At 67.5% G+C, this 55,176-nt stretch carries 54 protein-coding genes, 4 tRNA genes and 1 pseudogene (2 of these 59 cut by a window edge); 31 read left to right on the forward strand and 28 right to left on the reverse strand.

Annotation, left to right across the window (positions count from 1 at the left end):
- From QGN17_RS13305 to QGN17_RS13315, 3 genes are all read left to right on the forward strand, one after another.
- Positions 1–295, forward strand: the 3' portion of a protein-coding gene (locus QGN17_RS13305; protein WP_390902667.1) for a CoA pyrophosphatase. It extends 290 nt beyond the left edge of the window; 295 of the gene's 585 nt are visible here — the last part of the coding sequence; the start codon falls outside the window, past its left edge; it ends in the stop codon at positions 293–295.
- Positions 292–1,485: a CCA tRNA nucleotidyltransferase gene (locus QGN17_RS13310; RefSeq protein WP_281044958.1), complete on the forward strand. Its 1,194-nt coding sequence runs from the start codon at positions 292–294 to the stop codon at positions 1,483–1,485. Before QGN17_RS13305 ends, QGN17_RS13310 begins: the two co-directional genes overlap by 4 nt.
- A 66-nt stretch (positions 1,486–1,551) precedes the next feature.
- Entirely contained in the window at positions 1,552–1,842 is a 291-nt protein-coding gene (locus QGN17_RS13315) for a hypothetical protein (protein ID WP_281044959.1), read from the forward strand.
- Positions 1,843–1,846: 4 nt separating this feature from the next.
- Here the strand turns inward: QGN17_RS13315 and QGN17_RS13320 are convergent, their stop codons facing one another.
- Together QGN17_RS13320 and parC are read right to left on the reverse strand one after the other, a co-directional pair.
- On the reverse strand, positions 1,847–3,541 hold the full coding sequence (locus tag QGN17_RS13320; protein WP_281044960.1) for a putative bifunctional diguanylate cyclase/phosphodiesterase: 1,695 nt from the start codon (positions 3,539–3,541) through the stop codon (positions 1,847–1,849).
- A gap of 100 nt (positions 3,542–3,641) precedes the next feature.
- Positions 3,642–5,939 (reverse strand): DNA topoisomerase IV subunit A, encoded by a 2,298-nt coding sequence (gene parC / locus QGN17_RS13325; RefSeq protein ID WP_281044961.1) that lies wholly within the window; start codon positions 5,937–5,939, stop codon positions 3,642–3,644.
- Between the two features lie 127 nt (positions 5,940–6,066).
- On the opposite strand from parC, the gene QGN17_RS13330 reads away from it, so the two are divergent.
- Entirely contained in the window at positions 6,067–6,786 is a 720-nt protein-coding gene (locus tag QGN17_RS13330; protein WP_281044962.1) for a potassium channel family protein, read from the forward strand.
- 71 nt (positions 6,787–6,857) lie between these two features.
- Positions 6,858–7,073: a hypothetical protein gene (locus QGN17_RS13335; protein ID WP_281044963.1), complete on the forward strand. Its 216-nt coding sequence runs from the start codon at positions 6,858–6,860 to the stop codon at positions 7,071–7,073.
- Between the two features lie 10 nt (positions 7,074–7,083).
- Here QGN17_RS13335 and QGN17_RS13340 read toward each other — a convergent pair whose 3' ends face one another.
- From QGN17_RS13340 to gcvA, 4 genes and pseudogenes are all read right to left on the reverse strand, one after another.
- Positions 7,084–7,920 carry a cytosine permease gene (locus QGN17_RS13340; protein ID WP_313790162.1) on the reverse strand — a complete coding sequence of 279 codons (837 nt, stop codon included), beginning with the start codon at positions 7,918–7,920 and terminating at the stop codon, positions 7,084–7,086.
- 109 nt (positions 7,921–8,029) lie between these two features.
- A pseudogene (locus QGN17_RS20925) lies at positions 8,030–8,482 on the reverse strand (cytosine permease); the annotation flags it as partial.
- 11 nt (positions 8,483–8,493) lie between these two features.
- Positions 8,494–9,468 carry a bile acid:sodium symporter family protein gene (locus tag QGN17_RS13350; protein WP_281044965.1) on the reverse strand — a complete coding sequence of 325 codons (975 nt, stop codon included), beginning with the start codon at positions 9,466–9,468 and terminating at the stop codon, positions 8,494–8,496.
- A 22-nt stretch (positions 9,469–9,490) separates the two neighbouring features.
- Entirely contained in the window at positions 9,491–10,399 is a 909-nt protein-coding gene (gene gcvA / locus QGN17_RS13355; protein ID WP_281044966.1) for a transcriptional regulator GcvA, read from the reverse strand.
- Positions 10,400–10,504: 105 nt separating this feature from the next.
- Here gcvA and QGN17_RS13360 point away from each other — a divergent pair, with 105 nt between their 5' ends.
- The 6 genes from QGN17_RS13360 to QGN17_RS13385 all read left to right on the forward strand — a co-directional run bounded on the left by QGN17_RS13360 (position 10,505) and on the right by QGN17_RS13385 (position 14,030).
- Positions 10,505–10,669: a hypothetical protein gene (locus QGN17_RS13360; protein ID WP_281044967.1), complete on the forward strand. Its 165-nt coding sequence runs from the start codon at positions 10,505–10,507 to the stop codon at positions 10,667–10,669.
- 103 nt (positions 10,670–10,772) lie between these two features.
- Positions 10,773–11,552, forward strand: coding sequence for a phosphoribosylaminoimidazolesuccinocarboxamide synthase (purC, locus tag QGN17_RS13365; RefSeq protein ID WP_281044968.1), 780 nt, complete (start codon positions 10,773–10,775; stop codon positions 11,550–11,552).
- A gap of 21 nt (positions 11,553–11,573) precedes the next feature.
- On the forward strand, positions 11,574–12,713 hold the full coding sequence (locus QGN17_RS13370) for an acyltransferase family protein (RefSeq protein WP_281044969.1): 1,140 nt from the start codon (positions 11,574–11,576) through the stop codon (positions 12,711–12,713).
- The gene (purS, locus tag QGN17_RS13375; RefSeq protein WP_022691557.1) at positions 12,710–12,940 is read left to right on the forward strand and encodes a phosphoribosylformylglycinamidine synthase subunit PurS; all 231 of its coding nucleotides are present in this window, start codon (positions 12,710–12,712) and stop codon (positions 12,938–12,940) included. The genes QGN17_RS13370 and purS overlap by 4 nt, the downstream gene beginning before the upstream one ends.
- A gap of 15 nt (positions 12,941–12,955) precedes the next feature.
- Positions 12,956–13,621 (forward strand): phosphoribosylformylglycinamidine synthase subunit PurQ, encoded by a 666-nt coding sequence (gene purQ / locus QGN17_RS13380; RefSeq protein WP_281044971.1) that lies wholly within the window; start codon positions 12,956–12,958, stop codon positions 13,619–13,621.
- A 13-nt stretch (positions 13,622–13,634) separates the two neighbouring features.
- Positions 13,635–14,030: a DoxX family protein gene (locus QGN17_RS13385; RefSeq protein WP_281044972.1), complete on the forward strand. Its 396-nt coding sequence runs from the start codon at positions 13,635–13,637 to the stop codon at positions 14,028–14,030.
- On the opposite strand, the gene QGN17_RS13390 is transcribed toward QGN17_RS13385, so the two are convergent.
- Entirely contained in the window at positions 14,027–14,773 is a 747-nt protein-coding gene (locus tag QGN17_RS13390) for a queuosine precursor transporter (RefSeq protein WP_281044973.1), read from the reverse strand. The two genes, QGN17_RS13385 and QGN17_RS13390, sit on opposite strands and share 4 nt — an antisense overlap.
- 59 nt (positions 14,774–14,832) lie before the next feature.
- Here QGN17_RS13390 and QGN17_RS13395 point away from each other — a divergent pair.
- Together QGN17_RS13395 and QGN17_RS13400 are read left to right on the forward strand one after the other, a co-directional pair.
- Positions 14,833–14,909 (forward strand) — tRNA-Arg (locus tag QGN17_RS13395).
- A gap of 498 nt (positions 14,910–15,407) precedes the next feature.
- On the forward strand, positions 15,408–15,926 hold the full coding sequence (locus QGN17_RS13400) for a helix-turn-helix domain-containing protein (protein WP_281044974.1): 519 nt from the start codon (positions 15,408–15,410) through the stop codon (positions 15,924–15,926).
- A 106-nt stretch (positions 15,927–16,032) separates the two neighbouring features.
- Here QGN17_RS13400 and QGN17_RS13405 read toward each other — a convergent pair.
- Positions 16,033–16,122, reverse strand: a tRNA-Ser gene (locus QGN17_RS13405).
- A gap of 176 nt (positions 16,123–16,298) precedes the next feature.
- Here QGN17_RS13405 and QGN17_RS13410 point away from each other — a divergent pair.
- A complete protein-coding gene (locus QGN17_RS13410; RefSeq protein WP_281044975.1) occupies positions 16,299–17,063 on the forward strand; it encodes a DUF1134 domain-containing protein in 765 nt (254 codons plus the stop codon).
- A 121-nt stretch (positions 17,064–17,184) separates the two neighbouring features.
- Entirely contained in the window at positions 17,185–17,721 is a 537-nt protein-coding gene (locus QGN17_RS13415; RefSeq protein ID WP_281044976.1) for a hypothetical protein, read from the forward strand.
- A gap of 18 nt (positions 17,722–17,739) precedes the next feature.
- Here QGN17_RS13415 and QGN17_RS13420 read toward each other — a convergent pair whose 3' ends face one another.
- Positions 17,740–18,615, reverse strand: coding sequence for a peptidylprolyl isomerase (locus QGN17_RS13420; RefSeq protein ID WP_281044977.1), 876 nt, complete (start codon positions 18,613–18,615; stop codon positions 17,740–17,742).
- A gap of 69 nt (positions 18,616–18,684) precedes the next feature.
- On the opposite strand from QGN17_RS13420, the gene QGN17_RS13425 reads away from it, so the two are divergent.
- A tRNA-Ser gene (locus tag QGN17_RS13425) sits at positions 18,685–18,775 on the forward strand.
- Positions 18,776–18,789: 14 nt separating this feature from the next.
- Here the strand turns inward: QGN17_RS13425 and QGN17_RS13430 are convergent.
- The gene (locus tag QGN17_RS13430; RefSeq protein ID WP_281044978.1) at positions 18,790–19,551 is read right to left on the reverse strand and encodes a YkgJ family cysteine cluster protein; all 762 of its coding nucleotides are present in this window, start codon (positions 19,549–19,551) and stop codon (positions 18,790–18,792) included.
- A 146-nt stretch (positions 19,552–19,697) separates the two neighbouring features.
- Here QGN17_RS13430 and QGN17_RS13435 point away from each other — a divergent pair, with 146 nt between their 5' ends.
- The 3 genes from QGN17_RS13435 (at position 19,698) to QGN17_RS13445 (ending at position 20,988) form a co-directional block, all read left to right on the forward strand.
- Positions 19,698–20,072 (forward strand): DUF427 domain-containing protein, encoded by a 375-nt coding sequence (locus QGN17_RS13435; RefSeq protein WP_281044979.1) that lies wholly within the window; start codon positions 19,698–19,700, stop codon positions 20,070–20,072.
- Between the two features lie 253 nt (positions 20,073–20,325).
- Complete coding sequence (locus tag QGN17_RS13440; protein WP_281044980.1) at positions 20,326–20,547, forward strand: hypothetical protein; 222 nt, start codon at positions 20,326–20,328, stop codon at positions 20,545–20,547.
- A gap of 18 nt (positions 20,548–20,565) precedes the next feature.
- Entirely contained in the window at positions 20,566–20,988 is a 423-nt protein-coding gene (locus tag QGN17_RS13445) for a surface-adhesin E family protein (protein WP_281044981.1), read from the forward strand.
- 26 nt (positions 20,989–21,014) lie between these two features.
- Here QGN17_RS13445 and QGN17_RS13450 read toward each other — a convergent pair.
- Positions 21,015–21,089: transfer RNA gene (locus QGN17_RS13450), tRNA-Thr, on the reverse strand.
- A gap of 116 nt (positions 21,090–21,205) precedes the next feature.
- Here QGN17_RS13450 and QGN17_RS13455 point away from each other — a divergent pair.
- A complete protein-coding gene (locus tag QGN17_RS13455; RefSeq protein WP_281044982.1) occupies positions 21,206–21,328 on the forward strand; it encodes a hypothetical protein in 123 nt (40 codons plus the stop codon).
- Positions 21,329–21,334: 6 nt separating this feature from the next.
- On the opposite strand, the gene QGN17_RS13460 is transcribed toward QGN17_RS13455, so the two are convergent.
- A complete protein-coding gene (locus tag QGN17_RS13460; RefSeq protein ID WP_281044983.1) occupies positions 21,335–21,592 on the reverse strand; it encodes a hypothetical protein in 258 nt (85 codons plus the stop codon).
- A gap of 6 nt (positions 21,593–21,598) precedes the next feature.
- Positions 21,599–23,389, reverse strand: coding sequence for an aminopeptidase P family protein (locus QGN17_RS13465; RefSeq protein WP_281044984.1), 1,791 nt, complete (start codon positions 23,387–23,389; stop codon positions 21,599–21,601).
- A 308-nt stretch (positions 23,390–23,697) separates the two neighbouring features.
- Here QGN17_RS13465 and QGN17_RS13470 point away from each other — a divergent pair, with 308 nt between their 5' ends.
- From QGN17_RS13470 to QGN17_RS13485, 4 genes are all read left to right on the forward strand, one after another.
- A complete protein-coding gene (locus QGN17_RS13470) occupies positions 23,698–25,761 on the forward strand; it encodes a S9 family peptidase (RefSeq protein WP_281044985.1) in 2,064 nt (687 codons plus the stop codon).
- Positions 25,762–25,778: 17 nt separating this feature from the next.
- Complete coding sequence (locus QGN17_RS13475; RefSeq protein ID WP_281045226.1) at positions 25,779–26,153, forward strand: acyl-CoA thioesterase; 375 nt, start codon at positions 25,779–25,781, stop codon at positions 26,151–26,153.
- A 101-nt stretch (positions 26,154–26,254) separates the two neighbouring features.
- Complete coding sequence (locus tag QGN17_RS13480; protein ID WP_281044986.1) at positions 26,255–27,919, forward strand: S10 family peptidase; 1,665 nt, start codon at positions 26,255–26,257, stop codon at positions 27,917–27,919.
- Positions 27,920–27,986: 67 nt separating this feature from the next.
- Positions 27,987–28,409, forward strand: a complete 423-nt coding sequence (locus QGN17_RS13485) for a GFA family protein (protein WP_281044987.1) — start codon at positions 27,987–27,989, stop codon at positions 28,407–28,409.
- Positions 28,410–28,412: 3 nt separating this feature from the next.
- On the opposite strand, the gene QGN17_RS13490 is transcribed toward QGN17_RS13485, so the two are convergent.
- The 3 genes from QGN17_RS13490 to QGN17_RS13500 are packed head-to-tail and all read right to left on the reverse strand — an operon-like array spanning position 28,413 to position 31,339.
- Positions 28,413–29,444, reverse strand: coding sequence for a histidine kinase dimerization/phosphoacceptor domain -containing protein (locus tag QGN17_RS13490; protein ID WP_281044988.1), 1,032 nt, complete (start codon positions 29,442–29,444; stop codon positions 28,413–28,415).
- 8 nt (positions 29,445–29,452) lie between these two features.
- The gene (locus QGN17_RS13495; protein ID WP_022691978.1) at positions 29,453–29,902 is read right to left on the reverse strand and encodes a response regulator; all 450 of its coding nucleotides are present in this window, start codon (positions 29,900–29,902) and stop codon (positions 29,453–29,455) included.
- Positions 29,903–29,908: 6 nt separating this feature from the next.
- Complete coding sequence (locus QGN17_RS13500; protein WP_281044989.1) at positions 29,909–31,339, reverse strand: sensor histidine kinase; 1,431 nt, start codon at positions 31,337–31,339, stop codon at positions 29,909–29,911.
- A gap of 253 nt (positions 31,340–31,592) precedes the next feature.
- On the opposite strand from QGN17_RS13500, the gene QGN17_RS13505 reads away from it, so the two are divergent.
- Complete coding sequence (locus QGN17_RS13505; RefSeq protein WP_281044990.1) at positions 31,593–33,050, forward strand: hypothetical protein; 1,458 nt, start codon at positions 31,593–31,595, stop codon at positions 33,048–33,050.
- A gap of 242 nt (positions 33,051–33,292) precedes the next feature.
- On the forward strand, positions 33,293–35,179 hold the full coding sequence (locus tag QGN17_RS13510; protein ID WP_281044991.1) for a potassium transporter Kup: 1,887 nt from the start codon (positions 33,293–33,295) through the stop codon (positions 35,177–35,179).
- A gap of 151 nt (positions 35,180–35,330) precedes the next feature.
- Here QGN17_RS13510 and QGN17_RS13515 read toward each other — a convergent pair whose 3' ends face one another.
- The 3 genes from QGN17_RS13515 to QGN17_RS13525 are packed head-to-tail and all read right to left on the reverse strand — an operon-like array spanning position 35,331 to position 38,223.
- A complete protein-coding gene (locus QGN17_RS13515; RefSeq protein WP_281044992.1) occupies positions 35,331–36,506 on the reverse strand; it encodes a glycosyltransferase in 1,176 nt (391 codons plus the stop codon).
- Complete coding sequence (locus QGN17_RS13520) at positions 36,503–37,468, reverse strand: hypothetical protein (RefSeq protein ID WP_281045227.1); 966 nt, start codon at positions 37,466–37,468, stop codon at positions 36,503–36,505. The genes QGN17_RS13515 and QGN17_RS13520 overlap by 4 nt, the downstream gene beginning before the upstream one ends.
- A gap of 8 nt (positions 37,469–37,476) precedes the next feature.
- Positions 37,477–38,223 (reverse strand): polysaccharide deacetylase family protein, encoded by a 747-nt coding sequence (locus tag QGN17_RS13525; RefSeq protein ID WP_281044993.1) that lies wholly within the window; start codon positions 38,221–38,223, stop codon positions 37,477–37,479.
- Between the two features lie 205 nt (positions 38,224–38,428).
- On the opposite strand from QGN17_RS13525, the gene QGN17_RS13530 reads away from it, so the two are divergent.
- The gene (locus QGN17_RS13530; RefSeq protein WP_281044994.1) at positions 38,429–39,871 is read left to right on the forward strand and encodes an efflux transporter outer membrane subunit; all 1,443 of its coding nucleotides are present in this window, start codon (positions 38,429–38,431) and stop codon (positions 39,869–39,871) included.
- On the opposite strand, the gene QGN17_RS13535 is transcribed toward QGN17_RS13530, so the two are convergent.
- Positions 39,849–40,493: a glutathione S-transferase family protein gene (locus QGN17_RS13535; protein ID WP_281044995.1), complete on the reverse strand. Its 645-nt coding sequence runs from the start codon at positions 40,491–40,493 to the stop codon at positions 39,849–39,851. The two genes, QGN17_RS13530 and QGN17_RS13535, sit on opposite strands and share 23 nt — an antisense overlap.
- A 76-nt stretch (positions 40,494–40,569) precedes the next feature.
- Positions 40,570–41,973: a sugar porter family MFS transporter gene (locus QGN17_RS13540; RefSeq protein WP_281044996.1), complete on the reverse strand. Its 1,404-nt coding sequence runs from the start codon at positions 41,971–41,973 to the stop codon at positions 40,570–40,572.
- A gap of 164 nt (positions 41,974–42,137) precedes the next feature.
- On the opposite strand from QGN17_RS13540, the gene QGN17_RS13545 reads away from it, so the two are divergent.
- A complete protein-coding gene (locus QGN17_RS13545; RefSeq protein WP_281044997.1) occupies positions 42,138–43,817 on the forward strand; it encodes a DEAD/DEAH box helicase in 1,680 nt (559 codons plus the stop codon).
- Complete coding sequence (locus QGN17_RS13550; RefSeq protein ID WP_281044998.1) at positions 43,814–44,260, forward strand: YaiI/YqxD family protein; 447 nt, start codon at positions 43,814–43,816, stop codon at positions 44,258–44,260. Before QGN17_RS13545 ends, QGN17_RS13550 begins: the two co-directional genes overlap by 4 nt.
- Here the strand turns inward: QGN17_RS13550 and QGN17_RS13555 are convergent.
- Positions 44,257–45,630, reverse strand: coding sequence for an MATE family efflux transporter (locus QGN17_RS13555; RefSeq protein ID WP_281044999.1), 1,374 nt, complete (start codon positions 45,628–45,630; stop codon positions 44,257–44,259). The two genes, QGN17_RS13550 and QGN17_RS13555, sit on opposite strands and share 4 nt — an antisense overlap.
- Positions 45,631–45,789: 159 nt before the next feature.
- Between QGN17_RS13555 and QGN17_RS13560 the strand changes: the two genes are divergently transcribed.
- Positions 45,790–47,988, forward strand: coding sequence for a TonB-dependent receptor (locus QGN17_RS13560; protein WP_281045000.1), 2,199 nt, complete (start codon positions 45,790–45,792; stop codon positions 47,986–47,988).
- A gap of 31 nt (positions 47,989–48,019) precedes the next feature.
- Here the strand turns inward: QGN17_RS13560 and QGN17_RS13565 are convergent, their stop codons facing one another.
- Entirely contained in the window at positions 48,020–49,216 is a 1,197-nt protein-coding gene (locus QGN17_RS13565; protein ID WP_281045001.1) for an MFS transporter, read from the reverse strand.
- Positions 49,217–49,528: 312 nt separating this feature from the next.
- Between QGN17_RS13565 and QGN17_RS13570 the strand changes: the two genes are divergently transcribed.
- Positions 49,529–50,284: a VOC family protein gene (locus QGN17_RS13570; protein ID WP_281045002.1), complete on the forward strand. Its 756-nt coding sequence runs from the start codon at positions 49,529–49,531 to the stop codon at positions 50,282–50,284.
- Positions 50,285–50,345: 61 nt separating this feature from the next.
- Here QGN17_RS13570 and pnp read toward each other — a convergent pair whose 3' ends face one another.
- From pnp to mscL, 5 genes are all read right to left on the reverse strand, one after another.
- Positions 50,346–52,688, reverse strand: a complete 2,343-nt coding sequence (gene pnp, locus QGN17_RS13575) for a polyribonucleotide nucleotidyltransferase (RefSeq protein WP_281045003.1) — start codon at positions 52,686–52,688, stop codon at positions 50,346–50,348.
- A 161-nt stretch (positions 52,689–52,849) separates the two neighbouring features.
- Entirely contained in the window at positions 52,850–53,119 is a 270-nt protein-coding gene (gene rpsO / locus QGN17_RS13580) for a 30S ribosomal protein S15 (protein WP_281045004.1), read from the reverse strand.
- A gap of 16 nt (positions 53,120–53,135) precedes the next feature.
- Complete coding sequence (truB, locus tag QGN17_RS13585; protein WP_281045005.1) at positions 53,136–54,128, reverse strand: tRNA pseudouridine(55) synthase TruB; 993 nt, start codon at positions 54,126–54,128, stop codon at positions 53,136–53,138.
- A 139-nt stretch (positions 54,129–54,267) separates the two neighbouring features.
- A complete protein-coding gene (locus QGN17_RS13590) occupies positions 54,268–54,636 on the reverse strand; it encodes a hypothetical protein (RefSeq protein WP_281045006.1) in 369 nt (122 codons plus the stop codon).
- A 100-nt stretch (positions 54,637–54,736) separates the two neighbouring features.
- A protein-coding gene (gene mscL, locus QGN17_RS13595; protein WP_281045007.1) for a large conductance mechanosensitive channel protein MscL crosses the window boundary here: on the reverse strand, positions 54,737–55,176 show its 3' portion. Its footprint extends 13 nt past the window's final position; 440 of the gene's 453 nt are visible here — the last part of the coding sequence; the start codon falls outside the window, past its right edge — the gene reads right to left on this strand; the stop codon is at positions 54,737–54,739.

Raw genomic sequence — 55,176 nt, forward strand, 5'->3', positions numbered from 1 at the left:
TGCGGTCACGATCGTGGGGAGCGATGCGCCCTATCGCACCGTGACCAACTTCTCGATCGTGCCGATCATCGGCGTGGTGCCGCCCGATCTGCTGCTCCGCCCGCGCGAGTTCGAGGTCGCCGACATTTTCGAGGTGCCGCTCGCCTTCGTGCTGGACCCCGCCAACCAGCAGCGCAAGGAAGCCGAGTTTCGCGGGGCGATGCGCCGTTACTACGAGATCCTGTGGCAGGATCGCCGGATCTGGGGCGCCACCGCCGCGATGATCGTCAACCTTACCCGCCGGCTTGCCGCGTGACGAAGGTTCCGGTCCCCGCCCACGGCACCGACCGCGAAGCGCTCGAGCGGCTGATCGAGGCGCTGGACGGCGGCGCGGACGGCGCGCGCTATATCGGCGGCTGGGTGCGCGATACGCTGCTCGGCCACGATCCGCAGGATATCGACGTGGCCACCCGCCTTGCCCCGCAGGAGGCCGAGACGCGGGCGAAGGCGGCGGGGCTCACCACATGGTCATCCGCCTCGGGCCTCGCGCACGGCACGATCGGGGTGGTGATCGGCGGGCGGACCGTTGAGGTGACGACGCTGCGCCGTGACGTTTCCACCGACGGCCGCCACGCGACGGTCGCCTTCACCGAGGACTGGCGCGAGGATGCCGCGCGGCGCGACTTTACGATCAACGCTCTGTCCGCCGATCCGCTGACCGGCGAGGTCCATGATTATTTCGGCGGCCTCGCCGATCTCGCGGAGGGGCGGGTGCGCTTCATCGGCGATCCGCTGACCCGTATCGCCGAGGATCACCTGCGCATCCTGCGCTTCTTCCGCTTCCACGCCCGCTTCGGGACGGACGCGCCGGACGCAGAATCCTACGCCGCCTGCGTGGCGCGCGCGAAGGATCTGATGGCGCTCTCGCGCGAGCGGATCGCGGCGGAACTGCTCAAGCTGCTGGCGGTGGGCGATCCGGTTTCGACGGTCGAGGCGATGCTGGCGGGCGGCCTTTTCGCGCCGGTGCTGCCCGAGATCGTCGCGGCGGACCGGCTGGCGGCGCTGGTGGCGTGCGAGAAAGAGGCCGGCATCGCCCCCGACGGCCTCCGCCGCCTCGCCGCCCTGCTGCCGGAGGACGAGAAGATCGCCGAGCAGGTCGGCGCGCGGCTCAAGCTCTCCAACGCCGATCGCAAGCGGCTGGTCCTCGCCGCGCGGCCGATCTTCGCGCCGCCGGAGGGGCTGGTCTATTCGTTCGGCAATGCCAGTGCGACGGACATGACGTTGCTGATGGGCCTTGCCGATCGGGCGAGAATCGCCGCAGCATGGCAGGCGCCCCGCTTTCCGCTGACCGGCGGCGACCTGATCAGATTGGGGCTGATCCCCGGCCCGATTGTCGCGGCGACGCTCCAGCAGGTCGAGAAACAGTGGCTGAAGGAAGGCTTCCCGAATCGCGACCGCATCGATGTGCTGGCGCGGGACGCCGTTGCTGCAGCGCAAAATAAATAGCTGGCACACGCGTCGATTCGCGTCGAGGATCGTTTGATCGGCAACCCTTCGCGATCGGGATGACCCATGTACGGCAAGCTCTATGGCGCATGGCTGAAGGCAGGCATGGATGCCTGGACACTGGGGGCGGAAGCCTCGATGGTGATCGGCCTGCGCATGGCGAAGGTCGCCACCGGTGACTCCGCCGCCGCGAAGGAGGCCGATCTGATGGTGTCGGAAAAGGTGCAGGCGGCGTGGGAGTTGCAGACCCAGCTGCTGACCGCGCCGCTCGGGATGACGCCGCTCGGCGCGACCCGCAAGACGATCAGCCATTATCGCCGGAAGGTCGGCGCCAACCGGCGGCGCCTGACCCGCTAGGCCGTCAGATCCGCGCCTGCCAATATTCGCGCGCGGCATCGGCGGCGAGCGGCGCCGCGTAGAAATATCCCTGCCCGTGGCTGCAGCCGAGCGCGGCCAGCGTCTGGCTGAGTTCGATCGTCTCGACGCCCTCCGCCGTGGTCGTCTTGCCGAGTGCGTCGGCGAGGCTGAGCACCGCGCGCACGATCGCCACCTTGTCGCGATCCTGCAGCATGCCGGAGACGAAGCTGCGGTCGATCTTGAGCGAATCGATCGGCAGGCGACGCAGATAGCTGAGCGACGAATAACCCGTGCCGAAATCGTCCATCGCCACCTTGACGTTCAGCGCCTTGAGCGCTTGCAGCGCCTTGGTGGTGCGCTCCGGATCCTGCACGATCGCGCTTTCGGTCAGCTCGATGGTGAGGCGCGATCCGTCGATACCGTGGGTGGCAAGCGCGGCGGCAATCACGCCCGGCACGTCGTCCCGCGCCAGCTGGATGGCCGAGACGTTGACGTTCATGGTCAGCGGCACGGTGGCACCGGCCAGCGCATCCCACTTGGCGAGTGTCGCCAGCGCCGAATCGAGCGCCCAGCGGCCGAGCGGCACGATCAGGCCCGCTTCCTCGGCGACCGGGATGAACTCGCCCGGATCGATCACGCCGCGCGTCGCATGGGTCCAGCGGGCCAGTGCCTCGAAGCCGGTCAGGCGATTCGCCGCGAGATCGACGATCGGCTGGTAGGCGAGGCGCAGATCACCCTGATCGATGGCGCGGCGCAGCTCGGTCTCGAGATCGAGCTTGTAGCGCGCGCAGGCGGCCTCACCCGGATGATGGACCTCGACGCGACCGGTCGACTTGGCGCGCTTCAGCGAGAATTGGGCGTTGCGCACCATCTCCTCGCCGCTGGTCTGTTCGTCGCCGACCATCGCGACGCCGATCGCACATTCGATGCCGACCTCGAACCGGGCGAGCCGGAAAGGCGCCGCGAGCACGGACTGGATACGGCGCGCCGCGGCGGGCGCATCGTCCGGCCCGTTGGCGAGGCGCAGCAGGATGCCGAACTCGTCCCCGCCGACGCGCGCGAGGACGTCGCCGGCACGCAACGTGGAGATCAGGCGACGGGCGACGGTGATGATCACCTCGTCGCCGGCGACGCCGCCAAGGCTTTCGTTGATCCGGCTGAAGCGCGAGAGATCGACCAGCAGCACGGCGTGGCGGGTGCCGTCGCCGGCCGCCATCACCTCGTCCACCGCCTCGGCGAAGGCGGTGCGGTTGGGGAGGCCCGTCAGGCTGTCATGCAGCAGCTCGGCGCGCAGCGAGCGGGCATTCTGCACCTCCACGGTGCGATCGACCAATGTGAGCAGGCAGCGGGCGTTGCCACCGGGCATCTGCGCCAGCGGCGAGATGCAGGCCTGGAAATGGCGGCCGGAGACCTGATCGCCGTCACGCCAGTCGAATCGCAGTTCCTCGCCCGGCCGCGCGAAAAATTCGATCAGGCGGCGCACGATCTCCGGGCTCTCGACGATCGGCATCGGCGCGCTGGCCGGGCGCGAGGCGTCGAGCGTGGCGAATCGCCGGTTGGTGTGACCGACCGAAAGCTGGCCCTGCTCGTCCTCGATCAGCAGCGCGGCCGCGATCGGCAGGGCATCGAGATAGGATTGGCGGACGCGGGCAATCGTCTCCCACGCCTCGGCGGTGGGCTCCTCAGCGGCGCTGGGCACAGGGTGCAAGGGGGCGCGCACCGCCCTCCTGATGGGCGGCGTACCATTGTCCCGGCTCGCCTTGGCCATACGCATGGATGTCAGCGATAGACAAAGCCGGTTAATTCTTGCTTTCAGTGGTTTCGCCGCTCGACGAAGGTGTGAAGCGGTTGTCGCGCGGAAAGCCGAGCGGGGCCATGCGCCCGCCCGCTCCGCGCGCGGTGCGCCAGGGGTTCAGATCCGCCTCTGTACGGGTACGGCCCGTCTCGCCGCCCATCGCCCAGCTGATTCCCGCTTCGAACCGAATCGCCATCGCATCCGACAGGCCGCCGTCGCGATAGCGCTGGAGCTGCACGCCGGATCCGCGCGCCATCTCCGGCAGTTCGCCGACCGGGAAGACGACCATCTTGCGGTTGTCGCCGACCACCGCGACATAATCCGAGCCGGCGGGGACCGGACGGAAGATTCTCATCTCGGCGCCGGGGCGCAGGTTCATCACCTGCTTGCCCTTGCGGGTTTCCGCCGCGACGTCGCCCAGCTTCGCGAGGAAGCCGCGCCCGTCGGAGCTGGCGACCAGCACCTGCGCGTCGCCCACCGAGCGCGGCACCGGCAGCAGCGCCGTCGGCGCACCCTCGCCCTCCAGATCGACCATCAGCCGCACCGGCTCGCCGAAGCCGCGCCCGCCCGGCAGCTTGTCGGCCGCCAACGTGAAGACGCGGCCGTTCGCCGCCGCCAGCAGCAGCCGATCCGTGGTCTGCGCGTGGAAGGCGAACAAAGGCCCGTCGCCTTCCTTGAACTTCAGCGTATCGGCGGCGGCGAGATCGCGGTGGCCGGACATCGCGCGAATCCAGCCGCGCCGGGAGAGGATCACGGTGATCGGCTCGCGCTCGATCATCGCCTCCAGCGGAATCTCTCTTGCCGGCCCGGCCTCGGCTACCGTCGTGCGGCGGGCACCGATCGCGGTCTCAGGCGCATAGCGCTCGCGCAGCTTGGCGAGGTCCTTCTTCAACCGGGTGCGCTGGCGGGCGGGGCTTTCGATCAGCGCGGCGAGACCCTTGCGCTCCTCGTCGAGATTGGCCCGCTCCTTCTTGATCTCCATCTCCTCCAGGCGGCGCAGCGAGCGCAACCGCATGTTGAGGATCGCCTCGACCTGGGTGTCGGTCAGGCCGAACTCGGCCATCATCACCGGCTTGGGTTCGTCCTCGGTGCGGATGATCTCGATCACGCGATCAAGGTTGAGATAGGCGATCAGGAAGCCGTCGAGCAGCTCCAGCCGGTTCTCGATCCTGGCGAGGCGGTGCTTCGACCGGTTGACCAGCACCTCGATCTGGTGCGCCACGTAAGCCGACAGCGCCTCGGCCAGCGACATCACGCGCGGGGTGCGGGTGGCATCCAGCACGTTGAGGTTGAGCGAGACGCGGATTTCGAGGTCGGTCAGCCGGTAAAGGCTGTCCTGCAGTGTGCCGACATCCACCGTGCGGCTACGTGGCTCGATCACGATGCGGATCGCCTCGTCCGATTCGTCGCGGACGTCGGCGAGGATCGGCAGCTTCTTCTCGGTGATCAGTCCGGCGATCTGCTCGATCAGCTTGGCCTTGGGCACGCCGTAGGGGATTTCGGTGATGACCAGGTGCCAGGTGCCGCCCGACAGCTTCTCCGGCTCGGCGAAGCGCGCGCGAGTGCGGAAGGCGCCCCTGCCCGTCTCATAGGCCTCGCGAATCGCGGCGGGGCCGTCGGCGACGATGCCGCCGGTCGGGAAATCCGGCCCCTGCACGTACTGGAGCAGATCGACGGTCGGCGCCTGCGGATTGTCGATCAGGTGGACGGCGGCGTCGATCAGCTCGGCGGCGTTGTGCGGCGGGATCGACGTCGCCATGCCGACCGCGATGCCCGATGCGCCGTTGGCGAGCAGGTTGGGGAACAGGCCGGGAAAGACCTCCGGCTCCTCTTCCTCGCCATTGTAGGTGGGCTTGAAGCCGACCGTGCCCTCGTCCAGCCCCGCCATCAGTTCGACGGCGGTCGCGGTCAGGCGGGCCTCGGTATAACGGTAGGCCGCCGCGTTATCGCCGTCGACATTGCCGAAATTGCCCTGCCCGTCGACCAGCGGGTATCTGAGCGAGAAGGTCTGCGCCAGGCGGACCATCGCATCATAGACCGACTGGTCGCCATGCGGATGGTATTTGCCGATCGTGTCGCCAACGACGCGCGCGCACTTCTTGTAGGCGGACGCCGGATCGAGCCGCAGCAGCCGCATCGCCCACAGCAGCCGGCGATGCACCGGCTTCAACCCGTCGCGCACGTCCGGCAGCGATCGCGCCGTGATCGTCGAGAGCGCGTAGACGAGGTAACGCTGGGAAAGCGCTTCGTCGAAGGGGGAGTCGGTGAACGGGGTCGGATCGAGAGTGTCGGTCGAGGCCATGAATCAGGGACTAGCAGGCGTGGGGCGTAAGGGGAACGGGGCCGGACCATCCCGTTGGACGTTCCACGCCCGTTAAGGCCCCATTCTTTCCCGATCCGCGATTTCCCCGTCAAAAGGAGCGTCGGCAATGTCGTCTCATGCTGTGCAGCCCCACAGGGCCGACTGGAGTCTCAGCGCGCTGCTGGCCATACAGGCGGTGACCCTGTTCGGCGCCATTCCGCTCGGGACGCGCTATCCGGACGCCCATATCCTGCTCGATGCGTGCCGGCTGACGTTCGCCGCCGTGAGCATCGCCGCGCTGACGCGCCATCGCGGGCTGCAGATCGCGCTGCTGTTGCTGCTGGTCGTGCTCACAGCCGTGCCGATCTTCGGCCTCTCCATATTACGCTCGGCCGGATTCACGCCCGGCGACACACTGCAGCACGATCTGATCGAGATCATGGCCCTGGCCTTCAATACCGCCGTGACGGCGCTGGTCGCGCGCCACGTCTTCGGGCCGGGCCGGGTGAACATGCACCGCGTGCAGGGCGCGGTGCTGATCTACCTCAACATCGCGGCGCTGTTCGCCATCCTGTTCAATGCCCTGCTGACGCACTGGCCGGGCGCGATCATCCTGACCACCGGCTCTCCGCTGCCGTCGGGTCGTGGGGAGCAGACCGCGGCGCTGACCTATTTCAGCCTCGCGACGATCACGACCACCGGTTATGGCGACGTCGTGCCGGTGGACCCGCTGGCACGCAGCCTGGCCAATCTCGAATCGGTCATCGGCCAGCTCTTCCCCGCGACGCTGCTCGCCCGGATCGTCGCGCTCAATCTGGAACATGGCCGGAGCAAGGACAGCGTTTGAGGGACGATGTGCGCGGCCGTCCTAAATGGCGGCCGTCTCCTGCCGTTCTTACGACCAAAGGAGTAAGCGCGATGAGTTATGCCGTGTCGGCCACCACATCGAACGGAGCGATCAACGTCCATTCGGGATCGGCCGCCGAGATTCGCTCGGCGATCGCCGAGGCGCGCAAGGCCGGCGCGACCAGCGTCAGCCTGAGCGAGGACGGCAAGTCGATCGACGAGAGCCAGATCGGCCAGCTCACCTCCTCGCTGGTCTCCGCCACCAGCACGATGACGAAATACGCCTGAGACCCGCGTTTCAGGCCGCCTTCGTCAACTTCCGCCGCTCCATCAGCGTATAGAGCAGCCCCGGCAACACCAGACCCGGCAGCCAGCCGATGTCTGCGCCGATCCAGCTCGCCATCGGCCCTTCCCAGAAACCGACTTTCAGGAAGGGCAGTTCGATCAGGATCGCCGCCGCGTAGATCGCCAGCGTCGCGCGGTTGAAGCGGCCGTACCGCCCACCCAGATCGAACATCGCCGGGACGTCGTAGCGGCCACGGCGGACCCAGTAATAGTCCGCGAGGTTGATCGCGCTCCACGGCACCAGCAGATAGACCATGATGTTGAGCATATCGCCGAAGACATGCTCGAAATTCGCGGCGGTCGCGACGGCGATGGCGGTGGCGATCACGATCAGCCCACCCATCAGGATCAGCTTGGTGGCGGCGCCGATCGTCTCGCGCCGGTGGAAGCCGCTCAGCACGCCGGCCGAGGCCATGTAAGCCGAATAGAGCGTCATCACGTTGCCGAGCAGCAGGCCAAGGATCAGCAGCAGACGCGCCGGTGTCGCCAGCCCTCCGAACAGGGCCGGGATCGCGATGGTGGGATCGGCGGCGATCGCCGCGAAGAAGGAGGCCAGCCACGCGCCCAGCGCCATCGTCAGCGTCGATCCGAGGAAGCAGCCCAATGCGGTCGCCCAGAAGGTCCGCGCGGTCGAGACGGTGGACGGCAGGTAGCGCGAATAATCCGCCACGTAAGGCCCGTAGGTGAGGCCCCACGCCGTCGCCTGCGTGATCGTCGCGATGAAGGCGGCAGGCAGGAAGGCGCCGGTCGAGGGCGGGATGTGACCGCATCGTCGCGATGAAGGCGGCAGGCAGGAAGGCGCCGGTCGAGGGCGGGATGTGACCGCGCGCGAGCAGGATCGCCACCACCGCGAGGAAGAGCAGCCCGCTCAGCACTGACATCGCCGCGCCGATCCGGTGGATCAGCTCGTAGCCGACGAACGCCACCAGCACCGAGGCTACCCCGAACAGGGCGGGCGCCACGATCGGGCCGAGGCCGAAGGTCGCCGCCAGCGCGGGCGCCACCACCGCGCCGTTGGCCGCGTTGTAGAGCGTGTAGGTCACGACCACCGCGAGTAGCGGCAGCGCCGCGCCGAGCACGCCGAACTGCGCGCGGCTCTGGATCATCTGCGGGATGCCGAGATGCGGCCCCTGCGCGGAGTGCGCGGCCATGAACACCGTACCGATCGCGTTGCCGATCACCAGCGCCAGCAACGCCCAGCCGAAGGAGAGGCCGGCGAACACACCCAGCATCCCCACCGTCGTGCACACGATCGACAGGTTGGTGCCGAACCACACGGTGAAGAGCCGGCGCGGATGGCCGTAGCGCTCGCCTTCCGGAATGAAGCCTATGCTGTGCGTCTCGATCGCCATACCGCCCCCGCCTAAACCCGCGCCGCTCCCGCGGCATATTTCTTCGCCAGCACCGAGCAGACCATCAGCTGCGCCTGGTGGAACAGCATCAGCGGCAGCAGCAACATGCCGACCTGCGGCGCCGGGAAGATCGCGGCGGCGAGCGGCACGCCCGCGACGAGGCTCTTCTTGGAACCGCAGAAGCGCCAGACGATCTCGTCCTCACGCGCCCAGCCGAGCGTGCGCGGCAGCCACAAGGTCACCGCCAGCACGATGGCGAGCATGACGAGGCCGATGGCGAGCGCCGCGACCAGATCGTGCAGGTCGGTCCGGTGCCACAGCCCCTCCACCACGGCGGCCGAGAACACCGTGTAGACGAGGAACAGGATCGACCCGCGATCGACGCGGCCGACCAGCGCCTTGTGGCGAGCGATATAGGGGCCGATCCAGGGCCGCGCGAAATGCCCGGCCGCGAAGGGCAGCAGAAGCTGGCAGCCGATCTTCAGGATCGAATCGATGGCTTGCTCCGCACTCGTGCCGCCCGCCCCCATCAGCACCTGCGCGAGCAGCGGCGTCGCGACGATGCCGACGATGCTGGACAGCGACGCCGCGCCGATCGCCGCCGGCACGTCCCCGCCCGCGATCGAGACGAAGGCGATCGAGCTCTGCACGGTGGACGGCAGCAGCGACAGGTAGAGCAGCCCCGCCGCCATCGCCGGCGCGATGCGCAGCGCCACCTGTTCGGCGCCGAGGCCGAGCAGCGGGTAGAACAGGAAACTGGTCGCCAGCACGACCAGATGCAGCTTCCACTTGGCCGCGCCCGCGACGATCGCCTGCCGGCTGAGCTTGGCACCGTGGAGGAAGAAGAGCAGCAGGATCGCCCCGTCCGCCGCCCACCCGGCGATCGTCGCGCCGACTCCGCGCGCGGGCAGCAGGCTCGCCGTCGTGACGGTGGCGATCAGGGCGATCAGAAAGGGATCGAACAGGGCGGAGAGGCGCTTTTCCACAATCGTTGCACCTAGCAACCGATCAGGCGCCCGCCAAATCCCTTCGCACCTCGTCCACCAGCCATTCGCGGAAGCGCTTGATCTTGGGCGCCATCCGCCGGTGCTCGGGCGCGACCAGCCAGTAGGCGTAGCCCCGCGTCGAGATCCGGTCGGACAGGCGCACCAGCCGGCCTTCGATCAGATCGTTGCGCCAGAAGAACGGGGTCAGCATCGCCACCCCCTGCCCGGCCATCGCGGCGGCGCCCTCATTGGCCTGCGAATCCATGCGGACGCCGGGGCGCAGCCTGCCGTCCGGAACGTCGATCCCGGCCTCGCGCAGCCACCATGGCCACCATGGATCCTGCGGCGAGATCATCGGAACGCGCAGCATGTCCGCCGGGGTCAGCGCGCCGCCATGGCGGGCGAGGAAGGCGGGGCTGCACATCGGGGTGAAATCGATGTCGAGCAGCTTGTCGGTGGTCAGCCCCTCCCACGGCCCGCGCCCGGCACGGATCGCGACGTCCACCTCGTCGGTGGCGAAATCGACGAGGCTGTCGCTGACCAGCAGCCGCACCGCCATTTCGGGATGGTTCATCTGGAAGCCGCCGATCTTCCAGGCGAGCCAGGTGTTGGCGAAGGTCTGCGAGGTCGAGATGGTCAGCATCCCCTCGTCCTCGGCGCGCAGTTCGGCGAAGGCACCGTCGATCGCGTCGAAGGCGCGGGAGACGGGGGCCGCGGCGCGGCGGCCCGCCTCTGTCAGCACCACGCGGCGCTTCTCGCGACGGAACAGGGGCGTGCCGACGCGATCTTCCAGCAACTTCACCTGATAGGAAACCGCCGCCTGCGTCATGCCGAGTTCGGCGGCGGCGGCAGTGAAATTCTCGTGGCGCGCCGCCGCCTCGAACACCCGGACGGCGGAGAGAGGCGGCAGGCGGCGCATGGCCGCGATCATAAGCACCGCTTATCAACTGCGTCCAGCCTTTCGTTGGCGGAGCGCAACGGAAAGGCGCATCTGGACGGGGCTGGGACGGAGGCGCCCGGCCAAGAGGAGGTTCCCATGATCGATCAGGACGTGGCCCGTCTGTGGGCCGATCATCACGAGGCGTTCAGCCGCTGGGTGGACAATGCGGCGAGGGGCGTCGGCAACGCCTTCCGCGCGCTCAACCGCATCCAGTACCAGGCCCCGTGGCAGACCATCTCGCGAGGCCGCGCGCGTCATTGAAAAGGCGTGCCCGTTCCGTTAGAGGGCGACGAAGCCCCGGCCGTGCTCGGATTCCCGCTCACGCGCCGGGGCAAGTCTTTTTCTCGGGATACGGGACACGCGCATGGCACGCCGCCGGCAGATCTACGAAGGCAAGGCGAAGATTCTCTATGAGGGCCCGGAGCCCGGCACGCTGATCCAGTATTTCAAGGACGACGCCACCGCCTTCAACGCCCAGAAGAAGGGCACGATCAACGGCAAGGGCGTGCTCAACAACCGCATTTCCGAGCATGTCTTCACGATGCTCGGCAATATCGGTGTGCCGACCCACTTCATCCGCCGCCTCAACATGCGCGAGCAGCTGATCCGCCAGGTGGAGATCGTGCCGATCGAGGTGGTGGTGCGCAACGTCGTCGCCGGCAGCCTCGCCAAGCGCCTCGGCATCGAGGAGGGCACGCAGCTGCCCCGCACGATCATCGAATATTATTACAAGGATGATGCGCTGGGCGACCCGATGGTCACCGACGAGCATATCGCCTGCTTCGGCTGGGCCAGCCAGGAGGAGATGCACGACATCGCCGACATGGCGATCCGCGTGAACGATTTCCTCACCGGACTGTTCGCCGGCATCAACATTCGTCTGGTCGACTTCAAGCTGGAGTTCGGCCGGATCTGGGAGAACGATTTCTCGCGCGTCATCCTCGCCGACGAGATTTCGCCGGACGGCTGCCGCCTGTGGGACATGACCACCAACGAGAAGCTCGACAAGGATCGCTTCCGCCGCGATCTCGGCGGCGAGGTCGAGGCCTATCAGGAGGTCGCGCGCCGGCTCGGCCTGCTGCCGGAAGGCGCCGAGAACGCCGTGCTCGACATGGAGAGCCACCGCAAGAAGCGCGGGCAGTAAGGGGCGGCCGCTCCTGACGGAATGACCGAACGCAAGGATGTCCCCACCCGCGAGGCGATCCAGATCGCCCGCGTGCTGTGCATCCTCGGCATCGTCTATGTCCACGCCTGGACGGGGCTGACCGCCGAGCAGATTTCCGCGCTCGACCAGACCGGGCAGGGCATCCTGCGCTTCGTGCTGATCGAGCTGGTCGGGCGGAGTGCGGTGCCGCTGCTCGGCGCGATTTCCGGCTGGCTCTCCGGGCCGTCCGCCGCCAAGCGCAGTTACGGCGCTTTCGTGCAGGTGAAGGCCCGCACCGTGCTGGCGCCGATGCTGCTGTGGAACCTGATCGCGCTCGCGCTGGTCAGCGGGTCGGCGGCCTTGTTCCACCTGCCCGCCCCCGTGCCGGCGAGCGTGCGCGAGGCGCTCGACTGGATCGGCTGCGTCACCCAGCCCAATCCGATCAACGTCCAGATCAGCTTCCTGCGCGATCTGTTCCTGTGCATGTGCGCGGCGCCCCTGTTCACCCGCCTGCCCGATCGCTGGTTGTGGGCGCTGTGGCTGCTGGCGGCGGCATGGTCGATCAGCAACCTCAACCTCTACGTGCTGCTGCGCCCGCAGATTCTGCTCTTCTTCCTTTCCGGCATGCTGGCGCGCCGCCATCTCACCGCCGAGCGGATCGCGCGCTGGCCGCTGATCGGCTGCATCCTGCCCTATCTCCTGCTGCTGCCGGGCAAGGTGATTGTCTCGGTGCAGGACGATGCCTGGCTGAAGGCGCATGTCGTGGCGGCCAATGCGATCGACATGCCGCTGCGCTTCGCCGCCGCGCTCGCCGTCTGGCGGATCGCGCTGGCGCTGGTGCCGACGCGGGCCGGCGCACGGATCATGGGCGTCGAGCGCTACGCCTTCCTGCTGTTCTGCTGTCATCTCGTGCTGATCTGGCTGCTCGGCCCGCCGATCGGGCTGGTGACCGGGCCGATGGGCGCGTCGGGCTACGTTCCCTTCCTGCTGCTCCAGCCGGTGATGGCATTGGGGGGCACCGTGCTGGTGGGGCGGGCGCTGATGCTGGCGTCGCGGCCGGCGGCGAAGCTGCTGAGCGGCGGGCGGCTGGACCAGCCCTTGCGCCCGCGCGCCGCTTCCGCCAAAGGGACCGCGAAACCGGACCCCGGAGCAGACTCATGAAAACCCGTGTCGTCGTGACCCTCAAGCCCGGCGTGCTCGATCCGCAGGGCAAGGCGGTGCACCATGCGCTGACCGGCCTCGGCTTCGGCGGCGTCAACGACGTGCGCGTCGGCAAGATCGTCGAGCTGGATCTCGCCGACGGCACCGAGCCGGCCGCGATCGAGGACATGTGCCGCAAGCTGCTCGCCAACACGGTGATCGAGAATTTCCGCATCGAACAGGCCTGACAGGAGCGCCGCGCCATGAAAGCCGCCGTAATCGTCTTCCCCGGCTCCAACTGCGACCGCGACCTCGCCGTCGCTTTCCGCGAACTGACCGGCCATGAGACCGTGATGGTGTGGCACGGCGAGACGACGCTGCCCGACGGCCTCGACATCATCGGCGTGCCCGGCGGCTTCTCCTACGGCGATTACCTCCGCTCCGGCGCGATGGCGGCGCGATCGCCGGTGATGCGCGCGGTGGCGGATGCGGCGGGCAGGGGCGTCGCGGTGCTGGGCGTGTGCAACGGCTTCCAGGTGCTGACCGAGACCGGCCTGCTGCCCGGCGCGCTGATGCGCAACGCCGGCCTCAACTTCGTCTGCCGCGACGTGGGGCTGACCGTCGGCACCTCGCAGACCATGTTCACCAGCCGCTACGAGGATGGCGAGGAGATCGTGATCCCCGTCGCCCATCACGACGGCAATTACTTCGCCGACGACGCGACGCTCGACCGGCTGGAGGGCGAGGGCCGCGTGGCGTTTCGCTACACTGGCGACGTCAACGGATCGGCGCGCAATATCGCGGGCATCGTCAACGATGCGGGCAACGTGCTGGGCATGATGCCCCACCCCGAGCGCATGATCGAGGCCGCCCACGGCCGCACCGACGGCCGCCGCATCTTCGAGGGCCTGGTCGGCGCGCTGGCGTGACGGCCGCGGCGCGATGAAAAGCGCCGATCTCGCCCGCCTCACCCTCGCGCCCCTGTTCGCCATAGCGGGGATGGTCCACCTCGCCCGCCCGGATGTGTTCGCGGGCGTGATGCCGCCGGCGGTTCCGTATCCGCACGCCGTGATCCTGCTGACCGGCGCCGCCGAGATCGCCGGCGCGGCAGGGCTGTTCGTGCCGGCGACCCGCGCGATCGCAGGCGTGATGCTCGCGCTCTACGCCGTCTGCGTCTATCCCGCGAACATCCTGCACGCGGTGCACGATCTCTCGACCGGCACCGGGCTCGGCTGGGCCTATCACTATCCGCGCCTGTTCGCCCAGCCCTTCATCTGCTGGTGGGCGCTGGCAGCCGGCGGCGTCACGGCACGTTCGACGGGCGCCCGCCCCGATTAATCCCGCGCGCGGAACGGCGAGAAGTTGGTGCGGGTGTCGAACACCTCCACCCCCTCGGCACGCTTGAGGAAGCCGACCACCAGATAGGTGAACGGGGTCAGCAGCACCTCCCAGCCCACCTTCATCGCCCAGTTGGTCACCATGATCGTGATGACGAGGCCATGCGTGAAGCCCGGCGCATCCCAGAAGGCGAGCGGATAGAAGATCAGGCTGTCCATCGCCTGCCCGAACACGGTCGAGCTGACGGTGCGCGTCCACAGGTACCTTCCGCCCGTCCACACCTTCATCCGCGCCAGCACGAAAGCGTTGACGAACTCGCCCGCCCAGAAGGCGCAGATGCTGGCGAGGACGATCCGCCCTGTCTGCCCGAACACCAGCTCGTAGGCCGGCTGGTTGGACCAGCCCGGCGCCGGCGGCAGCTTCACCACCACGAAGGTCATCAGCGCGAGGAAGATCATCGCCGCGAACCCCGCCCACACGCAGCGCCGGGCGCGCGAATAGCCGTACACCTCGGTCAGGATGTCGCCGAGCAGGTAGGAGAGCGGGAAGAACAGGATGCCCGCGCCGAACTTGAGGCCCCCCAGCGTCGCCGCCTTGTCCGCACCGATCACGTTGGAGAGCAGCAGGATGGCGACAAACGCCGTCATCATGAAATCGAAATAGCGGAAGCCGCCCTTCCCCACCTCGTCCGCCTCGACCGTGCGGAGGCCGGGCTGCGATGCGTTCTGTTGCGTATCCGTCATGAGGCGGCACAGTATCGCGGTTTCGCATCCACGCAATCCGGGCTATGCGCGCTTCCGGAGCGCCCGTAGCTCAGCTGGATAGAGCATCCGCCTTCTAAGCGGATGGTCGCAGGTTCAAGTCCTGCCGGGCGCGCCAACTCCTCCATGTCTGGACAGCACATCGATGCCGAGGGTTCTCCCTGCGGGATAATGTTCTTGATTTGTTCCAACCATTCCGGTACAAGCATGTGGCGTTCCTGGGAGGGCTGATATGAGGCAGATCGGTTCGGCGACGGCACGGATCCGTATTCCACCGGAGCATTTCGGATAATATCTCCGTACGGGCAGATGGTCCCGGTCCACCGACATTCTCGAGGTCAAATTCAACCCAGATCACGACCCGGCCAACGGGCGCTTCACGTTCAAGGATGGCGGATCGTCTGGCAGTGACACCGCCAGAACCTCCTGGCGTGGTGGCGGTTTCACTCGTGGAGGTGGCGGCGGCAAATCGTTCGATGGTGGCGGATCGAGCGACTCTTGGGGCGGCGGTTGCTTCACGGCTGGGGGTGACGGTTCGGGAGGAGGGGCTGCTGGACGGACGGGAGGCACCTCGACATGGTCGCTCGCGCCGCTGTTCCGCCAGCGCTACCCGAAGGTGGCGCTCGACGAGACGCGGATGCTGGTGCCGACGGACGCGGGCGTCACCGCCGGATCGGCGATGGGCCACCTCGATCTTGCGCTCTGGCTGATACGGCAGGCCAGCCCAGAGCTTGCGACGCTCGTGTCACGCTACCTGCTGGCCGATCTCCGCTCCTCACAGGCCGCCTATATCATCCCCAGCCATCTGGCCGGCGCCGATCCGCTGATCGCGCGCTTCGAACGCTGGTCGCGCGGTCGGCTGCACCAGGGTTTCTCGCTGCGGGAGGCAGCCGATGCGCTGGCGACCAGTCCGCGTTCGCTCCAGCGCAAATGCCAGGCGGTGCTCGGCAAGTCGCCGCTCCGCTATTTTCAGGATCTGCGGGTGGAACGCGCGCAATCGCTGATCCGCAGCGGCGAACTCGGCCTTGATGCGATTGCCGAGGAAGTGGGCTATGTCGACGGCGCAACCTTGCGCACGCTGCTGCGCCAGCGGCTCGGCCGCGGCGTGCGCGAACTGCGCGCGGACCTGCGCTAGCGCTGCGTCTTAGCGGCGTTGAGCGCCATCGCGGCGCGAACCAATGCGGGAAGCTCTCGGCATCGATCGCCCCATGCCGGCCACTCCTGCATCGGAGCCGGCCGGCTGGCGGAGACGGAGGGATTCGAACCCTCGGTACGGTTTCCCGTACGACGCTTTAGCAAAGCGTTGGTTTCAGCCACTCACCCACGTCTCCGAGCTGCGGCGTGCGGGCGGCTATAGCGAGCGTTTTTCGGCTGCACAACAGGGTCCAGCGCGGCGAAGCGTGCCTTCGTTGAGTCGTGCTGTGGGAACGGCCCGGCGCGTTCATTGCGCGGCAAGGCGCTTCGCGGTTAACCAGTGCCGGACTTTTCGGGGGAGCAGAGCATTTCCATGACCATCATCGCCCGCCGGATCGCGGCACCCGTTGCAATCGCCGCCGTGCTGGCGCTCGCGGCCGCGCCGGTCTGCGCGCAGATTCGCACGGTCGATCCGTCCTCCTCGCAGGCGCACAGCGATCTCGCGCCGGCCGGCAGCGGCCAGCCGGAGACCAGCGGCACCCAGCCGCCGCCGGAGAGCGATTACAACGCCCCCCCGTCCCCGCCCGCCTCCGCGCCTTCGGGCGACGATCGCTCCGCCCCGCCGGCGACCAATGCGTCGCGCGCGCCGGACAACCAGACGTTCGAGGAGCATGACGTGCTCGACGCGGCCGAGGGCGTGTTCGGGCGCGGCGCCGAGGGGCTTGCCCGGATGATCGAGCGCGTGCTCAAGGATCAGGGCCGCCCGACCGCCTATATTTCCGGCCGCGAGGCGAGCGGCGCCTTCGCCATCGGCCTGAAATACGGCTCCGGCGTGCTGCATCACAAGATCGAGGGCGATCGCCCGGTCTACTGGACGGGGCCGTCGCTGGGCTTCGACATCGGCGGCAATGCGTCGAAGGAGTTCATCCTCGTCTACAATTTGTACGACAGCCAGGATCTCTATCACCGCTTCCCGGCGGCCGAGGGCACGGCCTATTTCGTCGGCGGCTTCACCGCGAGCTATCTGCGGCGCGGCGACGTGGTGCTGATCCCGATCCGGCTCGGCGTCGGCTGGCGGCTGGGCGCGAACGTGGGCTATATGAAGTTCACCCCGCAATCGAAGCTGATGCCGTTCTGATGCGCCTGTCCCGTCGCGGCACATCGCGACGGGGCGGGTTCAGCGCGGGTTCAACCGGTTGAGATAGAATGACATCTCAAGTGGCGGCGCGCGCCCTGCGTGGCCGCTCGGGAGATGGGCAATGGAACGGGTTTCCAGACTGCGCCGGATCGGCGTTGCGGGACTTGCACTGGCCGGCGCGCTGACGCTCGGCGGCTGCGTCGACGACGGCTATGGCTATGGCGGCGCTTATGCGGGCGGCGGCTATTATGGCGGCTCGCCTTATTATGACGGCGGCTGGGGCGGCGATTATTACGGCGGCTGGCCGAACTACGGCTGGTACGGTGACTATTATTATCCGGGCAGCGGCTATTTCGTCTACGATCGAGGCGGCCATCGCCACGACTGGAACGGACCGGGCGGGCATGGCTGGCACGGCCGTCCGGGCAATGGCGGTTGGCACGGAGGCGGCGACGGCGGCCACCATGGCGGATGGCACGGCGGCAACGGACCGGGCAATCCGCCGTCTGGCGGCAATCCGGGTGGAAATCCCGGCGGCCATCAGGGCGGATGGCATGGTGGCTCCGGCGGCGCACATTCCGGCCCGCCACCGGGCGGTGGCCGCTTTGGCGGCAATTTCGGCCATTCCAGCCCGCCGGCCGGCGGCCGCCATCACTGACCGATACGCCGCGTAGCCTCAGGGCACGCGGCGGACGGGCACCGGCGCATTGCACAGATCGACGGCACCCGCCGGCCTGACGAAGAAGGCGTCCCGCCGGTTGGCGCGCGCATCGACATAGGCCGCAAAGGCCGGCGCATCGCTGCGCATTGCCTGATAGCGCGGGCGATCGGCGGCCGGCACGTCGGACGCCATGCGTGCCCGCACGATCCCGGTGCGCTGCGCCGGATCGGTGTAGAAGCCCAGATCGCCGGTGCCGCGCGGCAGCGCCGTCATCGTCTCGATCCCGTCGATCACGCGCCCGACCACGGTGATGTTGCGATCGAGGTGGCGCGGCGCCTGCCCGATCACCGTGTAGAGTTCGGCCCCCGTGCCCGTGTCCGGCGGCATGTCGCGCCCGACGCCGACCATGCCATAGCAATGCGGCAGCCACGCGCTCTTGCCGTCGCTCGCCACGGGCCAGCCATCGGCATCGCCCACCTCGGCCGCATAGGCGTCGCGGAAACCGAGCGGACGCATCGCCAGCCCCGCGCGGGGCCGTTCATATTCGGCCGGCAGATGCGCGGCGACACCCGCGGGCAGCGGCTTCTTCTCGTCCGCCCCGCCCCACTGGACGACATAATTGTCCTGCACACGCACGATCGCATTGCCGTCGAACCAGTGGCCGCGCACCAGCGCACGAATATTGGCGACGTGCGCCGGGGCGAACGCGGGGGCCAGTTCGATCGCGACATGCCCGCCATTGGCAAGGTCCATCAGCACCAGATTGTCGGGATCGACGGCGCGCCAGGCACTGGCGGGCGCCGCCGCGACGATCTCGCCGGGCGACTGGATCGCGGGCGGCGGGGCTGCGGCGAGAAGGACGAGAAGCGGGATCAGGGCGGTTCGGCGCATAAGGGCGATGCTGCCACAGAGCTTCGGCTTGCGGAAGCCGTGCGATGCCGCTAGGCAGCGCCGCCTAACGGAGCGGTGGCCGAGTGGTCGAAGGCGCACGCCTGGAAAGTGTGTAGGGGTCCAAAGCTCCTCGAGGGTTCGAATCCCTCCCGCTCCGCCAGACCAACAGCAGAATCACCCCTCATCGGCGAAGAAGCCGATATAGCCGGCGTCCGATCGACAGAACCGGCCATCGGCATCGGCATCCCGCAACATCGCCAGCGTGCTCTTCCGGTTGCTGACGATCGACCAGTGCGCGCCTGTATCGACCTCTTCCATCGACGCACGGGCCTCCACAAGCGCCGCCACCAGATCGTCGGGCGCAGGCGCGCGCACCGCATAGCCCTCGTTCCAGAGCGCTGCGGTCCTCGCTCCGAGCAGCATCGCTGCCCGCGCCTTCGCCGGTGCGTCCGACTGCGCCGCCGCCCGGTGGGCCGCGATGAGGCTGCCGAGGCCCGCGTCCGCCACGAAGCCGTCGCGCAGGAGCAACGGCCGATCCCCTGCCCACGCCTCCGGCGGGCAGAGCTTGTTCTGGATGTCGAGCCGGACATGCGGTGCGATCTCAGCGGGATAGATGCGGCACACACGCGGACGATCGGCGTAATTGCCGCAGCGCATGTCGGGCAGCAGATGCGGGCACGCACCGGCGTGTCTGGCGACGAGAATGATGGCCACACGGATCGGCAGCCCTCCGCTCATGGCGGGAAACGACCGGTCATGGCGGAAGCGTGCGACGATCTCCTCCGGCGGATCACCGGACAATGACGGCAGCGCGTCACAGAGCAGTTGCACGTCGTGGCCCCGCCCGGCCCAGACGATCGCCTCGTCGATGCTCAGCGGCAGCCTAAGATCGTGGCAACATCGCCCACATTGCGTGCAATCGAACCGGATATCCATTTGCCCCCTCCTGCGATCGGAATACGCGCCGGTCCCCTTGCGCGTTACAGGTCATCGCGCGCTTCGCCGCCGCGCCTGCCGCCCCTCGAGCCTGGATCCGCGGATCGCGCTCCCCATATAGGACTGCCCCGCGCAGGAGTTTCCGCATGGCAGCCCAGCCCATCCTCGTCCCCGGACCCGACCATCCTATCACCATCGAGCCGGCCGGTGGCCGGGTCACCATCATCGCCGGCGGCCTCACCATCGCCGACAGCACATCCGCGCTGATGCTGCGCGAAGCGAACTACCCGCCCGTCTTCTACATCCCGCGTGCCGATGTCGAGATGGCGGCGCTGGTGCGCACCGATCATGGCACCCACTGCCCCTACAAGGGCGACGCCAGCTATTTCAGCATTCCGGCGGGCGGCGACCGCGCGGTGGACGCCGTGTGGAGCTACGAGACCCCGCACGACGCCGTGGCGGCGATTGCGGGCCACCTCGCTTTCTATCCGGATCGGGTGGACGCCATCGAAACGGAATAGCGCCTGGCGGCCGGCCCCAGCGCGCGCAGCCTCCGATGCGGCGGCAAGGCAGGCTCGCTGTGACGGGCCGCGTCGACAACCGCTTCGCGTTCGCCACCCTACGCTGTTACGCCCCACCCGCCCTCGCCCGACAGCGCCGAGGCCCGTGCGGGGCGACGGACAGATTCCGGTGAAGGAAGCGCCGATGAATCGCCCGGTCGGATACGGTCGCCGATGCCTTGGCAAAACGGCGCATCCGGGTGATAGTCCGGTAATGCTGAACCTGATCTCGGTCCTGATCGGCCTCGTCGCGCTGGTGCCGGCGCTGGTCGCGTTCCTGCCGCTGTTCGGCTGGCTCTACTGGTTCATCCTGCCGATCGCGGTGGTCGGCCTCGGCGTCGGCGTGCTGTCGAGCGGCAATGCGGGGCGCAACCTCAATCTCGTGGTGCTCGTCGTCGGACTGGTGCGACTGGTGATCGGGCACGGCATCTTCTGATCCTTCAGGGAGGGGGCCATGCGGACTATCGGAACGGCGATCGGGATCGCCTGCATCATGGCGACGGCGGCATCCGGACGGCCGGTGCCGCCGCGCTGGGTCGCGGTGGGCGAGCATGCCGAAGGCGGCGTGGTCGAGGTCGACGCCGCGCATATCGTGACGGCGGGCGGCCTGACGCACGGCTGGTGGCGGATCGCGCTGGCCGAGCCGCGCGCGGACGGCACGGCGCGCGAGCAGAATCTCGATGCGATCGATTGCGAGCGGCGGCTCACCACCTCGCTCGAGCAGATTCGCACCGATGCGGCCGGAGCGACGCTCGGCCATTCGCGCGAGGATGTCGATGCGGCGTTGCGCCGCCTGTCCCCCGCCACGCCCGGTACCACCGGCGAGATCGCCGATCGCGCGATCTGCCGGCTGCGGCCGAAGCCGCCCCGCCGCTGATCGCTATCGATAGGAAAAGGGGCCGGTGGTGCTGCCGGGGAGGATTGAACTCCCGACCTCAGCCTTACCAAGGATGCGCTCTACCACTGAGCTACGGCAGCACGGCCCGGAACCGCTAACCGGCCAAGCCGGCGGCGGAGGCCGGCCCTATGAAGAATGTGGACGGCCTCGTCAAGGCGGCTTGCGCGGATCGTGACGATCGTCTTACGCCAAGGCCATGACCGCCCAGACCGACCGCGAGAAGCGCCTCGCCGAAGCGCTCCGCCAGAATCTCCGCCGCCGCAAGGAGCAGGCGCGGGAGAAGGATGAGCCGGTGGCGGAGAAGGATGCACAACCCTGACGCGCCCTAGGGATCGTCGCCGCGTTCCCGATTCATGCCGTTGATGAGCCAGCGCGCGCCGAAGCCAATGAGCGCGGCAAGCGCGGCCGTCGGGAGAATAACGTCCAACAGCATGCCCCTGTGGCACTGCACGCCGTATGTGCAATCGCCCAAGGCCGCCACGAGCGTCAGGTATATGCCCACCGGCAGGCAGATGAGGATCGCGAGGCCGCATCCCCATCGCCCGCCGGCGGTCGTGCCGCCGCGATACTCGCTATCGGACAACCAGCCTCACAGCGGCGCGGTCGCCTGCTCCAGCCAGGCCTTCACCTCGGCAGGCACCAGCGGACCGATCTCGCGCAGCACACGGGCGTGATAGGCGTCGAGCCACGCGCGCTCGGCCGGTGACAGCATCGCGACATCCACCAGCCGCCGGTCGATCGGTGCCAGCGTGATCGTGTGGAAGCCGAGCAGCTTCTTCTCCGCACCCTCGACCGCGCGATCCTGCACCAGCACCAGATTCTCGATGCGGATGCCATAGGCGCCGGTCTTGTAGTAGCCGGGTTCGTTGGAAAGGATCATGCCGGCGCGCAGCGGCTCGTCGCCGCCTGGCTGGCCGTTGGGCGTGGCGATGCGCTGCGGCCCCTCGTGCACCGAAAGATACGATCCGACGCCGTGGCCGGTGCCGTGCGCATAATCGAGGCCGACCTCCCAGAGATATTGCCGCGCCAGCGTATCGAGCTGGGTGCCGCGCGTACCCTGCGGGAAGATCGCGCGGGCGAGCGCGATATGGCCCTTGAGCACGCGGGTGAAGCGGTCCTTCATCTCCGCCGTCGGCTCGCCGATCGCGATGGTGCGGGTGATGTCGGTGGTGCCGTCGGCATATTGCCCGCCCGAATCGACGAGGTAGAGCGAGTTCTGCTCGATCGGCAGCACCGTCTTTTCTGACACGCGATAATGCACCACCGCGCCGTTCGGTCCGGCGCCGGAGATGGTGTCGAACGACAGATCCTTGAGCGCACCTGTCTCGGCGCGGAAGGCCTCGAGCTGGGCGGCGGCGGTCAACTCGTCCTGCCCGCCCTTGGCCGCGACGGTATCGATCCAGTGCAGGAAGCGCGTCACCGCCGCACCGTCCCGAACATGCGCCACCGTCGTGCCGGCGATCTCGACCGCGTTCTTGATCGCCTTGGGCAGGATGGTGGGATCGCGCGCCTCGGTCACCGTGGCGCCGGCGCCCTTCAGACGCTCGAAGATGGCGGCGACAGCGCGATCGGGATCGACCGAGACCTTCTTGCCCGACAGCCCCTCCAGCGCGCCGGCGAAGGCATCGCGCGGCTGGATCCGCACCGAATTGCCGAGATGCTGGGCGACCGCCTCGTCCACCTTCTCGGGATCGACGAACAGGTCGGCCGTGGCATCCGAATTGACCAGCGCGTAAGCCAGCGCGACCGGCGTGCGACTGACGTCGGTGCCGCGCACGTTGAATACCCAGGCGATCGAATCGAGCGCGGAGAGCACCACCGCGTCGGCGCCCTGCGCGTCCAGCCACTCGGCGACATCGGCGCGCTTGGCCGCGGCCGACTGGCCGGTCAGCGCGTCGGGCTGCACGACGAGGCGCGCGTCGGAAGGGAGCGGCTGATCCGGCCACACCGAATCGATCGGGTTGGTCTCGACCGCGACGAGTTCCGCACCGCGCGCGGCGAGCGCCTTGGTCGCGGCATCGACCCAGCCCTTGGTGTGCAGCCACGGATCATAGCCGATCCGCCCGCCCTTCGGCGCATGTTCCTTCAGCCAGGCCGAGACCGAGGTCTCGGGCACCGACTGGTAGCTCCACTGATCGGCGGAGACCTGCTCGCGCACCTGCAGGGTGTAGCGGCCGTCGGTGAAGATCGCGGCCTCTTGCGGCAGCACGACGGCGGTGCCGGCAGATCCCTCGAACCCGGTCAGCCAGGCGAGGCGCTGGGCATAGGCACCGACATATTCGGACATGTGCTCGTCGGTGAGCGGAACGACGAAGCCGTCGAGACGGCGGCGGGCGAGCTCGTCGCGCAGGGCGGCGAGGCGATCGGCATAGCTAGACATGGAGGCCTCAATAGACCCGTTCGCCGGCCGGGTGAAGGCCGGCGGCGGCGCTACCGGTGCTGGATCAGCTCCGCGCGAACTTCGCCAGAACGCCCACGATCGCAAGTCCCGTCACGGGCAATGTCGCCAAAGCTATGGCCAGCATCAAATTCTCTCCCACAAATATTATTATGTGCTGCAGGTTTGTAGCAAAACCCCGCCAAGTCAAGCCCCCCGCTATTCGGGGCGGATGCTTGCGCAGGACAGCCGGATACGAAGGCGGGCACGCCCGCTTGCACAGCGCCCCGGCGATGCCCACAAGGCGGGCCATGATCGATCCCGCCAAGCTCCCCGCCCCGCCGCTCGCGACCCGCCATGCCCACAGCTACGAGCGGCACGGCCAGACCGTTTCCGACGACTATTTCTGGCTGAAGGATCCGGGCTATCCGAACGTCACCGACGAGGCGGTGCTCTCCTATCTCAAAGAGGAGAACGCCTATTTCGAGCAGGCGATGGCGCCGGTGCGGCCGCTGGTCGACACCCTGTTCGCCGAGATGAAGGGCCGCATCAAGGAGGATGACAGCTCGGTGCCGCGCAAGGACGGCGACTGGGATTATTGGTGGTCGTTCGAGAAGGGCGCGCAATATCGCCGCTGGATGCGCCGCCCGACCGGCACGGACGAGCCGGGGCAGGTGATTCTCGACGAAGCCGCCGAGGCCGAGGGCAAGGAGTATTTCCGGCTGGGCGCGCTGGCGGTCAGCCCCGATGGAAAGCTCGCGGCCTGGTCGTCGGACAGCAACGGGGCCGAACGCTTCACCTTGCGCATCCGCGATCTCGCGACGGGTGCGGACATCGAGACGGTCAGCAGTGTCGTCAACGGCGGCGTGGTGTGGTCGGCCGGATCGGACGCGGTCGCCTATACCGAGGTCAACGACAATTGGCGCACCTTCCGCGCGCGGCTGCACAAGCTGGGCAGCGATCCGGAGAGCGACACGACGCTCTACGAGGAGAAGGAGGATATCGGCTTCAACGTCCATGTCGGCCGCACGCAGGACCGGCAGTGGATCGTGCTGGGCACCAACGATCACGAGACGAGCGAAGTACGGTTGGTGCCCGCCGCCGATCCGTCCGCCGAGCCGCTGCTGATCGCGCCGCGCAAGGCGAAGCGCCAGTATGGCGTGGATTCGGCACACGGGAAGCTGTGGGTCCACACCAACGATGATCACATCAACTTCCGCGTCGCGGTCGCCTCGCCCGAGGCTCCAGGCGAGTGGAAGACGGTGATCGCCGGATCGGATCAAGTCTACATCCGGGGCCTCACCAGCTTCGCGGAGCATCTGGTGATCGAGGAGCGGGTCGACGGGCTCGACCAGATCCGGCTGCGCACCTACGAGGGCGACGAACATCGCGTCGCCTTTCCGGAGGCGAGCTACACCGCCTCGCTCGGCACCAATCCGGAGTTCGATTCGCCGGGCTTCCGGATCGGTTACGGATCGATGGTCACGCCGGACACGGTGTACGAATACGATCCCGCCACGCGCAGCCGCACGACACTGAAGGTGCGCGAGGTGCCGTCGGGCTACGACGCCTCGCTCTACGCCACCGAGCGGCTGATAGTGTCGGCCCGCGACGGCGTGCAGATCCCGGTGTCGGTGGTCTACCGCAAGGACTTCGCCAAGGACGGGAAAGGCCCGCTCTACCTCTACGCCTATGGCGCCTACGGCATCGCCATCCCGCCGAGCTTCTCGACCGATCGCCTCAGCCTGCTCGATCGCGGCTGGGCCTGCGCCATCGCGCACATCCGGGGCGGCGACGATCTCGGCTACGGCTGGTATCTCGATGGCAAGGCGGAGAAGCGCTGGAACACCTTCCACGATTTCTCGGACGCTGCGCAGGGTCTGATCGATGCCGGCTTCGCCGCGCCCGGTCGCATCGCTATCCAGGGCGGATCGGCGGGTGGCGAGCTGATGGGCGTGGTCGCCAACACCGATCCCGGCCTGTGGGGCGCGGTGGTGGCGGACGTGCCGTTCGTCGACGTGCTCAACACCATGCAGGACGAGAGCCTGCCGCTCACCCCCGGCGAATGGCCCGAATGGGGCAATCCGATCACCGATCCCAAGGCGTTCGGCCTCATCCGCAGCTATTCGCCCTACGATCAGGTGAGCGCGCAGGCCTATCCGCCGATGCTGATCACCGGCGGTCTCAACGATCCGCGCGTCACCTATTGGGAGCCGGCCAAGTGGGCGGCGAAGCTGCGCGTCACCAAGACGGACGCCAACCCGCTGCTGCTCAAGATCAACATGGGCGCGGGGCATGGCGGCAAGTCCGGCCGCTTCGATTCGATCACCGAGCGGGCCGAGGCCTTCGCCTTCATGATCGAGGCGCTGGGGTGACGCGCCCCGTCTTCGAGATGGGGTTCGAGGCGACGGCGGCCGAGATCGACGAACTCGGCCACGTCAACAATGCCGCCTGGGTGCGCTGGATTCAGGACGTCGCCACCGCGCACTGGGCCGCCACCGCCGACCCGGCGCATGTCGAGGCCTTTGTCTGGGTCGTGGTGCGCCACGAGATCGACTATCTGCGCGGCCTCGGCCCCGGCGGCAGGGTGACGGCGCGGACGTGGGTGGGGGACGCGCCCACCGGCGCGCGCTTCGATCGCTTCGTGGAGTTCGTCGGCGACGGCGGCAAACCGCATGTCCGCGCGCGCACGACCTGGGCGATGCTCGATCGCCACACCGGGCGGCCGCTGCGCATCCCGGCGGAGGTCGCCGCGCCCTTCCTGTGAATTTGGGGTTGCGCATCGCGGCCCGAGCCTGTGTATACGATTTCGCGACTGGGGCCGGGGGGCCATGATCGCGCCCGTATCGCTGACGAGGACTCCCCCCGATGCTTGCACGATTCCGCCTGCCCCTCCTCGCGCTCGCCACCGCGATCGCGCTCCCCACGATGGCCTCCGCGCAGGACAAGCCCGGCAAAAGCGACGACAAGTCAGCGATCGCCAAGGGGCACCAGCAGGACAAGGACGACGACGCGCAGGCCGGCTGGGTGAAGGCGCCGGTGATGGAGCAGGCGTCGGTCACCCACCATGTCGCGACCACCCATGCGGGCGCGATGAAATACACCGCGACCGCCGGCACGCTGACCATCCGTGACGACGATGCCAAGCCGATCGCATCGGTCTTCTACGTCGCCTACACCGCCGACGGCGTGAAGGATTACAAGCGTCGCCCGGTCACCTTCTTCTACAATGGCGGACCCGGTTCCTCGACGCTGTGGCTCCACATGGGCAGCTTCGCGCCCGAGCGCGTGCAGACCGCCAACCCCGAATATATCAAGCCCGCCCCCTACGCCTTCGGCCCCAATCCGGAGACCCTGCTCGACAAGACCGACATGGTGTTCGTGGACGCCATCGGCACCGGCTATTCGCGCGCGCTCGGCGACAAGAAGGACAAGGATTTCTGGGGCGTCGACCAGGACGCCGACGGCTTCGCCCGTGCGATCATGCGCTACGTGACCAAGAATGCCCGCTGGCAGAGCCCCAAGGTGATCTTCGGCGAAAGCTACGGCACCACCCGCACCGGCGCGCTCTCCTATCTGCTGCAGGATCGCGGCATGGCGCTGAACGGCGCGGTGATCCTCTCGTCGATCCTCAACTACGGCATCCGCCAGCCGGGCTTCGACCAAATCTACATCAACTACCTGCCGAGCTTCGCGGCGACCGCCTGGTATCACCACAAGCTCGCCAACCCGCCCGCCGACGTGGCGACCGTGGTGGAGCAGGCCCGGCAGTGGGCTGCCGGCCCCTATGCGGCGGCGCTGGCGCAGGGTTCCGCGCTCGATCCGCAGACCCGCGCGCAGATCGCACAGCAGATGTCGGCGCTGACCGGCCTATCGCCGCAGTTCATCCTCGATGCGAACCTGCGCGTCGACCTCGCCCGCTTCCAGAAAGAACTGCTGCGCGACCAGCGGCTGACCGTCGGCCGCTACGACAGCCGCTACACGGGCATCGATGCCGATGCAGCGGGCGAGCGCCCGGAATATGACGCGTCCGACACCGCCATCTCCGGCGCCTTCATCGCCAGCTTCAACGACTACATGGCGCGCGAGCTGAACTACCGCACAGACATGCCTTACCGCGTCTCGGCCTATGGCACGGACGGCTTCAAGTGGGACTGGACGCATGATGCGCCGGGCGGCGGCCGCGGCAAGCAGGCCGCGCCGGACGTCGCGGTGGACATATCGGCGGCGATGCGGACCAATCCGTATCTCCACCTTCTGTCTCTCAACGGCTATTACGACATGGCGACCCCGTTCTTCGGCACCGAATACGACCTGCATCATATGGGGCTGCAGCCCGCGCAGGCGCAGAACATCGCCTTCCGCTACTATCCGTCGGGCCACATGGCCTATCTGAACCCGGACGCGCTGCGCGCCATGCACCGCGACCTCTCCGCTTGGTACGACGAGATCGTGGCGAGCGCGTCGAGCGCGACGCCACCGACCGCGCCCGCCATCTCGCGCGGCCATGCCGGGGGCAACGGCCCGAACTGAGTCTTTAGGCCGCCTTCCCGACTCTCCGCCATCGGCATAGACTGATGGCGGAGAGAGGGAGGCGCACATGACCTATACGGGCAGCTGCTTCTGCGGCGCCGTGACGATCGAAGTGTCGGGCGAGCCGGAGGCGATGGGCTATTGCCATTGCCGATCCTGCCGCAGCTGGTCGGGCGGGCCGGTCAACGCCTTCAGCCTGTGGACGCCCGATGCGGTGACGGTGACCGGCGGAGCGGAGCATGTCGCGACCTTCGCCAAGGGCGAACTCAGCCACCGCCAATATTGCGCGAAATGCGGTGGGCACCTGATGACGCGTCATCCGCCGATCGCCCTGATCGACGTGTTCTCGGCAACCATCCCTGGCCTCGCTTTCCAGCCGGCGGTGCACGTCAACTATGCCGAGACGGTCCTGCCCATGAAAGATGGCCTGCCGAAGCTGAAGGACTTTCCAGCGGAACTCGGCGGTTCAGGCGAAAGCGTACCCGAATAGGGTTCAGCAAGCCGCCGAGAGAACGGCGCGAACGCCGTGATGCGCGACGTCGTAGGTGAGCTGGGCCTGCAGGCTCTTCGCCATCGCGCGGATCACTTTGGTGCCGAGGCCGGTGCCCTTGGGCTTGGCATCCGCCTCGATGCCGCAGCCGTCATCCTCCACCTTGAGGAGGAAACGATCCTCGCCGTCGCGGGTGAGCGCGATACGAACCTCACCGGCCCCGTTGGCCGGATAGGCGTATTTGCAGGCGTTGGAGACCAGCTCGTTGACGATCACGCCCAGCGATACGGCGCGATCGGTCTTCATGCGGATCGGCTCGCTCGCCAGCGTCAGCACACGCGGCGCGGCCGGGGTGGACCACGTTTCCTGCAGCTCGGCGACCAGAGCGGCGAGATAGTCGTCCATCGCCACCGTATCGACGCCATCCCCGGTATAGAGCCGGCGATGAACCTGCGCGATCGCCTGGATGCGGCGCTGGACATCCTGCAGCGCGCTCTTCGCCGCATCGTCGGGCAGCGCCGCAGACTGCATGTGAACGAAGGCGGAAACCAGCTGCAGCGAGTTGGCGACGCGGTGGTTCACCTCCTTGAGCAAGGTTTCCAGCCTCGCGTTGGAGTGGCGCAGCTCTTCCTCGGCCTGGGCCTTGGCCACTTCCAGCCGCTGCTTGGCGCGCGCCTGCTGGAAGGCGGAGCCGAGCAGCGAGAAGAAATCCTCGCCGATCGACTTGATCACATAGTCCGCCGCACCCGCCTTGAGCGCGGCAACGGCGATGCGGCTGTCCTCCGATCCGGTGACATAGACCACCGGCGGGGGGCTCGGCAGTGCGCGGATCTGGGCGAGCGTCTCCAGCCCGTCCTGCTCCGGCATGAAATGATCGACCGCGATCAGATCGAACCCGCCGAGGGCGGCCTTGGCCACGCCCTCGGCACCGCTCTGCGCGGTATCGACCGTGCAGCCCATCCGCTCGAACGCGCGCGACGCCAGCCGGCACAGGCCAGCATCGTCGTCGATATAGAGGACGCGGGCGCCTTCCATGCGGGGCGTCAGGCCTCCGGCTCGATGTCGGGAACCTGAATGACCGCCAGGAACAGGCCGAGCTGCCGGATCGCGGTGGCGAAATTCTCGTAGTCCACCGGCTTGGTGATGTAGACGTTGGCGCCGAGATCGTAGCAGCGCTGGATCTCGACCTTGTCGTCGGTGGTGGTCAGCACGATCACCGGGGTACGCTTGAGCGGGTTACCGTCGGCCTTGATCTTCTGCAGGATGTCCGTCCCCGACATGTCCGGCAGGTTGAGATCGAGCAGGATCAGCGCCGGGCCGTTGAGCGCCGGGCCGTCGGGCGCCTCGTAGAGATGCGCCAGCGCCGACGTGCCGTCGGTGAAATGCTTGATGTCGTTCGAGATGCCCGCGCGGCGGATATTCTTCTCGATCAGGCGGGCATGGCCCTCATCGTCCTCGATCATCACGATGGTGACGGGCTGGTGGGCGTTCATGGAGGCTTATCCTTGGATGACGGGTTGCACGGGGAGGCTGAGCGTGAAGGTCGCGCCCTCCCCGAGCGCGGACTTGCAATCGACGAAACCACCGAGCCTGTACGCCAGCGCACGGACATGCGCGAGGCCTATTCCCTCGCCCGGCTGGTCCTGCTGGCCGGATCGGCGGAACAGATCGAAGATGCGGTCATGATCGCGCGGATCGATGCCGCGACCATTGTCGGCGATGGCGATATCGACCTTGCCGCGATCGACCGTCGCCGAGACGGTGATGCGGCCGGGGACGCCGGGCTTCAGATACTTGACCGCATTCTCGACGAGGTTGGACAGCATCTGCTCGGCCGCCAAGCGATCGACAACCACGGTCGGCATCCCGCGCTGCACGGTGATGGTCGCGCCGATCTCGTCGAGCCGGTGCTGCAACGAGGCGACGATCGCGTCGGCCAGCTGCGTCAGGTCCAGCCGCTCGGGCGTCAGCACGCGCTTGCCCTCCCGCGACAGGCGCAGGATCGCGTTGATCAGGCGGTCCATCTTCTGCGTGGAGGTGCGGATGAAGCCGATCGATTCGGGCAGATCCTCGCGCGCGGCGAGAGCGGCATCCTGGTCGAGCAGTTGCGGCGCCTCCGCCTCGACCTTGTCGATCAGCGCGGCGAGCGGCTTGGCGGCCGCCTCCAGTTCGCCGGTGAAGCCCATCACGTTGACCAGCGGCGAGCGCAGATCGTGGCTGACGATATAGGCGAAGCGCTGGATTTCCTCGTTCGCGCGGGACAGATCGCGCGTGCGCTCCTCGACGCGATCCTCCAGCTCGTCGTTGAGCTTCTCGACCGCCTCGCGCGTCTGGACGAGGTTGGTGGTGTAGCGACGCAGCACGAGGATCGAGAAGATCGCCGTCGCCACCGCCAGCGCGCCCGCGAAGGCCAGCGCGTAGAACAGGATGCGCACCGCCTCGCGCTGGGCCTCGATGCGAGGCTCGAGCAGGCGATTTTCCTCGTCGAGCATCGCCGCCGTGGTCTCGCGGAGCTGGCGCGTGATCCCGAGGCTCTGGTCGTGATTGAAGATGGCGATGGCCAGCGCCGGATCGCGATCCGCCAGCATCATCGATCGCGACAGCAGCCCCAGATGGGTGATGGTCAGCTGCTCGATGTCAGCGATATTCTGCCGCTCGACCGGATTGTCGACGGTCAGTCGCTTGATCTCGGCGATCAACGGCGCCTCGCCCTTCACCGTCGCGATGAAGGTGCGCTTGGTCTGCGGATTGCGCGTCAGCAGATAGCCGCGCCGCGCCACCTCCAGCCGCTCGATCAGCACCCGCAGCGTGGAGACCCGGCGCTCCACCTCATAGGTGTGTTCCACCCAGGTGGCATGTTCCTGCGCGCGCATGACGAACCAGCCGGCAGTGCCCGCCGATCCGATCAGCGCGACGAACGCCAAGGCCATGCACGCCAGGACGAACCGGCTGACCGAGCGCTCCGAGCGCAGAAGCGGGATCGTCCAGCCACGTGCCACGCACAGCCGTTATCAACACCCCCGGCAAAAGCAATTGATCTCGATCAGGATGACCTGTTGCATCCCTGCACATATGTGACGGTCGTCACCGAACCGTAACATTTCCATCACGGACGAGTCACGGTGCGAGACTACCGGCTCCCTCGAAGGCCCGCGAGCGGCGGGCTCTCGAAAGGGGCTTTTCATGACCAGCAAATTCAACCTGCTCGCGGGTGCGAGCGTGGGTATCGCCATGATTGCGGCCGGCCCGGCGCTCGCCAAGCCGGTGAAGCACAAGGCGCACAAGGCCGTTGCGCGCAGCAACTCCCAGAACGCCGAGATCGAAGCGCTCAAGGCGCAGGTCGAGGCGCTGACCGCGCGTCTCGATGCGCAGGAGCAGAATTCGGCGCAGGCCACCGCCGCGATCAACAATGCGCAGAACACCGCCGCCGCCGCGCAGGCGACCGCGACCCAGGCTCAGGCGCAGGTTGCGACCGCGCAGGCCGCCGTTCCGGGTGAGGTGAAGACCCAGCTCGCCGCGATGCCGAAGCCCAAGAACGCCTGGGCGAACGACACCGTCATTTCGGGCCGCATGTATTTCAACGCCTCGACCATGACCCAGAAGGTCAACGGCGTGAAGACCACCGGCGGCACCGCCGGCAATGGCACCGGCTTCGACATCAAGCGCTTCTACCTCGGCATCGATCACACGTTCAGCCCGATCTTCGCGGCGAACCTGACGATGGACATCTCGAACGTCGTCGGCTCGACCTCGAACTACAATTTCAACGCCAACTCGGCGACCGCTCCGGCGAACTCGACCGCACTGGTCGGCCGCGGCTTCTACGTGAAGAAGGCCTACCTGCAGGCGAAGCTGAACCCGGCCTTCATCATCCGCCTCGGCGCGGCCGATCTGCCCTGGGTTCCCTATGTCGAGAACCAGTACGGCTATCGCCACATCGAAAACGTCCTGATCGACCGCACCAACTTCGGCACGTCGGCCGATTGGGGTGTCCACGTCCTCGGCGATCTCGCCGGCGGCCTGCTGAGCTACCAGTTCTCGGTCATCGACGGTGGCGGCTATCGCAACGTGAAGGTGACCAAGTCGGTCGACTTCGAAGGCCGCGTCTCGACCTCTTACAAGGGCTTCTACGCGGCCGCCGGCGGCTATAGCGGCAAGCGCGGCAATGACACCGAAGGCGCCGTGATCACGCTGCCGACCGGCACGCGCGACATCCGCACCGCCACCCGCCTCGACGCGCTGGTCGGGTACAAGAGCAAGCTGTTCGGCATCGGCGGCGAATATTTCCACGCCAAGAACTGGAACAACACCAACACCGTCGCGACCGACAAGGCCGATGGCTGGTCCGTGTTCGGCAACGTGAACTTCGCCAAGACCTGGAGCGTCTTCGGTCGCTACGACTGGGTGAAGCCGAACAAGATCACCAACGACGACTTCAAGCAGCATTATTTCAACGCTGGCATTCAGTGGGAGCCGGTCAAGATCGTCGATCTGGCCCTCGTCTACAAGCGTGAGGTCGGCAACAATGGCGACCTGGTCGCCGCCAGCCTCGGCAACCAGAATGCGCCGAGCGTCGCGATCCCGATCGGTGGCCGCGCCACCAACAGCGAGATCGGCCTGTTCGGCCAGCTGCGCTTCTAAGTCCCCCGAAGTCATCGCCCGGCCGGCCCCTTCGGCCGGGCGCACTCCCCCCTCCGGCCCGTCGCACGATCCCGTGCGGCGGGCTTTCTTTTTGCCCGCGCCATGTTCAGCCCTCGTCGCCGACTTTATGCGGATTTAATGCGGATCGGCGAAACGCCACCGTGAAGCTAACGCGCGTCCGTGGATTTCGATATGGACAGGCCCCATAGCCACGCTTGCGCGTTCACCGCCGACGGAACCTCATGACCGATACCGCCCATTCCTCCTCCGAGCACGGCTCGGGCAAGACCCTGCCGCTGGCGCTCGGCGCGATCGGCGTGGTGTTCGGCGACATCGGCACCTCGCCGCTCTATTCGCTGAAGGAGAGCTTCGCCGGCCCGCATCCGCTGCTGATCGACCGACCGCATATCTTCGGCGTGCTGAGCCTGATCTTCTGGACGATGACGCTGGTCGTCACGATCAAGTACGTCCTCGTCACCATGCGCGCCGACAATGACGGCGAAGGCGGCAGCCTCGCGCTGCTGGCGCTGATCGTGCGATCGGGCAAGGTGAAATGGACGCGCGGCATCGTCCTGCTCGGCGTGCTGGCGACCGCGCTCTTCTACGGCGACGCGATCATCACGCCCGCCATCTCGGTGCTGTCAGCGGTGGAGGGGCTGGAAATCGTCGGCAACGGTTTCGAGCAATGGGTGATCCCGATCTCGATCCTGATCCTCATCGGCCTGTTCTTCATCCAGTCCTACGGCACCGCCAAGGTCGGCGTCATCTTCGGGCCGGTGATGCTCTTCTATTTCCTCGTCATCGGTCTGATGGGGCTGAGCGGCATCGTGCGCGATCCCTCGATCCTCGCGGCGATCAACCCGTATTGGGCGCTGAACTTCTTCCTGCTCGATCCGAAGCTCGCGTTCCTGGCGCTCGGTTCGGTGGTGCTGGCGGTGACGGGCGCCGAAGCGCTCTACGCCGACATGGGCCATTTCGGCCGCAAGTCGATCAGCGTGGCGTGGCTGTACGTCGCCTTCCCCTGCCTGCTGCTCAACTATCTGGGGCAATCGGCGCTGCTGCTCGACGATCCAAAGGCGATCGACAATCCCTTCTTCCGCCTCGCGCCGGACTGGGCGCAGCTGCCGCTGGTCGGCCTCGCCACGATCGCCACGGTGATCGCGAGCCAAGCGGTGATCTCCGGCGCCTATTCGGTGACCCAGCAGGCGATCCAGCTCGGCTTCCTGCCGCGCCTGCGCATCACCCACACCTCCGCCTCGGCGGCGGGGCAGATCTACGTGCCGCTGGTCAACTGGCTGCTGCTGATCTTCGTGCTGATGCTGGTGCTGACCTTCCGTTCTTCGGGCAACCTCGCCTCAGCCTATGGCATCGCGGTGACCGGCACGATGGTGATCACCAGCCTGATGGTCGGCATCCTTGTCTTCACGGTGTGGAAGTGGAACCGCTGGGCTGCCGGCCTGATGATCGGCGCCTTCCTGATCGTCGACGGCGCCTATTTCGCGTCGAACGTGACGAAGATTCCGGACGGCGGCTGGTTTCCGCTGCTGGTCGGCGCCTGCGCGTTCACGGTGCTGACCACCTGGGCCAACGGCCGCCGCCTGTTGCGCGAGCACCTGTTCCAGAGCGCGATGCCGCTCGAGCTGTTCATCAAGACGGCGGCCAAGTCGGTGCGGCGCGTGCCCGGCACGGCGGTGTTCCTCTCGGCCTCGCCCGAGGGTGCCCCGCCCGCGCTGCTCCACAACCTGAAACACAACAAGGTGCTGCACGAGCGGATCGTGATCCTGACCGTGAAGGTGATGGGTCGCCCGCATGTCGACGATGCCGATCGGGTGGAGTTCACCGAGCTGGGGCCGGATTTCTACCGCATCATTCTGAAATACGGCTTCATGCAGGAAGTCGACGTACCGGCCGCCATGGCGATGGCCCGCGAATGTGGCCCGCCGTTCAAGCTGATGGAGACCAGCTTCTTCCTCGGCCGCCAGACGCTCGTCGCGTCCGACAAGCCGGGCATGGCGATCTGGCGCGAGAAGCTGTTCGCCTGGATGATGCGCAACGCCGAAAGCGCGATGGAATTCTTCAAGCTGCCGACCAACCGCGTGGTCGAACTGGGTAGCCAGCTCGAGATCTGACCTTCATCCTCTCCGAGCTTGCTCGGGGAGGGGGACCGCTCGCACAGCGAGTGGTGGAGGGGCGGCGGTGGCACACCGCCGGCTTCGCCGTCGGCCCCTCCACCATCCTTCGGATGGTCCCCCTCCCCAAGATAAGCTTGGGGAGGATGGGTCAGGCCGCCACTCTCGCGCGTCCCGCAACCGCCTCGTAGCCGGCGAACAGCTCGGCGAAGTGTGCGTCCAGCCGTCGCGTGCCGCCCGCCCGCGCCCGCGCCTCCGCGCCCAGAAGCGCGACGCCGCGATCGATCAGTCGCACGACGGCCTGCGCGGCGCTCGCAGCATCGGCAGCGCGATAGACTTCGCCGCCGCTGTCGCGCGCCTGATCCGCCGCCCCACCGAGATCGGGAGCGATCAGCGGCAGACCCGATGCCCGCGCTTCCGCCGCGACGAGGCAGAAGGTTTCGGCCTCGCAGCCATGGATCAACGCGTCGCCACTCGCCAGCAAGCGCGCGAGCGCCGGACGATCGGTCACGGGAGCGAGCAGCAGCACATGCGGGTTGCCACCGACATGGCGCACCACTTTCGCCTTGTCCCGGCCACCGCCGACCAGCACCAGCCCGACCGGCCGCTCGACGCCGGCCGCCATGCAGGCGTCGACCACCATCGGCCAGCGCTTCTCCGGCGCATGGCGTCCGAGGCCGATCAGCAACGCCGCCTCCGGCCCCAGATTGCAGCGGCGGAGCAGCTCGGCACGCAGCCCCTCGTCGCGATGCGCGGGGGCGAATTCGCCGGACGCGATGCCGAGCGGATTGGTGACGACCTGCCGCAACCCGCCTTCCGCCAGCCGATCGGCCAGGCTGCGGCTGGGGCTGACGACCAGATCGTAGCGCGCATCGAGCCGGCGCAGGTGGCGCCAGAACCAGTCGAACCCCCGGTCGATTGCCTCGCGGCTGGCGACGGGGCCGAACCAGCGATAGGCGTAGGCCGCCAGCGGATCGGCGTGCATGAACAGCGCGCGCGGTGCCGAACCGCGCCAGCTCGCCACCGCCTCCGCCGCGCGCCAGGGCGACGACGCCTCCACGAAATCGGGCCTCAACCGGTCGAGCGCGGCGTGGATCGTCTCCTGATCGGCGAAATAGCGGTAATTGCGGTCGAAGGGCATCTTCGGCCCCGGCACCCATTCGATCCGCGCGCCCTCGCCCCGCATTTCGGTACGATAGTCCTCGCCGGGCGCGACCACGATGATCTCATGGCCATGTGCGGCGCCGGCCGCCAGCTTGCGATCGACATACGTCTTCACCCCGCCGCCGCGCGGGGCGTAGAAGGCGCAGACGTCGACGATTCTCACGCAGTGGCCGCCTTGCGGGCGGTTCCGACCAGTTCGCCCACGCCCAGCGCCACGCCGACGATCAGGTGCGTCACCAGGAACAGGCCGGCCATCAGCGCCATCGCGTCCGCCGCCGAGGCGTTGCGCCCGATCAGGAACAGCGCGAGGCCGGCGAACACCAGTTCCTTGTTCGGGATCAGCGGAAGGCGGCTGACCAGCAGGCGCAACGTCGCCAGCATCACCCACGAACTCAGCGCCACCGACGGCACCAGCAGGTGCCACATCGCCGCCGACAGCACGGTGAAGCCCAGGATGCGGACGAGGTGCATGGCCGAGACGAACCACAATTCCCGGCGCGGAAGGCTGAACAGCTTGTGCCGGAACAGCATCACCACCAGCGAGGTGACCACCACCACGCCGATCGATCCGCTGAGCGCCTGCACGTGCAGACCCTGCGGAAGTTCGGCGAGCAGCGGCCAGCCGATCACCAGCGCCGCCACCGTCGTCAGGTTGCCGAGCATCGCGGACAGGATGGTGACATCCTTGATCGCCCCGAACGGCGCCGCCACCAGATCGGCGTGGCGCCGCGCCCAGCCGTAGAAATAGACCTCGCCGATATAGCCGAGGAGGATTTCGTTCCCCACCTGCTTGCGCATCAGCGGCAGGATCGCGGTGCCGGGCAGGCTCCACAGGCGACGGAAGATCAGCCATTCGGTGACCGGCTGCGCCATGTAGGCCGCCGCGAAAGCCATCCAGAAAAGCGGGTTGGCCGGCAGCATTCCGGCGATGTGTGCGAAATCGATGCCGCCGATCTTAAACAGCACCGCGCCGACGATCGCGAAGGACAGCACCGGCCCCAGCCACTGCCGCCATTTGGGCGCATGGGTGGCCAGCGCCTCCAGACCCGGCGTGGGGCCGTCCTCGTCGATCCAGTCGTCGAGCCGCACCGGCTCTCCGTCCCGCATCAGCCGATCGGGTCGCATCTCCAAGCTCAGTTCCTCTTCATCAGATCGGCATAGCGGCCGATAGAACGATCGCGGGTCGCCGCGATGACGCTCGCGTCGATGCTGTCGAGCAGCGCCGACACCGTCGTGTCGCCCGGATGGACGGCGATCCGCAGCGTCTCCAGCGGGCGCAGCGCGGTGCGCGCCAGTGCCGCGAACGCCAGCGACGACCGGATGCGGGACTTGCTGCGGCTCGCCCAGGTCACCACCGGTCCGCGCGCCAGCACGGAGCCGTCGGCGGGCCGCCAGACGCGCATGTGATCCTCCGCCATCGCGAAGCCCGCAGCGTTCAGCGCCGCCTTCGCACCTTTGCTGTAGAGCCAGGCGGGGGCGATGAAGCCGGTGACCGGCCGGCCGATGATGTCCTCGATCAGCGCGCGGGCCTCGGTCATGCGGCGCAGCGCCTCGACCTCGGGCAGCGCGGAGAATTCGCCCTCGCCCGCCGTCATGTGCTTCGCCTTGAAGCCCTTGGCGGGATTGTCGTCGCGGTGGGTCCAGCCATGCACGAACATCTCGACGCCGCTCGCCGCCCAATTCCGCAGCTTCGCCTGAAAGGCACGGGCACCCACCAGCGGCGCCTGGCCCCAATGATCGGGGACCACCAGCATGGCGAAACGCGGGCCGCCCAGATGGCGGGATAGCCGATCGGCGAGGTGATCGACCTCGGCCTCGAAACGGGGACCCACGTCGTGAATCGACGCCAGCAGACGGCGATCCGTGCGACTTTCAGCCATGGACAGCGACGCTTGATTCAACATCCGATTCCGGACCGCCCCCCGGCAGTGCATTCGTCGTTGCGGTTACCATTCTCCGCCACGACATCCCAATGAAGCATCCGTAATGCGTTGGACGGACGATTTGGTGACGTCACCGCTTGCCAATCTCCGCAGCCTGGTGTTGAGCAGTCGTCAAGGGGATCAGCATTACCGGAATCAGCCCTTGCACCGTCGCCTCGCCCCCATCATCCTGATCACCACCCTGCTTGCCGGCTGCGATCTCGCGCCGCGCTATCAGCGTCCCGCGCTCGCCGCGCCGTCCAGCTTCCCCCAGGGGCCGGCCTATCCGGCAGCCAGCGGCACGCAGGATGTCGCCGCGATCGGCTGGAAGGATTTCTTCACCGACGAGACATTGCGGCAGGTGATCGCGCTCGGCCTCGCCAACAATCGCGACCTGCGCGTGGCCGCCGCCAACATCCTCGCGGCGCGCGCGCAATATCGCGCCCAGCGCGCCGACCTGCTGCCGACCGTGAGCGCCGAAGGCAGCGCCAGCGTAAACCACGGCACGACCGTCGCCTCCTCCGGCAACGGCACGGCGGGCGGCAGCGGTACGCGCCACAGCTATTCGGCCGACCTCGGCATATCCGCCTTCGAGCTGGACCTGTTCGGGCGCGTGCGCAATCTCACCAAGGCCGCACAGGAACAATATTTCGCGACGCAGGCCGGCGCCGATGCAACGCGCATCAGCCTGATCTCCGAGATCGCCACCGCCTGGCTGACGATGGGATCGGACCAGGATCAGCTCGCGCTGTCCAGGCAGACGCTCGCCGCCTACCAGCAGACGGTCGACATCACCAAGGCGCAGTTCGACAAGGGCATCGCCTCCGAGCTGGACGTGCAGCAGGCCGACACCAACCTGCAGGATGCGCGCTACGACGTGGCGCAGCTCACCACCCAGATCGCGCAGGACCAGAATGCGCTGAACCTGCTGGTCGGCACCACCGTCACCGCCGATCTGCTGCCTACCGGCATCGGCACGGGCGACTTCACCATGGCGGAGCTGCCCGCCGGGCTCGATTCGACCGTGCTGCTCAAGCGCCCCGACGTGCTGCAGGCGGAGGACCAGCTGAAGGGCCAGAACGCCAACATCGGCGCGGCGCGCGCGGCCTTCTTCCCGACCATATCGCTCACCGCCGCCGCCGGCACCGCGTCTACCGCGCTGTCGGGCCTGTTCACCGGTGGGGCGTGGACCTGGAGCGCGAGCGGATCGGCGACGCAGACCGTGTTCGATTTCGGCAAGAACCTCGCCAACCTGCGCTACGCGCAGGCGGAGAAGCAGGCGGCGATCGCCACCTATGAGAAAGCGGTACAGACCGCCTTCCGCGAAGTCTCCGATGCGCTCGCCACGCGCGGCACGATCGGGGAGCAGATCGGCGCACGATCGGACAAGGTGGACGCGGCGAACAAGGCGGCGACGCTTTCGCTCGCACGCTACAAGAGCGGCATCGACAGCTTCCTCACCACGCTGGACGCGCAGCGCACGCTCTATGCCGCGCAGCAGAATCTCGTCACCAGCCGGCTGCAGCGCGAGACCAACCTCGTCACGCTCTATTCGACGCTCGGCGGCGGGCTGACCGAGGCGACTACAGCCCCACCGGCGGCTTGATCGCCATGCCCCGCTGCACGGCGGGGCGGCCGGCGAGAGCGGCCATCCAGCGATCGATCGCCGGCTTTCCGTCGAGGTGCCTGCCTAGCGCGTCCTTCAGCATCGTCGTCGCGCCGACCATCCACGGATAGCAGGCGATGTCGGCGATCGAATACTCCTCGCCGCCGAGATAGGGGCATTTCGCCAGCCGCCCCTCCATCACGCCGAGCAGGCGGCCGCACTCCTGCGTAAAGCGATCAATCGCGAGCGGCGCCTTCTCCTTCGACCGCACCGCGAAGAAGCCGAGCTGCCCCAGCATCGGGCCGAGGCTGGCGACCTGCCACCAGAGCCATTCCTGCGCCTTCCACCGGGCATGGCCCGACGGCGCGAGGAAGCCATGATACTTGTCCGCCAGATAGGTGAGGATCGCGCCGCTCTCGAAGATGGAGAGCGGCCCGTCCTCCGCGCCGTGATCGACCAGCGCGGGGATCTTCCCGTTGGGCGAGACCCCGAGGAAGTCCTTCTGGAACTGCTCGTCCCTGCCGATATCGACGAAGTGGATCTCATAGGAGAGACCCAGCTCCTCCAGCAGGATCGGCACCTTCCTGCCGTTGGGCGTGGTCCAGGTGTGCAGGACGAGCATGGGGCCTCTCCTCGGCTATGACATGCCCATCCTACTCCGTTCTGGCTGAGCTTGTCGAAGCCCGAACGGGCGCGCGTTACCCCTGCATCGCCTCCAGCTCGACGCCCTTGGTCTCGCTGACCAGCTTCGCCACGAACGGGATCGAGACGAGCGCGAAGAAGGCGTAGACCGCATAGGCGCCGACCAGCCCGATCGAGCCGAGCAGGATCGGGAAGGTCATGGTGATGGCGAAGTTGCAGACCCACTGCGACAGGCCCGACACCGCGAGGCCCGATCCGCGCACCTGGTTGGGGAACATCTCGCCCAGCATCACCCAGACGACAGGGCCCCAGCTCAGGTTGAAGAAGATCGAGTAGATATAGACGCTCACCACCGCGATCATGCCGGGCGTGTAAGCGAGCGCGAGCTTGCCGTCGGCGCCGGTCGTGCCGGTGGAGAGCGCGATCGCGACGACGATCAGCATCACCGCCATGCCCGCGGATCCGATGAGCAGCAGGGGCTTGCGCCCCACCCGATCGACGAGGTTCGACGAGATCAGGCAGGAGATCACCGCCAGCACGCCGGTCAGGATGTTGAAGCCCAGCGACGCCGCCTCGGTATAGCCGATCGACTGCCACAGCACCGATCCGTAGTAGAAGATCACGTTGATGCCGACGAGCTGCTGGAAGCCGGCGATGCCGATACCGGCCCACACCACCTTGCGCACCTTGCCGGTCGCCGGATTCTTCAGGTCGGCGAGGCTCGGCTTGTGGTCGCGGTTGAGCGAGGCCTCGATCTCGCCGATCTTCTGCTTCGCCTCGGCGTCGGTCATGATCTTGTCGAGGACGCCATGAGCCTCTTGCGCGCGGCCACGCGCGACGAGGTAGCGCGGGCTTTCCGGAATGGTGAGCAGCGCGAAGAAGAAGATCGCCGAGGGGATCGTCTGCATCCAGAACATCCAGCGCCACGCCTCCAGGCCACCCCATAGCGGGTGCGTCGCGCTGCCGGCGAAGTGCGCGAGCAGGGCGTTGGAGATGAACGAGCCGAGCAGGCCGACGTTGATCATGATCTGCTGCAGCGTCGAGAGCTTGCCGCGCGTCGCCGCCGGCGTCACCTCGGCGACATAGGCCGGCGACAGCACCGAGGCGGCGCCCACCGCGAAGCCGCCGATCAGCCGCGCCACGACGAACATCGCCGATCCGGTCGCCGCACCCGCGCCGATCGCCGACAGGAAGAACAGCACCGCCGAGACGATCAGGATAGAGCGACGCCCATAGACGTCGGCCAGCGACCCCGCCGCGAACGCGCCGACCGCCGAACCGAGCAGCACCGAGGCGACGTTGAAGCCGGTGCCCGCGCTGCTGGTGTGGAACGCCTGCTGCAGCCCCTCGACCGTGCCGTTGATCACGCCGCTGTCGAAGCCGAACAGGAAGCCGCCGATCGTGGCGACGCCGCTGATCAGCGCGATGAATCCGCCATATGAAGTCGCGCTCTGGCGCATGTCCCCTCCCGCAAGAATAAGCCGGCCGGTTGGCGGCCTTGTCGTGCCGATATGCCTAACAGATGCGTCCCGACCCGCAAATCATTTATGGCAGCGCTGCCATTTCGGCGCACCCCGACACGAAAAGCCTTGCCTTCTGGCGCAAAAGGCCCATGTGCGGCGCCATGCCCTTTTCGAGTCTCCCCGCCTCGCTTGCCGAGGCGCTCGCCGCGCGTGGTTATGCGGCGCCCACCGCCGTGCAGGCTGCCGTCATCGAGCCGGACGCCGACGGCCGCGATCTCATCGTCTCCGCGCAGACCGGTTCCGGCAAGACGGTCGCCTTTGGCCTCGCCATGGCGAAGCAGCTGCTGGACGAAGCCGGCAGTGCCGGTCCGTCGGGCGCGCCCAAGGCGCTGATCATCGCGCCCACCCGCGAGCTGGCGCTGCAGGTCAGCCGCGAGCTGATGTGGCTCTACAAGGAAGCGCGCGCCTGGATCGCCACCTGCGTCGGCGGCATGGACGCCAACCGCGAGCGCCGCAATCTGGCGCAGGGCGCCCATATCGTGGTCGGCACGCCGGGCCGCCTGCGCGATCATCTGGAGCGCGGCGCGCTCGATCTGTCGCAGCTCAAGGTCGCCGTGCTCGACGAGGCGGACGAGATGCTCGACATGGGCTTCCGCGAGGATCTCGAGGAAATCCTCGACGCGACGCCCGAGGGCCGTCGCACCCTGCTCTTCTCGGCGACCATGCCCAAGCCGATCGTCGCGCTCGCCAAGCGCTATCAGAAGGATGCCCTGCGTATCTCGACGGTGGGCGAGGATCGCGGTCATGGCGACATCAGCTACCAGGCCGTCACCGTCGCGCCGTCCGACATCGAGAATGCGGTGGTCAACCTGCTGCGCCTGCACGAGCCGGACACGGCGATCCTGTTCTGCGCCACCCGTGACGCGGTGCGCAGCCTGCATGCGAGCCTCGTCGATCGCGGATTCTCGGCCGTCGCGCTGTCGGGCGAGCATAGCCAGTCCGAGCGCAACCATGCGTTGCAGGCCCTGCGCGACCGCCGCGCGCGCGTCTGCGTCGCCACCGACGTCGCCGCGCGCGGCATCGATCTGCCCTCGCTCAGCCTCGTCATCCATGTCGAGCTGCCGCGCGATGCTGAGACGCTGCAGCACCGTTCGGGTCGCACCGGCCGCGCCGGCAAGAAGGGCATCGCCGCGCTGATCGTCCCCTATCCGCGCCGCCGCCGCGTCGACGCGATGCTGAAGGGCGCGCGCATCCAGGCGCAGTGGGGGCCTGCCCCCGGCCCGGAAGAGGTGCTCAAGGCCGATCGCGAGCGGCTGATCGAGGCGCTGCTCGCCCCCATCGAGATCGAGGACGAGGACCGCGCGCTGGCCGAGCGCCTGATCGCCGAGCGTAGCCCTGAGGACATCGCCGCGATGCTGGTGCAGGCGCACCGGGCCAAGCTGCCGCAGCCGGAATCGCTGGTCGAAGGCTCCGACGCCGGTCCGCCCGAGCGCCGCGATCGGATCGAGGGCGTATGGTTCCGCATGGATGTCGGCCGCCAGCACAATGCCGATCCGCGCTGGCTGCTGCCTTTGCTCTGCCGTCGCGGCCACATCACCAAGCAGGAAGTCGGCGCGATCCGCATCATGCCGAACGAAACCCTGTTCGAGATCCATCCGGCGGCCGCACACAAGTTCCAGCAGTCGATCAAGCGCACCGCCGGTAACGACGATAACGACGTGACGATCGAGCCGGCGCCGAACGGTGCGCCCGCCGGTCGCGGCGGCGCACCGTCCGGCCCGCATCGCCACCGCCGCGCCGGCCCGCCGCCCCGTGGCGGGCGGCCGGGGCCGCGCCGTTGAGGATCCTGGTCGACGCGGACGCCTGCCCGGTCAAGGAAGAGGTCTACAAGGTGGCGTTCCGGCGCGAGGTGCCGGTGGTGCTGGTGGCGAATTCGCACCTGCGCGTGCCGCCGCACCCGCTGATCAGCCGCGAGACCGTCACCAACGTGCTCGACGCCGCCGACGATCGGATCGCCGAACTGGCCGGGCCGCAGGATGTGGTGGTGACCGCCGACATCCTGCTCGCCGATCGCTGCCTGAAGGCCGGCGCGACGGTGCTGGCGCCGACCGGCAAGCCCTTCACCGCCGCCTCGATCGGCAGCGCCATCGCGGTGCGCGCGATCATGGTCGATCTGCGCGCCGGCGGCGACCAGATCGGCGGCGCCGCGCCTTTTTCCAAGCAGGACCGCTCGCGCTTCCTTCAGGCGCTGGACGAAGCGCTGGTGCGGCTGGCGCGGGTCTAGATCAGGCCTAGTTTCTCCCGCCGCATCCAGCGCGTCATCATCAGCACCGCCGCTGCGGCGAGACCGGCGGCCAGGCCGACCCACACGCCGATGCCGCCCCAGCCGAGGTGGAAGGCGAACAGGATCGCCGTCCCGAAGCCGATCACCCAATAACCGAGCGCCGCGAACAGCATCGGCACGGCGGTATCGTGGATGCCGCGCAGCATCCCCGCCCCCACCGCCTGCGCGCCGTCGACCAGCTGGAACAAAGCCGCGACCGTCAGGAACGCCACCGCCAGATCGATCACGTGCGCGTTGGCAGGCGTATGCACGTCGAGGAACAGGCCGACGAGGAAGCGCGGCGCCAGCAGCATCAGGCTCGCCGAGCAGACCATGAACACCATCGTCACGCCGAACGCCGCCCAGCCCGCGCGGCCGACGCCCACCCGGTCGTGCCGGCCATAAGCGAGGCCGACGCGCACCGTCGTCGCCTGCCCGATGCCCAGCGGCACCATGAAGCAGAGCGAGGCGATCTGGATCGCCACCGCGTGCGCCGCCAGCTCCGGCTCGCCGATCATCCCCATCAGGAAGACGGCGGCGTTGAAGATGGTCACCTCCATCCCCAAAGTCACCGCGATCGGCAGGCCCAGCCGCCAGACCTGCGCGAAGCGCGCCCAGTCCGGCCGCCAGAAATTGCCGAACAGGTAGTAGCGGCGGAAATGCCGGTGCCGCGTCACCACGATGGCGAGGCCGACCGCCATCACGCTGTTGGAGATCGTGCTCCCCAGCCCCGCCCCGTACAGGCCGAGCGCCGGCAGGCCGAACTTGCCGAAGATCAACGCGTAGTTGAGGATCGCGTTGGAGAAGACCGCGAAGGCGCCCGCCGCGAACGCCCAGCCCGGCCGCTCCAGCGCCGACACGAACGATTTCAGCACCTGATAGACAAACAGCGGCAGCATCCCGAACATCATCGGGCGGATAAGGTGCGAGGCCTGCTTCGCCAGTTCCGGCTCCTGCCGGAACAGCAGCAATATGCCCTCGGAATGCCAGAGCAGCAGCCAGATCGGAATAACCAGCGCCACCGCCGCCCACAGGCTCTGCCGAACGGTACGCCGCACGTCGCGGACGTTGTGGGCGCGCTGGCCGAGCGCACGGGCCATCATCGGCGAGGCGGCGATCATCACGCCGACCCCGAAGATCATGCAGGCATTGTAGAGGTTCACGCCGAGCGACCCGGCCGCAAGCACCTTCGGCCCCGCCCAGCCAAGCAGCACCACATCGGTCGCCGGGATCAGCGCCTGCGCGAGGTTGGTCAGCACCAGCGGGTAGGCGAGCGCCACCGTCGCGCGCGCCTCCCGCCCCCACCAGCTCCGGTCCTGCATCCCGCTCATCCCGTCCGGTTGAGCGCTTGGACCCGGATTGGCAAGGGGCTTGGACCGTGTGGCCATCTTGCCGCACCTGCGAAGAACAGGCTGTCATGACGGGTTTGTCACTTTTATGGCAGCGTGATGTTACACTATCTCGCCGCGAAGCCGGTTCCGGAGATTCGCATGTCCCCCAGGTTCGTTCTGTTGCTCAGCGTTGCCGCCCTCTCCGTTCTGCCCGCGACCGCCTACGCAACCGATGCGGCCCCGCCCGTCACCACCGACAAGGATAGCGATGCGGCGGCCGCCGCGGCCGCACAGCCCAAGGCGATCGTCGTCACCGGCCATCGCCTCGACGAGGCGCGCGCTTCCATCCAGCCCTCGCTCGGCGCGACGGCCTACGGCGTCGATCAGGCGACCATCCAGAAGCTGCCGGGCGGCGACAACCAGCCGCTCAACCAACTGATCCTCCAGGTGCCAGGCACCGCGCAGGACGGCTTCGGCCAGCTCCACATCCGCGGCGACCACAATGGTCTCGAATACCGCATCAACGGCACCATCCTGCCCGAGGGCCTCGCCGTCTTCGGCCAGACGCTCAGCCCCCGCCTGATCAACAGCTTCAACCTGCTGACCGGCGCGCTGCCCGCCCAATATGGCCTGCGCACCGCCGGCATCATCGACATCACCACCAAGACCGGCTTCCAGAACAAGGGCGAGATCAGCCTGTACGGCGGCAGCCACGATACGATCATGCCGAGCGCCGATTATGGCGGCTCGACCGGCAACACCAACTACTTCGTTTCCGGCAGCTTCACCCACAACCGGCTGGGCATCGAGAGCGTCGACGGCTCCTCCAACCCGCTGCACGACAAGACCGATCAGGCCAACGCCTTCGCCTATGTCGATCACATCCTGGGCGATGGGGACCGGATCTCCTTCCTGGGCGGCTTCTCCAACGACTATTTCCAGATCCCCAATCCGCGCGGCCTCCATGCCGGGGACACCAACCCCGGCTGGAATGTCGATGGGCAGACCGATTACCTCTCCAACGACCTGAACGAGCGCCAGCTCGAGCGCACCGGCTTCGGCGCGGTCTCCTGGCTGCACCATGTCGGCGACTTCACCTGGCAAACCTCGCTCTATGCCCGCTATTCGGAACTGGTCTACCGGCCGGACATCACCGGCGAACTGCTGTTCAACGGACAGGCGCAGCAGGCGAAGAAGCAGGACTTCACCGTCGGCCTCCAGTCCGAAGCCGCGTACCACATTTCCGACCACCACACGCTGCGCGGCGGCGTGATCCTGAGCCGCGATCGCGGCACCAGCGACACCAACACCTTCGTCTTTCCCGGCGAGTATGAGATCGACCCCACCACGCTGGAGCGCACCGGCGTCTTCGACCAGACCGGCCAGCCGATCGGCATCGTCGACAACAGCGCATCGACCGAGTGGACCGAGAGCGTCTACCTGCAGGACGAGTGGAAGGTGCTGCCCGGCGTCACGCTCAATTTCGGCGGCCGCTACGATCATTATTGCGGCTTCCGCTGCGAGCACCAGTTCAGCCCGCGCGTCAACGCCGTGTGGCAGCCGAGCCGCGACACGACCTTCCACGCCGGTTATGCGCGCTATTTCTCGCCGCCGCCGTTCGAGAATGTCGCGACGACCAGCATCGACAAATTCGTCAACACCAGCGCCGCGCCGACCGACCCCACCGCGCCCAACACCACGCCCTATGCCGAGCGGCAGAATTATTTCGACGTCGGCGTGGAGCAGAAGATCGGCCCGGTCACCGCGACGATCGACGGCTATTACCGCAAATCCCGCAATCTGGTGGACGAGGGCCAGTTCGGCGCGCCGATCATCCTGACGCCGTTCAACTATCGCACCGGCAAGATCTACGGCATCGAGGGGAGCCTCAGCTACCAGCGCGGTCCCTGGCTGGCCTACGGCAACCTCGCCTACGCCAAGGCGCGCGGCAAGGACATCGTATCGAGCCAGTTCAACTTCTCGCCCGAAGACCTCGCCTACATCCAGAACCACTACATCTTCCTCGATCACGACCAGCGCTGGACGGGATCGGCGGGCATTTCCTACAGCTTCGAGGATGGCTTCCTGCGCGGCTCCAAGCTCGGCGGCGACATGCTCTACGGATCGGGGCTGCGCACCGACGGCGCGGTGCCGAACGGCGGCAAGCTGTCGCCCTATGCCCAGTTCAACCTGACCGCGAGCCACAAGTTCGACGGGCCGGGGATCGAGGTGCGGCTCGACGTCACCAACGTGCTCGACCACAAATACGAGATCCGCGACGGATCGGGCATCGGCGTCGGCGCGCCGCAATATGGCCCGCGCCGCGGCGTGTTCGTCGGCGTGACGAAGGATATCTAGGTCCTCCCCCGCCAGGGGGAGGGTTACAAGGTCACGCCACCGCCAGCTTCTGCTCGCGCCGCCGGTCGTCCCACATCGTCACCGCCCAGATGGCGAAGCCGCCGAGCGCGAGACAGGCACCGACCGGGCCGGTGGAGGTCCAGCCCCAGCCGGCGTCGATCGCGAAGCCACCGAGCAGCGGCCCCAGCGCGTTGGCGGTGTTGAACGCCGAATGGTTGAGCGCGGCGGCGAGTTGCTGCGCGTCGCCCGCCACGTCCATCAGGCGCGGCTGGAGCACCACGCCGAGCGACCCCGCGATCGCGATGAAGAACACGTCGATCATCACCAGTGCCGGGCTGTGCGCGGCGAGCGGGAAGAGCAGCAAGGTCGCGGCCGAGAAGAGAAGCAGCGCGCCGCCGGTCGGCATCAGCGCCTTGTCGGCGAACCACGGCACCACGATGTTGCCCACCGTCATGCCGATACCGAACACCGCGAACACGATGGGCACGAAGCCCGGCGAGACGTGCGTCACTGCCGTCAGCGTGGTGGCGAGGTAGGTGTAGACGCAGAACAGCCCGCCGAAACCGATCGCGCTGATCGCCAGCAGCAGCCAGACCTGCCCGTTCTTCAGCGCACCAAGCTCCCGCAGGGGGCTGGCCTCGGGATGGGCGGCATCGCGCGGCGCGAACATCGCGACCATCGCCACCGTGATCAGGGCGAGGACCGCGACGATCGCGAAGCCTGATCGCCAGCCCACTGCCTGCCCGATCCAGCTCGCCGCCGGCACGCCGATCACGGTCGCGGTGGTGAGGCCCAGGAAGATGCGCCCGATCGCCATCGCCCTTCGGTCAGGCGGCACCAGCGAGGTGGCGACCAGCGCGGCGATGCCGAAATAGGCGCCGTGCGGCAGGCCCGCGAGGAAGCGGAAGACGATCAGCCAGCCATAGCTCGGCGCGATCGCCGACAGCCCGTTGCCGAGCGCGAACAGCGTCATCAGGGCGATCAGCTGGGTCCGCCGGGCGAGCTTCGCGCCGATCACCGCGATCAGCGGCGCTCCCACCACCACGCCCAACGCATAGGCCGAGATGATGTGGCCGGCGGTCGGCTCGTCGATATGCAGGCCGCGCGCGAGATAGGGCACCAGCGCCATCGACGCGAACTCGGTGGTGCCGATCGCGAAGCCGCCCATGGCGAGTGCGAGCATCACCAGCCCCGGATGGACATGCGTCTTGGGCTGGGAAGATGTCATACGGCGGCTCCGGCTTGGTTGCACCGCAGCATGTATGACAGCGCTGGAAGATGGCAAGGTGATAAAGATGCCGGCCGCGCGATCGACTGTCCCCCCGGATCAGGGTCGCGACGGCCGGCATCTTCCCCCGGAACGCCGCCGTCTCTATGGTTAAGGCGCGATTTCAACAAGCTAGACGATAGTCGAGCGCCTCAGGAAAGCACGATCGGGCCGGCGTGTAGCGCATCCGCATCGACCAGGCCGCCAATCAGCTGCAGCCATCTTTCGGATCGGATATACAGGGCGCCTGCCACGGAGCGGAGGAGAGAAACCATGAAACAGGGTGATTTCGTCTGGTACGAGCTGGCGACCAGCGATCCCGATGCGGCGCAGGCCTTCTACGAGGGCATCTCGGCGTGGACGATCGAGCCGTCGGGCATGCCGGGCATGGACTATCGTCTTGCCAAGGTCGGTGACCGGCAGGTGGCGGGCGTCATGCCGATCATGGAGATGATGGAGGACAAGCGCCCGAGCTGGCGCGGCTATATCGGCGTCGACGATGTCGATGCGATGACCGGCAAGGTGAAGGCGGCGGGCGGCGCGGTTCACTTCGGGCCGGACGATATTCCGATGGTCGGTCGCTTTGCCGTCTGCACCGATCCACAGGGTGCGCTGTTCATGCTGTTCCGGGGCGCCGGCGAACCCGCCCCCGATCTCGATCCCGCGACGCCGGGCGCGATCGGCTGGCACGAACTGACCACCAGCGACTGGGAGGCCGCGTGGAGCTTCTATGCCGGCCTGTTCGGCTGGGAGAAGGCGATGGCCGTCGATATGGGCGACATGGGCACCTACCAGACCTTCACGATCAACGGCGTCCATGCCGGCGGCATGATGACCGCGCCCGGACAGCCCGCTGCCTGGCGCTACTATATCACCGTCGCCGACATCGACGCGGCGGCGAAGGCCATCGGCGACGGCGGTGCGACCATCCAGATGGGTCCGCACGAGGTGCCGGGCGGAAGCTGGATCGTGATGGGCCTCGATCCGCAGGGTGCGCCCTTCGCCGTCTCCGGACCGAAGAAAGGCTGAGACAAAAAGAAAGGCCCCCGGTTTCCCGAGGGCCTTTCCTTTGTCGGCCTGAGCCGGACGATCAGTCGTCGTCGCGGGTCAGGAAGGCGGGCGCGAAGTCCGGCGCGGGGCCGTCGTCGTTGCCGCCCGAACGCTCGGAACGCTCGCGGCGCGGGCCGCGATCGCCGCCACGGTCGCCGCCGCGATCCCGACGGGGGCCGCCACGGTCGCCATCGCGACGCGGGCCACGATCGCGGTCGCCGCCCCGATCGCCTCTGGGGCCACGGTCACCACCCTCGCGCGGCTCGCGCGGCGGGCGGGTGTCCTCCAGCTCGGCGCCGGTCTCCTGATCGACGACGCGCATCGACAGGCGGACCTTGCCGCGCTGGTCGATCTCGAGGACCTTGACCTTCACGGCCTGGCCCTCGGTGACCACGTCCTTCGGCGAGGCGACGCGCTCGTTCTTCATCTCGGAGACGTGGACGAGGCCGTCCTTGCCGCCCATGAAGTTCACGAAAGCGCCGAAATCGACGATGTTGACGACCTTGCCGTTGTAGATCTTGCCGACCTCCGGCTCCTCGACGATGCCCTTGATCCAGTTCATCGCGGCTTCGATCTGCGCCGTGTCGGACGACGAGATTTTCACCGTGCCGTCGTCATCGATGTCGACCTTGGCGCCGGTGGTGGCGACGATCTCGCGGATCACCTTGCCGCCAGTGCCGATCACGTCGCGGATCTTGTCCTTGGGAACGGACATCGTCTCGATGCGCGGCGCATGGGCCGAAAGCTCGGTGCGGGTGTGGTCGAGCGCCTTGGCCATCTCGCCGAGGATGTGCGCGCGGCCTTCCTTGGCCTGGTGCAGCGCGGTCTCGAAGATCTCCTTGGTGATGCCGGCGATCTTGATGTCCATCTGCATCGTGGTGATGCCTTCGGACGTGCCGGCCACCTTGAAGTCCATGTCGCCGAGGTGATCCTCGTCGCCGAGGATGTCGGAGAGAACCGCGAACTTCTTGCCTTCGAGGATCAGGCCCATCGCGATGCCCGAGACGGGGCGCTTGATCGGCACGCCGGCGTCCATCATCGCCAGCGAACCGCCGCACACCGTCGCCATCGACGAGGAGCCGTTGCTCTCGGTGATGTCGGAGGTCAGGCGGATCGTGTAGGGGAATTCCTCCTTGGTCGGCAGCACGCCGTGCAGCGCGCGCCACGCCAGCTTGCCGTGGCCGACTTCGCGACGGCCCGGCGCGCCGAAGCGGCCCACTTCACCGACCGAATAAGGCGGGAAGTTGTAGTGGAGCATGAAATGCTCGTACTTCAGGCCGTTCAGCCCGTCGATCATCTGCTCGGATTCCTTGGTGCCCAAGGTGCAGGTGGAGATAGACTGGGTCTCGCCGCGGGTGAACAGCGCCGAACCGTGCGCGCGCGGCAGGAAGTGCGCCTCGGCCACGATCGGGCGGATCTGGGTGGTGGTGCGGCCGTCGATGCGGGTGCCGTCCTTCAGGATGGCGGTGCGGACGATCTCGGCCTCGAGCTTCTTGACGAGCTTGATGGCGACCATCTGCTCCTGCGGGCTCTTGTCGGCCATGGCGGCCTTCGCCTTGGCGCGCGCCTCGTTCAGCGCGTTCGAGCGGGCCGACTTGTCGACCAGCTTGTAGGCCTTCTCGATGTCCTTGCCGATCAGCTTCTTCAGCTCGGCCTTGACCTTGCTGTTGTCGTCGCCCGACTTCAGCTCCCACGGATCCTTGGCGGCCTTCTCGGCGAGCTTGATGATCGCGCCGATCACCTCGCGGCAGGCGTCATGCGCGAACATGACGGCGCCGAGCATGGTCTCTTCCGAAAGCTCCTTGGCTTCGGATTCGACCATCATCACCGCGTCCTGGGTGGCGGCGACGACGAGATCGAGCGAACCGGCGGCGACGTCGGCGTCGGTCGGGTTCAGGAGATACTCGCCATCCTTGTAGCCGACGCGGGCGGCGCCGATCGGCCCCATGAAGGGCACGCCGGAGATGGTGAGCGCGGCCGAGGCGGCGACCATCGCGAGGATGTCCGGCTCGTTCTCGCCGTCATAGCTCAGCACCTGGGCGATGACGTTGATCTCGTTGTAGAAGCCCTCCGGAAAGAGCGGGCGCACCGGGCGGTCGATGAGGCGGGAGACGAGCGTCTCCTTCTCGGTGGCGCCACGCTCGCGCTTGAAGAAGCCGCCGGGGATGCGGCCGGAGGAGAAATACTTCTCCTGATAGTGGACGGTGAGCGGGAAGAAATCCTGCCCTTCCTTCACCGACTTGGCGGCGGTGACGGCGCACAGCACGACCGTCTCGCCGAGCGTCGCGAGCACCGCGCCGTCGGCCTGGCGGGCGACGCGGCCCGTTTCCAGCGTGAGGGTCTTGCCGCCCCACTGGATTTCCACCTTCTTGGTATCGAACATTTGGTTTCCTTCTCCGGCGACCCGATGTCGGCCGGGACAGCTTTGCGGGCTAGCCGGCCCGCGGCGGTTCGGAGCCTGTCCGGCTCCCGAGGGCGATTGGCCGGATTGCCATGCCCTCCATGCGAAACGGCCCGCCAGAGGCGGGCCGTCCGAAACTCTTGTTACTTCCGAAGCCCGAGCTTGCCGATCAGATCGGCGTAGCGCTGGACATCCTTCTTCTTCAGATAGTCCAGCAGGCTGCGGCGCTTGTTCACCAGCATCAGCAGGCCGCGGCGCGAATGGTTGTCCTTCGCGTGGGTCTTGAAGTGCTCGGTGAGGTTCTTGATGCGCTCGGTCAGGATCGCGACCTGCACCTCGGGCGAACCGGTGTCGCCATTGGCGCGGGCGTTGTCTTCGATGACCGTGGTCTTGCGCTCGGCAGTGATCGACATCGTGTTACTCCTGTAATTAGAGGTTGAAGCCGCGCACCACCTTCACTTCGATCCCGTCCGACTGGACGAGGGCGACCGGAACAGACTGGGCGGTCGCGAAGTAGAGGCCCGGTGTTTTGGCGATCCCGATCACCGGACGCCCCTGACGGAGCGCCCCTGCCTGATCGGGGGTGAGGGCGAGAGCCGGGATGTCGTCCAGCCCTGCCTTCAATGGCAGTAGTGCCTGTTCAAGGGTGCGGGCCTTAGCGAGTTCGGCCAGAGAGTCCAGCGAAATCGCCTGATCCAGCGTGAACGGGCCGGACTTGATGCGACGGAGCATGGTGACGTGGCCGACCGTGCCGAGCGCGATGGCGATGTCGCGCGCGAGGGAGCGGATGTAGGTGCCCTTGGAGACGGCGGCGAGCAGGGTGGCCTCGGAAAGAAGAAGGCCCTCATCCCGACATTCGCCCGCGAAGGCGGGAGAAGGAGAAGATTGCCCTCTCCCACCTTCGCGGGAGAGGGTTGGGTGAGGGTCTTCTTCTTGAATGGCGAGCGAGTGAACCGTCACGTTCCTGCTCGCCAGCGCCACCTCCTCGCCCGCCCGCGCGAGATCGTAGGCGCGCTGTCCGTCCACCTTGAGCGCCGAATAAGCCGGCGGCACCTGCTCGATCGGACCGGTGAAGCGCGGCAGCATGGCCTCCAACTCGGCCAGCGTCGGCCGCACCTCGGAGGTGGCGATCACCTTGCCTTCGAGGTCGAGCGTGTCGGTCTGCTCGCCGAACTTCACGGTGAAGGCATAGGCCTTGTCAGCGTCCAGCATCCGGCCGGAGAGCTTGGTCGCCTCGCCCAGCGCGATCGGAAGGACACCGGAGGCCAGCGGATCGAGCGTCCCGCCATGGCCCACCTTCACCTTGGCATAGCCGCCGTCGCGCAGCGCCCGCTTAGCCTTGGAGACGATGTCGGTCGATCCGGGGCCGACCGGCTTGTCGATGATGAGCCAGCCGTGGAGGGCGGTCTTGTCCTGCGTCATGGGGCGGGCGCCCTAGGGCGCGCCGATCATGGGAGCAAGCAAATCCCAACATCCGTTCGGCCTGAGCGAAGTCGAAGGCCATGCGCGCCTTGGCTGCACTTCGACTTCGCTCAGTGCGAACGGGCGAGAAGCTACAGGGCTATTTGAGCGTCCTGTAGCCCGGCGGCACCGGCGAGCGGGTGACCGAGGAGAGCAGGCAGCGCTGCCCCTCGACGACGATCGCCGCCTTGTTGTCGAGCGGCCCGCCCGGCCCGGCTGTATCCACCGAAAAGGACTGCGCCTGCGCCAATCGCGAACATTTGGGCTGGACGTGGAGATAGTACCATTTCCCGTCGGTCTTGGAGACGAGGTAAATGCCGCGTGAGCCGTCGATGCGGTAGTCGCTCCAGCCGTCCTGCCCGAAGAAGGGAATCGAGACTTCCGGCCCGGTGGGCGCTTCCGGCGCTACCGGCACGGCGAACGCGGGCACGGCCAACGCGGCGATCAGCAGGGCAAGCAACAGGCGCATGGGGTATCTCCGGCACAAACGGATACGCCCCGCCACCGGAATGGCCGGTGAACGGGGCGTCCCATTTATAACGGCGGCGCGTGACGCGCCGGTGGCTGGATCAGGGCCGGGCCTTCAGCGAATCCCGGATCTCGCGCAGCAGGATCACCTCGGCCGAATCCGGCGCGGGCGCCTCCGGCGTCGCCGCCTGCTCCTTGGCGGTGAGCGTCATCGCCTTGTTCACGCCCTTGATGATCAGGAAGATGATGAAGGCGACGATCAGGAAGTTCACCGCCTGGGTGATGAACTCGCCATAACCGAGCAGCGGCACGCCGGCCTTCTTGAGCGCGGCATAGTCGCTCGATCCCTGCAGCGCGGCGGGCACCTTCTCCGGCGAGAGGATCAGGAAATAGCCCGAAAAATCGAGCCCGCCGAAGATTTTGCCGATCAGCGGCATCAGCACGTCCTCGGTCAGCGAGGTCACGATCTTGCCGAACGCGGCGCCGATGATGACCGCGACCGCGAGGTCGAGGACATTACCCCGCATGATGAACGCCTTGA

Source organism: Sphingomonas oryzagri (assembly GCF_029906645.1).
Classification (GTDB): domain Bacteria; phylum Pseudomonadota; class Alphaproteobacteria; order Sphingomonadales; family Sphingomonadaceae; genus Solisphingomonas; species Solisphingomonas oryzagri.

Coding starts and splice junctions, on each gene's coding strand:
- QGN17_RS13315 (WP_281044959.1), top strand. CDS start 1,552: ATGTACGGCAAGCTCTATGGCGCATGGCTGAAGGCAGGCATGGATGCC.
- parC (WP_281044961.1), bottom strand. CDS start 5,939: ATGGCCTCGACCGACACTCTCGATCCGACCCCGTTCACCGACTCCCCC.
- QGN17_RS13330 (WP_281044962.1), top strand. CDS start 6,067: ATGTCGTCTCATGCTGTGCAGCCCCACAGGGCCGACTGGAGTCTCAGC.
- QGN17_RS13335 (WP_281044963.1), top strand. CDS start 6,858: ATGAGTTATGCCGTGTCGGCCACCACATCGAACGGAGCGATCAACGTC.
- gcvA (WP_281044966.1), bottom strand. CDS start 10,399: ATGATCGCGGCCATGCGCCGCCTGCCGCCTCTCTCCGCCGTCCGGGTG.
- QGN17_RS13360 (WP_281044967.1), top strand. CDS start 10,505: ATGATCGATCAGGACGTGGCCCGTCTGTGGGCCGATCATCACGAGGCG.
- purC (WP_281044968.1), top strand. CDS start 10,773: ATGGCACGCCGCCGGCAGATCTACGAAGGCAAGGCGAAGATTCTCTAT.
- QGN17_RS13370 (WP_281044969.1), top strand. CDS start 11,574: ATGACCGAACGCAAGGATGTCCCCACCCGCGAGGCGATCCAGATCGCC.
- purS (WP_022691557.1), top strand. CDS start 12,710: ATGAAAACCCGTGTCGTCGTGACCCTCAAGCCCGGCGTGCTCGATCCG.
- purQ (WP_281044971.1), top strand. CDS start 12,956: ATGAAAGCCGCCGTAATCGTCTTCCCCGGCTCCAACTGCGACCGCGAC.
- QGN17_RS13385 (WP_281044972.1), top strand. CDS start 13,635: ATGAAAAGCGCCGATCTCGCCCGCCTCACCCTCGCGCCCCTGTTCGCC.
- QGN17_RS13390 (WP_281044973.1), bottom strand. CDS start 14,773: ATGACGGATACGCAACAGAACGCATCGCAGCCCGGCCTCCGCACGGTC.
- QGN17_RS13410 (WP_281044975.1), top strand. CDS start 16,299: ATGACCATCATCGCCCGCCGGATCGCGGCACCCGTTGCAATCGCCGCC.
- QGN17_RS13415 (WP_281044976.1), top strand. CDS start 17,185: ATGGAACGGGTTTCCAGACTGCGCCGGATCGGCGTTGCGGGACTTGCA.
- QGN17_RS13420 (WP_281044977.1), bottom strand. CDS start 18,615: ATGCGCCGAACCGCCCTGATCCCGCTTCTCGTCCTTCTCGCCGCAGCC.
- QGN17_RS13430 (WP_281044978.1), bottom strand. CDS start 19,551: ATGGATATCCGGTTCGATTGCACGCAATGTGGGCGATGTTGCCACGAT.
- QGN17_RS13435 (WP_281044979.1), top strand. CDS start 19,698: ATGGCAGCCCAGCCCATCCTCGTCCCCGGACCCGACCATCCTATCACC.
- QGN17_RS13440 (WP_281044980.1), top strand. CDS start 20,326: ATGCTGAACCTGATCTCGGTCCTGATCGGCCTCGTCGCGCTGGTGCCG.
- QGN17_RS13445 (WP_281044981.1), top strand. CDS start 20,566: ATGCGGACTATCGGAACGGCGATCGGGATCGCCTGCATCATGGCGACG.
- QGN17_RS13455 (WP_281044982.1), top strand. CDS start 21,206: ATGACCGCCCAGACCGACCGCGAGAAGCGCCTCGCCGAAGCGCTCCGC.
- QGN17_RS13465 (WP_281044984.1), bottom strand. CDS start 23,389: ATGTCTAGCTATGCCGATCGCCTCGCCGCCCTGCGCGACGAGCTCGCC.
- QGN17_RS13470 (WP_281044985.1), top strand. CDS start 23,698: ATGATCGATCCCGCCAAGCTCCCCGCCCCGCCGCTCGCGACCCGCCAT.
- QGN17_RS13475 (WP_281045226.1), top strand. CDS start 25,779: ATGGGGTTCGAGGCGACGGCGGCCGAGATCGACGAACTCGGCCACGTC.
- QGN17_RS13480 (WP_281044986.1), top strand. CDS start 26,255: ATGCTTGCACGATTCCGCCTGCCCCTCCTCGCGCTCGCCACCGCGATC.
- QGN17_RS13485 (WP_281044987.1), top strand. CDS start 27,987: ATGACCTATACGGGCAGCTGCTTCTGCGGCGCCGTGACGATCGAAGTG.
- QGN17_RS13490 (WP_281044988.1), bottom strand. CDS start 29,444: ATGGAAGGCGCCCGCGTCCTCTATATCGACGACGATGCTGGCCTGTGC.
- QGN17_RS13495 (WP_022691978.1), bottom strand. CDS start 29,902: ATGAACGCCCACCAGCCCGTCACCATCGTGATGATCGAGGACGATGAG.
- QGN17_RS13500 (WP_281044989.1), bottom strand. CDS start 31,339: ATGGCCTTGGCGTTCGTCGCGCTGATCGGATCGGCGGGCACTGCCGGC.
- QGN17_RS13505 (WP_281044990.1), top strand. CDS start 31,593: ATGACCAGCAAATTCAACCTGCTCGCGGGTGCGAGCGTGGGTATCGCC.
- QGN17_RS13510 (WP_281044991.1), top strand. CDS start 33,293: ATGACCGATACCGCCCATTCCTCCTCCGAGCACGGCTCGGGCAAGACC.
- QGN17_RS13520 (WP_281045227.1), bottom strand. CDS start 37,468: ATGCGACCCGATCGGCTGATGCGGGACGGAGAGCCGGTGCGGCTCGAC.
- QGN17_RS13525 (WP_281044993.1), bottom strand. CDS start 38,223: ATGGCTGAAAGTCGCACGGATCGCCGTCTGCTGGCGTCGATTCACGAC.
- QGN17_RS13535 (WP_281044995.1), bottom strand. CDS start 40,493: ATGCTCGTCCTGCACACCTGGACCACGCCCAACGGCAGGAAGGTGCCG.
- QGN17_RS13540 (WP_281044996.1), bottom strand. CDS start 41,973: ATGCGCCAGAGCGCGACTTCATATGGCGGATTCATCGCGCTGATCAGC.
- QGN17_RS13545 (WP_281044997.1), top strand. CDS start 42,138: ATGCCCTTTTCGAGTCTCCCCGCCTCGCTTGCCGAGGCGCTCGCCGCG.
- QGN17_RS13555 (WP_281044999.1), bottom strand. CDS start 45,630: ATGAGCGGGATGCAGGACCGGAGCTGGTGGGGGCGGGAGGCGCGCGCG.
- QGN17_RS13560 (WP_281045000.1), top strand. CDS start 45,790: ATGTCCCCCAGGTTCGTTCTGTTGCTCAGCGTTGCCGCCCTCTCCGTT.
- QGN17_RS13565 (WP_281045001.1), bottom strand. CDS start 49,216: ATGACATCTTCCCAGCCCAAGACGCATGTCCATCCGGGGCTGGTGATG.
- QGN17_RS13570 (WP_281045002.1), top strand. CDS start 49,529: ATGAAACAGGGTGATTTCGTCTGGTACGAGCTGGCGACCAGCGATCCC.
- pnp (WP_281045003.1), bottom strand. CDS start 52,688: ATGTTCGATACCAAGAAGGTGGAAATCCAGTGGGGCGGCAAGACCCTC.
- rpsO (WP_281045004.1), bottom strand. CDS start 53,119: ATGTCGATCACTGCCGAGCGCAAGACCACGGTCATCGAAGACAACGCC.
- truB (WP_281045005.1), bottom strand. CDS start 54,128: ATGACGCAGGACAAGACCGCCCTCCACGGCTGGCTCATCATCGACAAG.
- QGN17_RS13590 (WP_281045006.1), bottom strand. CDS start 54,636: ATGCGCCTGTTGCTTGCCCTGCTGATCGCCGCGTTGGCCGTGCCCGCG.